The 56378-nt window shown below is 68.8% G+C and carries 50 protein-coding genes (2 of these 50 running past the window's edge); 21 read left to right on the plus strand and 29 right to left on the minus strand.

From position 1 onward, the window contains the following. Window positions 1–4138: the final stretch of a non-ribosomal peptide synthase/polyketide synthase gene (locus AB0M45_RS07600; protein ID WP_364323991.1), read on the plus strand. Its footprint begins 39824 nt before the window's first position; 4138 of the gene's 43962 nt are visible here — the last part of the coding sequence; its start codon lies beyond the left edge, outside the window; it ends in the stop codon at window positions 4136–4138. Window positions 4139–4188: 50 nt separating this feature from the next. Here the strand turns inward: AB0M45_RS07600 and AB0M45_RS07605 are convergent, their stop codons facing one another. Then, on the minus strand, window positions 4189–6501 hold the full coding sequence (locus tag AB0M45_RS07605) for a LuxR C-terminal-related transcriptional regulator (protein WP_364323993.1): 2313 nt from the start codon (window positions 6499–6501) through the stop codon (window positions 4189–4191). A 625-nt stretch (window positions 6502–7126) separates the two neighbouring features. Next, window positions 7127–7399, minus strand: a complete 273-nt coding sequence (locus AB0M45_RS07610) for a hypothetical protein (protein WP_364323995.1) — start codon at window positions 7397–7399, stop codon at window positions 7127–7129. Window positions 7400–7799: 400 nt separating this feature from the next. On the opposite strand from AB0M45_RS07610, the gene AB0M45_RS07615 reads away from it, so the two are divergent. After that, window positions 7800–8375 (plus strand): Uma2 family endonuclease, encoded by a 576-nt coding sequence (locus tag AB0M45_RS07615; protein ID WP_364323997.1) that lies wholly within the window; start codon window positions 7800–7802, stop codon window positions 8373–8375. Window positions 8376–8403: 28 nt separating this feature from the next. Here AB0M45_RS07615 and AB0M45_RS07620 read toward each other — a convergent pair whose 3' ends face one another. From AB0M45_RS07620 to AB0M45_RS07630, 3 genes are read right to left on the minus strand one after another with little or no spacing between them, the layout of a single operon-like run. Further along, window positions 8404–9018 carry an ATPase gene (locus AB0M45_RS07620; protein WP_364323999.1) on the minus strand — a complete coding sequence of 205 codons (615 nt, stop codon included), beginning with the start codon at window positions 9016–9018 and terminating at the stop codon, window positions 8404–8406. Then, window positions 9015–9497, minus strand: coding sequence for a DUF1772 domain-containing protein (locus tag AB0M45_RS07625; protein ID WP_364324001.1), 483 nt, complete (start codon window positions 9495–9497; stop codon window positions 9015–9017). The genes AB0M45_RS07620 and AB0M45_RS07625 overlap by 4 nt, the downstream gene beginning before the upstream one ends. Then, window positions 9494–10054: a peroxiredoxin-like family protein gene (locus AB0M45_RS07630; RefSeq protein ID WP_364324003.1), complete on the minus strand. Its 561-nt coding sequence runs from the start codon at window positions 10052–10054 to the stop codon at window positions 9494–9496. The genes AB0M45_RS07625 and AB0M45_RS07630 overlap by 4 nt, the downstream gene beginning before the upstream one ends. 71 nt (window positions 10055–10125) lie before the next feature. Here AB0M45_RS07630 and AB0M45_RS07635 point away from each other — a divergent pair, with 71 nt between their 5' ends. After that, window positions 10126–10737: a TetR/AcrR family transcriptional regulator gene (locus AB0M45_RS07635; protein WP_364324005.1), complete on the plus strand. Its 612-nt coding sequence runs from the start codon at window positions 10126–10128 to the stop codon at window positions 10735–10737. A gap of 41 nt (window positions 10738–10778) precedes the next feature. Here the strand turns inward: AB0M45_RS07635 and AB0M45_RS07640 are convergent, their stop codons facing one another. Beyond that, a complete protein-coding gene (locus AB0M45_RS07640) occupies window positions 10779–11915 on the minus strand; it encodes a GDSL-type esterase/lipase family protein (protein ID WP_364324007.1) in 1137 nt (378 codons plus the stop codon). Between the two features lie 110 nt (window positions 11916–12025). Here AB0M45_RS07640 and AB0M45_RS07645 point away from each other — a divergent pair, with 110 nt between their 5' ends. Then, window positions 12026–12499: a MarR family transcriptional regulator gene (locus AB0M45_RS07645; protein ID WP_364324009.1), complete on the plus strand. Its 474-nt coding sequence runs from the start codon at window positions 12026–12028 to the stop codon at window positions 12497–12499. 388 nt (window positions 12500–12887) lie between these two features. Here AB0M45_RS07645 and AB0M45_RS07650 read toward each other — a convergent pair whose 3' ends face one another. From AB0M45_RS07650 to AB0M45_RS07665, 4 genes are all read right to left on the minus strand, one after another. Beyond that, window positions 12888–14945 (minus strand): 5-oxoprolinase/urea amidolyase family protein, encoded by a 2058-nt coding sequence (locus tag AB0M45_RS07650; RefSeq protein WP_364324011.1) that lies wholly within the window; start codon window positions 14943–14945, stop codon window positions 12888–12890. Then, window positions 14942–15556 (minus strand): urea amidolyase associated protein UAAP2, encoded by a 615-nt coding sequence (locus tag AB0M45_RS07655; protein WP_364324013.1) that lies wholly within the window; start codon window positions 15554–15556, stop codon window positions 14942–14944. Before AB0M45_RS07655 ends, AB0M45_RS07650 begins: the two co-directional genes overlap by 4 nt. Then, window positions 15553–16350: a DUF1989 domain-containing protein gene (locus AB0M45_RS07660; RefSeq protein ID WP_364324015.1), complete on the minus strand. Its 798-nt coding sequence runs from the start codon at window positions 16348–16350 to the stop codon at window positions 15553–15555. The genes AB0M45_RS07655 and AB0M45_RS07660 overlap by 4 nt, the downstream gene beginning before the upstream one ends. A 97-nt stretch (window positions 16351–16447) precedes the next feature. Continuing rightward, window positions 16448–17983, minus strand: a complete 1536-nt coding sequence (locus AB0M45_RS07665; protein ID WP_364324017.1) for an amino acid permease — start codon at window positions 17981–17983, stop codon at window positions 16448–16450. 220 nt (window positions 17984–18203) lie between these two features. Between AB0M45_RS07665 and AB0M45_RS07670 the strand changes: the two genes are divergently transcribed. Beyond that, window positions 18204–18878: a helix-turn-helix domain-containing protein gene (locus AB0M45_RS07670; protein ID WP_364324019.1), complete on the plus strand. Its 675-nt coding sequence runs from the start codon at window positions 18204–18206 to the stop codon at window positions 18876–18878. On the opposite strand, the gene AB0M45_RS07675 is transcribed toward AB0M45_RS07670, so the two are convergent. The 7 genes from AB0M45_RS07675 to AB0M45_RS07705 all read right to left on the minus strand — a co-directional run bounded on the left by AB0M45_RS07675 (window position 18879) and on the right by AB0M45_RS07705 (window position 25048). Then, window positions 18879–20441, minus strand: a complete 1563-nt coding sequence (locus AB0M45_RS07675; protein ID WP_364324127.1) for a TerD family protein — start codon at window positions 20439–20441, stop codon at window positions 18879–18881. 148 nt (window positions 20442–20589) lie between these two features. Beyond that, on the minus strand, window positions 20590–21120 hold the full coding sequence (locus AB0M45_RS07680) for a hypothetical protein (RefSeq protein WP_364324021.1): 531 nt from the start codon (window positions 21118–21120) through the stop codon (window positions 20590–20592). Between the two features lie 108 nt (window positions 21121–21228). Continuing rightward, a complete protein-coding gene (locus AB0M45_RS07685) occupies window positions 21229–22029 on the minus strand; it encodes a family 1 encapsulin nanocompartment shell protein (protein ID WP_364324023.1) in 801 nt (266 codons plus the stop codon). Further along, window positions 22026–23057, minus strand: coding sequence for a Dyp-type peroxidase (locus AB0M45_RS07690; protein ID WP_364324025.1), 1032 nt, complete (start codon window positions 23055–23057; stop codon window positions 22026–22028). The genes AB0M45_RS07685 and AB0M45_RS07690 overlap by 4 nt, the downstream gene beginning before the upstream one ends. A gap of 60 nt (window positions 23058–23117) precedes the next feature. Then, window positions 23118–23444 (minus strand): cupin domain-containing protein, encoded by a 327-nt coding sequence (locus AB0M45_RS07695; protein WP_040782960.1) that lies wholly within the window; start codon window positions 23442–23444, stop codon window positions 23118–23120. A 194-nt stretch (window positions 23445–23638) separates the two neighbouring features. Continuing rightward, window positions 23639–24184: a dihydrofolate reductase gene (locus AB0M45_RS07700; RefSeq protein ID WP_364324027.1), complete on the minus strand. Its 546-nt coding sequence runs from the start codon at window positions 24182–24184 to the stop codon at window positions 23639–23641. A 36-nt stretch (window positions 24185–24220) separates the two neighbouring features. Continuing rightward, a complete protein-coding gene (locus AB0M45_RS07705) occupies window positions 24221–25048 on the minus strand; it encodes a thymidylate synthase (RefSeq protein ID WP_364324029.1) in 828 nt (275 codons plus the stop codon). Between the two features lie 37 nt (window positions 25049–25085). On the opposite strand from AB0M45_RS07705, the gene cobF reads away from it, so the two are divergent. Next, entirely contained in the window at window positions 25086–25838 is a 753-nt protein-coding gene (cobF, locus tag AB0M45_RS07710; RefSeq protein WP_364324031.1) for a precorrin-6A synthase (deacetylating), read from the plus strand. Between the two features lie 49 nt (window positions 25839–25887). Continuing rightward, window positions 25888–26757: a DNA-formamidopyrimidine glycosylase family protein gene (locus AB0M45_RS07715; protein ID WP_364324033.1), complete on the plus strand. Its 870-nt coding sequence runs from the start codon at window positions 25888–25890 to the stop codon at window positions 26755–26757. Window positions 26758–26769: 12 nt separating this feature from the next. On the opposite strand, the gene AB0M45_RS07720 is transcribed toward AB0M45_RS07715, so the two are convergent. From AB0M45_RS07720 to AB0M45_RS07735, 4 genes are read right to left on the minus strand one after another with little or no spacing between them, the layout of a single operon-like run. Next, a complete protein-coding gene (locus AB0M45_RS07720) occupies window positions 26770–28281 on the minus strand; it encodes a carboxylesterase/lipase family protein (RefSeq protein WP_364324035.1) in 1512 nt (503 codons plus the stop codon). 13 nt (window positions 28282–28294) lie between these two features. Next, a complete protein-coding gene (locus AB0M45_RS07725) occupies window positions 28295–29731 on the minus strand; it encodes an NAD(P)/FAD-dependent oxidoreductase (protein WP_364324037.1) in 1437 nt (478 codons plus the stop codon). Between the two features lie 8 nt (window positions 29732–29739). Then, window positions 29740–29985 (minus strand): DUF2630 family protein, encoded by a 246-nt coding sequence (locus tag AB0M45_RS07730; protein WP_364324039.1) that lies wholly within the window; start codon window positions 29983–29985, stop codon window positions 29740–29742. Then, the gene (locus tag AB0M45_RS07735; RefSeq protein WP_364324041.1) at window positions 29982–31367 is read right to left on the minus strand and encodes a PLP-dependent aminotransferase family protein; all 1386 of its coding nucleotides are present in this window, start codon (window positions 31365–31367) and stop codon (window positions 29982–29984) included. The genes AB0M45_RS07730 and AB0M45_RS07735 overlap by 4 nt, the downstream gene beginning before the upstream one ends. Window positions 31368–31445: 78 nt before the next feature. Between AB0M45_RS07735 and AB0M45_RS07740 the strand changes: the two genes are divergently transcribed. Next, window positions 31446–32138, plus strand: a complete 693-nt coding sequence (locus AB0M45_RS07740; RefSeq protein ID WP_364324043.1) for a pyridoxamine 5'-phosphate oxidase family protein — start codon at window positions 31446–31448, stop codon at window positions 32136–32138. 25 nt (window positions 32139–32163) lie between these two features. Here AB0M45_RS07740 and AB0M45_RS07745 read toward each other — a convergent pair whose 3' ends face one another. The 3 genes from AB0M45_RS07745 to AB0M45_RS07755 form a co-directional block, all read right to left on the minus strand. Beyond that, window positions 32164–32889 (minus strand): MspA family porin, encoded by a 726-nt coding sequence (locus tag AB0M45_RS07745; protein WP_364324045.1) that lies wholly within the window; start codon window positions 32887–32889, stop codon window positions 32164–32166. Window positions 32890–33286: 397 nt separating this feature from the next. Beyond that, window positions 33287–34531, minus strand: coding sequence for a hypothetical protein (locus AB0M45_RS07750; protein WP_364324047.1), 1245 nt, complete (start codon window positions 34529–34531; stop codon window positions 33287–33289). A 5-nt stretch (window positions 34532–34536) separates the two neighbouring features. Then, entirely contained in the window at window positions 34537–35310 is a 774-nt protein-coding gene (locus tag AB0M45_RS07755) for a crotonase/enoyl-CoA hydratase family protein (protein WP_364324049.1), read from the minus strand. A 53-nt stretch (window positions 35311–35363) separates the two neighbouring features. Here AB0M45_RS07755 and AB0M45_RS07760 point away from each other — a divergent pair, with 53 nt between their 5' ends. Then, complete coding sequence (locus tag AB0M45_RS07760; protein WP_364324051.1) at window positions 35364–36014, plus strand: TetR family transcriptional regulator; 651 nt, start codon at window positions 35364–35366, stop codon at window positions 36012–36014. Further along, the gene (locus AB0M45_RS07765) at window positions 36001–37620 is read left to right on the plus strand and encodes an acyl-CoA dehydrogenase family protein (RefSeq protein WP_364324053.1); all 1620 of its coding nucleotides are present in this window, start codon (window positions 36001–36003) and stop codon (window positions 37618–37620) included. The genes AB0M45_RS07760 and AB0M45_RS07765 overlap by 14 nt, the downstream gene beginning before the upstream one ends. Window positions 37621–37701: 81 nt before the next feature. On the opposite strand, the gene AB0M45_RS07770 is transcribed toward AB0M45_RS07765, so the two are convergent. Further along, window positions 37702–38124 (minus strand): nuclear transport factor 2 family protein, encoded by a 423-nt coding sequence (locus AB0M45_RS07770; protein WP_364324055.1) that lies wholly within the window; start codon window positions 38122–38124, stop codon window positions 37702–37704. A gap of 71 nt (window positions 38125–38195) precedes the next feature. On the opposite strand from AB0M45_RS07770, the gene AB0M45_RS07775 reads away from it, so the two are divergent. After that, window positions 38196–39110, plus strand: a complete 915-nt coding sequence (locus AB0M45_RS07775; protein ID WP_364324057.1) for a LysR family transcriptional regulator — start codon at window positions 38196–38198, stop codon at window positions 39108–39110. Between the two features lie 207 nt (window positions 39111–39317). Next, the gene (locus AB0M45_RS07780; RefSeq protein WP_364324059.1) at window positions 39318–40001 is read left to right on the plus strand and encodes a nucleoside/nucleotide kinase family protein; all 684 of its coding nucleotides are present in this window, start codon (window positions 39318–39320) and stop codon (window positions 39999–40001) included. A 286-nt stretch (window positions 40002–40287) separates the two neighbouring features. Here the strand turns inward: AB0M45_RS07780 and pgi are convergent, their stop codons facing one another. Continuing rightward, entirely contained in the window at window positions 40288–41925 is a 1638-nt protein-coding gene (gene pgi / locus AB0M45_RS07785) for a glucose-6-phosphate isomerase (RefSeq protein WP_364324061.1), read from the minus strand. A gap of 285 nt (window positions 41926–42210) precedes the next feature. Between pgi and AB0M45_RS07790 the strand changes: the two genes are divergently transcribed. After that, window positions 42211–43665, plus strand: a complete 1455-nt coding sequence (locus tag AB0M45_RS07790) for an NAD-dependent succinate-semialdehyde dehydrogenase (protein WP_364324063.1) — start codon at window positions 42211–42213, stop codon at window positions 43663–43665. A 45-nt stretch (window positions 43666–43710) separates the two neighbouring features. Here AB0M45_RS07790 and AB0M45_RS07795 read toward each other — a convergent pair whose 3' ends face one another. Both AB0M45_RS07795 and AB0M45_RS07800 read right to left on the minus strand, forming a co-directional pair. Continuing rightward, window positions 43711–43905, minus strand: a complete 195-nt coding sequence (locus AB0M45_RS07795; RefSeq protein ID WP_364324065.1) for a hypothetical protein — start codon at window positions 43903–43905, stop codon at window positions 43711–43713. A gap of 168 nt (window positions 43906–44073) precedes the next feature. Then, window positions 44074–44367, minus strand: a complete 294-nt coding sequence (locus AB0M45_RS07800) for a chorismate mutase (protein ID WP_364324067.1) — start codon at window positions 44365–44367, stop codon at window positions 44074–44076. A gap of 380 nt (window positions 44368–44747) precedes the next feature. On the opposite strand from AB0M45_RS07800, the gene pcrA reads away from it, so the two are divergent. Both pcrA and AB0M45_RS07810 read left to right on the plus strand, forming a co-directional pair. Continuing rightward, complete coding sequence (pcrA, locus tag AB0M45_RS07805; RefSeq protein WP_364324069.1) at window positions 44748–47339, plus strand: DNA helicase PcrA; 2592 nt, start codon at window positions 44748–44750, stop codon at window positions 47337–47339. A 90-nt stretch (window positions 47340–47429) separates the two neighbouring features. Beyond that, a complete protein-coding gene (locus tag AB0M45_RS07810; RefSeq protein ID WP_364324071.1) occupies window positions 47430–47855 on the plus strand; it encodes a hypothetical protein in 426 nt (141 codons plus the stop codon). A gap of 71 nt (window positions 47856–47926) precedes the next feature. On the opposite strand, the gene AB0M45_RS07815 is transcribed toward AB0M45_RS07810, so the two are convergent. Continuing rightward, window positions 47927–49219: a M23 family metallopeptidase gene (locus tag AB0M45_RS07815; RefSeq protein ID WP_364324073.1), complete on the minus strand. Its 1293-nt coding sequence runs from the start codon at window positions 49217–49219 to the stop codon at window positions 47927–47929. A gap of 539 nt (window positions 49220–49758) precedes the next feature. On the opposite strand from AB0M45_RS07815, the gene sucC reads away from it, so the two are divergent. The 6 genes from sucC to purH all read left to right on the plus strand — a co-directional run. Next, the gene (sucC, locus tag AB0M45_RS07820; protein ID WP_364324075.1) at window positions 49759–50925 is read left to right on the plus strand and encodes an ADP-forming succinate--CoA ligase subunit beta; all 1167 of its coding nucleotides are present in this window, start codon (window positions 49759–49761) and stop codon (window positions 50923–50925) included. A gap of 25 nt (window positions 50926–50950) precedes the next feature. After that, the gene (gene sucD / locus AB0M45_RS07825; RefSeq protein WP_364324076.1) at window positions 50951–51865 is read left to right on the plus strand and encodes a succinate--CoA ligase subunit alpha; all 915 of its coding nucleotides are present in this window, start codon (window positions 50951–50953) and stop codon (window positions 51863–51865) included. Window positions 51866–52314: 449 nt separating this feature from the next. Beyond that, window positions 52315–53349, plus strand: a complete 1035-nt coding sequence (locus AB0M45_RS07830) for a DUF5336 domain-containing protein (protein ID WP_364324078.1) — start codon at window positions 52315–52317, stop codon at window positions 53347–53349. Window positions 53350–53441: 92 nt separating this feature from the next. Next, window positions 53442–54929: a DUF6350 family protein gene (locus AB0M45_RS07835; RefSeq protein ID WP_364324079.1), complete on the plus strand. Its 1488-nt coding sequence runs from the start codon at window positions 53442–53444 to the stop codon at window positions 54927–54929. A gap of 38 nt (window positions 54930–54967) precedes the next feature. Then, a complete protein-coding gene (gene purN, locus AB0M45_RS07840; RefSeq protein ID WP_364324129.1) occupies window positions 54968–55645 on the plus strand; it encodes a phosphoribosylglycinamide formyltransferase in 678 nt (225 codons plus the stop codon). After that, window positions 55642–56378, plus strand: the beginning of a protein-coding gene (gene purH, locus AB0M45_RS07845) for a bifunctional phosphoribosylaminoimidazolecarboxamide formyltransferase/IMP cyclohydrolase (RefSeq protein WP_364324081.1). 835 nt of this gene lie beyond the right edge of the window; 737 of the gene's 1572 nt are visible here — the first part of the coding sequence; the start codon lies at window positions 55642–55644; the stop codon falls past the right edge of the window. Before purN ends, purH begins: the two co-directional genes overlap by 4 nt.

The following is a 56378-nucleotide window of genomic DNA, read 5'->3' on the forward strand; positions in this document are numbered from 1 at the left end:
CAGTCTGCCGCCGCACATGGTGCCGACGGCGATCGTGGTGATCGACGAGATCCCGCTGACCCCGGTCGGCAAGCTGGATCGCAAGGCGCTGCCGGAACCGGAGCTGGCCCCGCGCGAGTTCCGCGCGCCGGCAGGCGAGGTCGAATCCGTCATCGCCGAGGTGTTCGCCGAAGTGCTCGGTGTCGAGCAGATCGGTTTGGACGACTCGTTCTTCGCGCTCGGCGGCGACAGCATTCTGTCCATCCAGCTGGTCTCCCGGGCCAAGGCGCGCGGTGTGCTGTTCACCCCGCGTGACGTGTTCGAGCGGCGCAGCGTGGCCTCGCTGGCGGAGGTCGCCACGTTCGGCGTGGGCACCGAGCAGGCGCGGCTGGAGGAACTGCCGGGCGGCGGTGTCGGTGAGATCCCGCTGACCCCGATCATGCGGCAGATTCTCGGGAGCGGCTCGTCCTACCAGCGGTTCTCGCAGACCATGGCGCTGCGGCTGCCCGACGGCATCGACCGGGAGACCCTGGTCGGCACCATCGCGGCGGTCTTCGACCACCACGACGTGCTCCGGTCGCGGTTGCGCCGCACCGGCGCGGACTGGACGTTCGAGGCGCTGCCGAAGGGCGCGGTCGACGTCGACGCCTTGGTGCGGCGGGTCGACCTGGCCGCCGACGCCGACGACGCGGAGCTGGCGCGGGTCGCCACCGAGGCGCTGGACACGGCGATGGGCGGGCTCGATCCGGCGAATGCCGCTATGGCGCAGTTCGTTTGGTTCGCCTTCTCGGCGGGAGCGACGGGCCCGGAGGAGGCAGCGCGCGTAACCACGGAGGGACCCGCGGACGCCGACGGTGGACACCGTCAGCGGCGCGATGTGCTGCTGATCGTCGCGCACCACTTCGTGGTCGACGGCGTGTCCTGGCGCATCCTGATCCCGGACTTCGCGGTGGCCTGGTCACAGCTGGTCGCGGGTCAGCCGGTCGCGCTGCCTGCCAATGGCACCTCGATGCGGCGCTGGGCGCACAGCCTGGTCGAGGCGGCGCGCGCGCCGGAACGGGTCGCGGAACTGCCGTTCTGGCAGCAGGTTTCGGCCACGCCGGATCCGTTGCTCGGCTCCCGGCCGTTCGACCCGGCCGTCGATACGTTCGCGACCGTCGAGCGGGTCGAGGTCACGGTGCCCGCCGAGGTCACCGACGCGGTGCTCACCGCGATCCCCGGCCTCTACCGCGGCGGCGTGAACGACGGCCTGCTGTCGGCGCTGGCCATGGCGGTCGCCCGCTGGCGCGGTGAGGGTTCGGCGGGAGCGACGGGCCCGGAGAAGGCAGCCGGCGTAACCACGCAGGGCCCCGCGGACGCCGCCATCGAGCACAGCGCGGTGCTGATCAAGCTGGAAGGCCACGGCCGCGAAGAGGACGTGGTGCCCGGTGCGGACCTGTCCCGCACGGTCGGCTGGTTCACCTCCGCCTACCCGGTCCGGCTCGACGTGGCCGGTGCCGACCTCGCCGACGCCTTCGCCGGCGGCGCCGCACTGGGCGAGGTGGTGAAGTCGGTCAAGGAGCAGTTGCTCGCGGTGCCCGACAAGGGCATCGGCTACGGCCTGCTGCGGCAGCTGAATCCGGAGACCGCGCCGAGCCTCGGCTCGTCGGGCCAGATCAGCTTCAACTACCTGGGCCGGATGTCGGCCGGGGAGATCCCCGAACAGCTCGCCGAGATCGGCTGGGTGCCGGTGGCCGACCTCGGGCAGCTGGATGTCGACATGGACCTCGACATGCCCGCCAACGCGACGATCGACATCAACGCGATCGTCACCGAGGGGGCCGACGGCCCGCAGCTGAGCGCGTCGTTCGCCTTCCCTGCGGGTCTGCTGACCGCCGACCGGGTCCAGGAGTTCGCCGATCTCTGGGTCGAGGCGCTCACCGCGCTGGCCACGCACGCGCGGCGACCGGACGCGGGCGGCTTCACCCCGTCGGACATGCCGCTGGTACGGGTGGGGCAGCACGACCTCGAGCTGTGGGAAGGGACCTACCCGGCGCTGACCGAGGTGTGGCCGCTCTCGCCGCTGCAGTCGGGTCTGCTGTTCCACGCGCTGATGACCCAGTCCACCGTGGACGTGTACACCATGCAGGCCGTGGTGGACCTGGGCGGCACGCTGGACGTGGCGCGGCTGCGGGCGGCGGCCCAGGGCATCATCGACCGGTACCCGAACCTGCGCACCGCGTTCGTCACCGACTCCGACGGCCAGGCCGTGCAGGTGGTGCTGGAGCGGGTCGAAGCCCCGTGGCGCGAGGTGGATCTCACCGAGCTGCCCGCCGAGCAGCGGACCGCGGAACTGAAGCGTCAGGTCGCGGTGGAGCGGGCCACGCACTTCGATATGGCCACCCCGCCGCTGATGCGGTTCACCCTGTTCCGCAGCGACGCCGAGCAGTGGCACCTGGCCATCACCACCCACCACATCCTGCTGGACGGCTGGTCCATGCCGCTGCTCATGCGGGACCTGCTGGTGCTGTACGCGGTGCGCGGCGATCAGACCGCGCTGCCGCGGGTGGCCTCCTACCGCAACTTCCTCGGCTGGCTGGCCGGGCGCGACCGGGACGCTTCGCTGCGGGCCTGGGCGACGGCGCTGGACGGCGTCACCGAGCCCACCCAGCTCGCACCGCAGGCCCGGGGCGCGGAGGACTACGAGATCGGCACGCTGACCACCGAGTTCGACGCCGACCGTGCCCGCGGGATCACCAAGCACGCCGCCGAACTCGGCGTCACAGTGAACACGCTGGTGCAGGCGGCGTGGGGCATCCTGCTCGGACGTCTCACCGGCCGCGGTGACGTGGTGTTCGGCGCGACGGTGTCCGGCCGTCCCGCCGATCTGCCCGGCGTCGAGTCGATGGTGGGTCTGTTCATCAACACGCTGCCGGTGCGGCTGCGCATCGATGACCGCCAGACCATCGGCAAGCTGCTGGAACGGCTGCAACGCGAACAGGCCGACCTGCTCGAGCACCACTACGTGGGCCTCACCGAGATCCAGCGGGTGGCGGGCACCGGGTCGCTGTTCGACACGTTGATGGTGTTCGAGTCGTATCCGATGGACAAGGAAGCGATTTCGGCCGCCAGCTCGATCGACGGCATGTCGGTGACCGGTGTCGGCGTCAACGACGCCACGCACTACCCGATGACGCTGCTGGTGATGGCGGAGTCCACCATCGAGCTGACCCTGCGGTACCTGAGCAGCCGGTTCACCGCCGACGAGGTCCAGATCCTGGCCCAGCGCCTGGTCCGGGTGCTGGATGCGCTGCTCGGTGACCCGGACGCCCTGGTCGGCGACATCGACATCCTGGACGCGGACGAACGGGCCCGGCTGCTGGTCGAATCCGGCGTCGCGGCGACGTCTTCCGCGCCGGAGCCGGTCGGCCGGGTCGGCGCGCACACGGTGGCCAAGGTGCTCGCCGAGGTCGTCGAGGAGGACCCGGAGGCGCCCGCGCTGCTGGCCGGGGACGACGAGGTCGCCTACCACGTGCTGGATCGGCGTTCCTCGCAGCTGGCCAGGTTGCTCATCGATCGCGGTGCCGGACCGGGCGACGTCGTCGCGGTGGCGCTGCCGCGCTCGGTGGACGCGGTCGTCGCGGCGTGGGCGGTGCAGAAGGCCGGTGCGGCCTGCCTGTTCGCGGGCGACCTCACACCGGAGCAGCTGGCCGCCGCGGGCACCGGATTCGGGATCACCCGGCAACCGGTGTCCGACAGCGACATCCGGTGGATGGCCCTCGACGACCCACAGGTGCGCCAGGACCTCGCCGAGGCCCCGTCGCACCCCGTGTCCTACGCCGACCGAGTACGCCCGCTCGGCGAAGAGCACCCGGCGTTCGTTGTCAGCACGGCAAGCGAGGTCGTCACCCTGTCCCAGTCCGAGGCGCTGGCCCGGGCCGAACAGGTACGCGAGGAGTACGAGCTCACCTACGAGTCGACCACGTACACCACCGCCACCTCCGGCCACCCGGCCGCGCTGGAGTTCCTGGCCTCCGCTACCGCGGGCGCCCTCTCGGTGCTCCCGACCGGCGACCTGGCGGCGGACCTCGCCGAAGCGGAGGTCACCCACTGGTTCGTCGCACCGGGCGACCAGACGGACGCGGCGGACGACGCGATCACGATCGTGATCACGGAGTAGGGGCAGCGCGGGTTCCGGGTTCGAGGAAAGCCGCTCGTTTGCGACACGCGCTACCGCACTCGCTCCACTTGCGCCGTCCAGGCGGCGACCTGCGCGCGCGATGAGAAGCCGAGTTTGCCGAGGATGTTCTCGAGATGCCGGTCGACGGTGCGTGGTGATACCACGAGCCTTTCCGCGATCTGCCGGTTGCTGAGGCCCTTCGCGACGAGTTCGGCCACCTGCTGCTCGCGTGTCGTCAGCACGTCGTGCTCCTGCTCCGCGGCTGCGGCGGCGCACTCGTGCCGGTCGAGCGCGTAGGCGATGGCCTGTTCGTGGTCGAGGTCTTCGCCGCGTGCTTTTTCCGCGCGCCGCACCGGCTCGGGCAGGGACGCGGCGGCGGTGCGCTCGCAGGTGTCGTGCCGCTCCACCAGGTGGGGTCCGAATGCCGCGATCGAAGTACCGATTCGCCGCCATTCCGATCCGACCACTCCGAGCAGCCGCGCCGCACGCCGGTGTTCGCCGCCTGCGGCGGCGATCCAGGCCAGTAGTTCGATCATCAGCGCCGTACCGACCCGGTCGTTGAACCGGCTCTGGATCTCGAGCGCGGCGCAGGTCGATACGGCCGCCTCGCCGTGCTCGCCGTGGACATGCCGGTCGAAGCCGAGTGCCCACAGAGCGTACGACTTGCTCCACTGTTCGCCGCATTCGTCGGCCAAGCGGATCGCCTGCCGCGCCGTCGCCTGTGCCCTGCGGTCACCGGCATGAGCTTGCGACATGGCCAGCTGGAACAGAGTCAGCCGAATCAGATCGGCATCTTCGGGGTAATCCGTGATGACGCTCTCGAAGGTCGAGATGGAGTCCGCGACGCGGCCACGGAACAGCGCTAATGTGCCACGGAGGCTGTTCACCCAGCCTATGCTGCGATGGTCGGCGACGGATGCGGCGTGAGTGGCGCACTCGTCCAGTGCCTGCTCGGCCTGGGCGTGGTCGCCTTGCAGCAGCATCACCCATGCCGCGACCCACAGCGCCGGGACCCGATCGGGGCTGTACCGGTCGGCGTTGCGCAGTGCTCGGTCTATCCATCGTCGTCCGTCTCCGAGGAACCCATCGGCGCACCAGTGGTAGCGCAGTGCGGTGACCAGAGCCAGCGCCTCGCGTGTGGCGGTCGGCTCACTGGTCGCCCAGTCGAGTGCCGCCTGGAGGTTGCCGTGCTCGGTGCGTAACTCGGCCAGACCGGCCGGCTGGGTAGGTCCGTTCCACTCCCCGGCGATTCGCTCGGCGAGTGCGAGGTAGTAGTCACAATGCCGCTTTCGCAGGGTGTCGCTCTCACCTAGCTCGGTCAGCCGGTGCCATCCGTACTCGCGGATCGTTTCCAGCATCCGGTACCGCGGCAAGCCGTCGGTCGGTGCGAGCAGCACGATCGACTGCGCGACCAAGTGGTCGATCAGGTCCAGAATCTGTTTGCGCGGCAGGTCGGGATCAGCACACACCCCTTCGGCGGCGGCCAAGGTGAATTCTCCGGCGAACACCGACAGACGCGCCCACAGCAGCCGCTCCGCCGGCCGGCTCAGCTCGTAGCTCCAGTCGATCAGCGCCCGCAGCGTCCGTTGCCGCGGCGCCGCGGTCCGCGCGTCGGCGGTCAGCAGGGTGAATCGGTCGTCGAGTCGCTCCAGAAGTCCGTTCAGCGTCAGTGACCGAAGTCGGGACGCGGCGAGTTCGATGGCGAGCGGGATACCGTCCAGCCGGTGGCACACCCTCGTGACCGCGTCCATGTCGCCTTCGGTCACCGTGAGTTCCGGACGTACTGCTCGGGCGCGTTCCAGCAGGAGTGTCGGCGCTTCGAAAGCAGTCAACCCCGTCGGGGTGATCGTCGTGCCAGAGCTGGGCATCGACAATGGGAGGACTGGGTACACGTGCTCACCCATGATTCCCAGCGCCTCCCGGCTGGTGGTCAGAATCCGCAGTTCGGCGCACGATTTCAGCAGGCGGTCGCACAGCGCGCTCGACGTCTCCACCAGGTGTTCGCAGTTGTCCAGCACGAGCAATGCGTGCAGGTCGGCGAGGCGGTCGACGAGCTGCTCTTCGGCGCTGCGGTTCGACATATCGACAACGCCCAGACTGGTCACGACCGCGTCCGCCACCAAGTCCGGGTCACCGACGCGGGACAGATCCACCAGCCACACTCCGTCCGGGTACGACTGGCGGGACGCGGACGCGACCTCGGTGGCCAGCCGAGTCTTGCCGACTCCGCCCACGCCGGTGAGCGTGACCAGTCGTGCGGTCGCGAGCATTTCCCGGACCTTGCGGATATCCCGCTGCCGCCCGATGAAGCTGGTGATCGGGAACGGCACGTTGCCGACCACGCGAGGCTTACGTGGCGCCATGACTCAAATCTAGTCCCCCGGAAAGCGCGGGTGGACTATTTCGATGCCGGTCGGGGCCGGGGCCCGCACTCCGGCCCGGTCCAAGGGCCGACCGATGGATCCGACCGGGATCCGTACGTACCACCGCGCCAGCTGGACGCATAACGACGCTCGGTCGAACCTCCTACCCGGCAGGTCGGCGCATGCGCGGCGACGTCTCTATTCGGCTCCCATATCCCCTATGAGGTGATTTCTGCCGGGGATGAGCCAAGCGGTCACAACAGTCCAATCTTCCGGAGTCAATCGCGCGCTTGCGCGTTCCTCCAGCTGGAGACAGGGTATGTGCACGCGTCGATACCGATCCATTTCTGATCGCAATGTTCGTCCGCATCGAAAGCAATATATGTCGGTCATGCCGTGAACCTGTTCGTGCGTATCTCCTGGTATTGTTTATTGCCCATCTCGAGGTCCACGTCGTTGTGAACCGCCGTCGGCGCCGTTGCCGGGCGGCGTGGATCCGAAGATTCCGCACCTCGGACGGGCTGTTTCCGGAGCGCGGCAGCACGGAGGCGCACTCCGCGGCTTTATCCCATTGGCTTCTGCGGCAGTCGCTTCTCGCTGCGGACGCACCTGCGACACCAGTGTCCTAGGTGCATCCTGAGATCGTGTCCGTTTTCTGTGTCGGCGACTTCCGGCGGGTCGGAATGAGTTCTTTCCAGAAGTCGCGGCGCACCGCGTCCCACAAATTCGCCAAGTCCGGAAAAAGTTCTCGTGCTTGCGCGAGATCCGGATAGATCTCGGGGCCGAAGGACACGATCGCCGTGGCCTCGGATGCATTGTGCACGGCGACGATCGAAATATGATGATTCTGCGACAAACGCCACGACACGCACATTCCGTCGACTTCGATCCGGCGCATATCAGCCATCTCGGATCACCTGTCGCCGTACGTGGAGTTCCTGCCGGGTGCGGCCGCCGTCGGCACGCACCGCTCGAGGATGCGTGACCGACTCGGCCGACGATCCGGCGCGCATGAGCCGCGTACCGTCCGGACTTGCTTCACACCATCATCGACTGCTTGCATCGTCGACCTCCTGCTTGCGACTGATGACACAAGCCTCACCGGTGCGGCCCTACGCAGACATGCGTGAAGATACCCACTTGCGCACCCATATCCGCAGCTGGCGGCCCTACTGGGTGATACGGAGTCCGCAGCCGAATGAGCTCATTCATCCATCGAGTTCGTCTCGGTGATTCGGTTAGACTCGAACAGAATCGGGGGCCTTCGCCGTCGTTCGACGAGGTTGGAGGTGGATTCCATGGCGATGCCGGTTCCTCGTGCCGACAGCTGGACGGCTGCCGACCTCGACCGCATACCCGACGATGGATTGCGTTACGAGGTGTTGAACGGTCAGCTCGTCGTGAATGCCGCGCCGAAGCCTCGGCATCAGTTGCTGATCAGATGGCTGGGGCGCGCGCTCGACGCGGGGTTGCCAGCAGATCTCCTCGTGCTGGAAGGCGTCGGGGTACTGATCGGTGACGACGAGCCGATACCCGATCTCATGGTGGTTGCCGACTCGATCGAATTGGACGCGCGGGGGGTCCCTGCCCATCAGGTAGAACTCGTGGTAGAGGTCGTTTCCAGGTCTACCACGTTGCAAGACCGCATGGTCAAGCCCGTGGTTTACGCGGAGGCAGGGATCCCGAACTACTGGCGGTTCGAGCCCAACCCGTTCAAAGGGCAGCTGCCAGGCGAGTCTCTCCCCGTTCTATTCGCACACGAACTCGGGGCCGACCGCACCTACCAGCTGACGCGCCGGGTGGCCGCTGGTGACGCGGTCACCCTGCGCAGTCCTTTCGAGTTCACGATCGATCCCGGATCGCTGCTCCCCTGACCGCTGTCGACAGCTCTGCTGACACACGTCAGAGGGGGACGGCGCGCTCCTCGGCGAAGATCTTGCGGCAGACCGGGGCGCAGAAGGCGTAGTCGGTGCCGTCGTGGGTGAGGGTGAAGCGGGCGGTGGACAGCTCGACGGTCATCCCGCAGATCGGGTCGAGGGCGTAGCCCTCCGGAGCTTCGGCGCGCTCGCCGGAGGCCCGGTACTCCTCGGTCATCAGTTCGGTGATCTGGGTGATGCTGAGCGGCCGGCCGAAAGTGCCGACGTTGTGTTCGCGCAGGCCGACGATCTGGACCACGCAGTGCGGCTCCCGGGTCAGTCGGTGCGGATCTGTCTCGGACTCGGCGATGGCGTTCGTGATCAGGGGGATCACATGGTTGCCGAATTCGCTGTTGCCTGCCCATGCTCCCGGGACGGTGAGTCGCGCCAGATAGCGAGGCTCGGTGGCCAGGTCGGACCCGCCGGTCGCCCATACTTCGGGGCTGCGCACCAGAACATGCGTCATCTCACGGGCTTTCGCCAGCACCGAGTCCGGTGCACCGGGTTCGGTGGTCAGGTTGCGCAGGATACCTTCGGCAAGGGATCGTTTGCGCTCGGCGGTCAGCGTGTCATCGGAGACGAACAGTTCGACGGTCATCATGGGCGTGCTCCTTTCGCGTAGCGCAGGGTGGTCAGCACGACGAGCAGGAAGGCCACCAGAGCACAGGCGGTGCGCGCGAAGTGGAATGCCTCCCATCGGCTGAGGATTTCGGCGTAGTCGGCAGGAGGGCCACTGACGGCCCACACCTTGATGTGCTGGTTGATCGGCACGTTGCCGAGGCGGGTGATCAGAAATGCCGCGACGGCCAGCACGGCCGCGCCGCCCGCGAGCAGGCGTGACCGGCCGGTGGAGCGGACGGCGAGCACCAGCGTGCTGAGGATGGTCAGACCCATCAGCGATTGCATGACCAGGCCGTTCACGCTCATCAGTGCCGTGTGGAAGGTGAAGCGCACCGCCAGCGGCACCCGGCGGAAGGCATACAGGACGTTGACCGCTCCATACCCGAAGGCACCAGCAAGCAGTCCACCGAAAAGCAAGGCGAATGCCCTTGCCGGAAAAGGCCTTTCAACGATCTTCATGCACGGTGCTCCACCGCCGGTACGAGCGCGAGCAATTCGTCTACCGACCATTGGTCGTAGACGTGCGCGCCGAGCTTCGCGGCGCGGACACGTCCGCCGGGAGCGATCAGGAAGTCAGCGGGCAATCCGAGACTGCCGCCCTCGGGCTTGGCAGGCGGCGCGGCCTGCTTGCCACGGAGCGTCGCCCAGGCATCGTGGGCCACGCCGCGCAATATCGCGGGCCAGCCGCGCGGGTCGAGCAGCGCGCGAGGCGAGGTCTCCACACCGAACTCGCGGTAGAGCTCTCGGCTCGGATCGGCGATCACGTCGAGCGGCAGCTCGGCGGTGTACTTGCGCAATTCCTCGGCGCTGGAATGGAAGGCGACCACCTCGCGAATGTTCGCCGCGGCGATCTCCTGCTTGCGAGCCACGATCGAGCGCAGGTGCACGTTGCATACCGGACATCCGGCGAATCGGCGGAATTGCAGATGGATCAGGCAATCCGGGTCCGGCACCTGGACTTGCGCACCGGAGACGGTGACCAGGGTCCGGTCGGGGACATGGGTCGGTAGCGACATCGAAGCTCCTCTCATAGGTGTACTGCGTACGCCTACGACCAGTATGCGCGTAGCTTGTACGCTGTCAACCCGTGCCCCGTCCTCGCTCGCTGACCACCGCCGATCTCGCCTCGGCGGCCTTGGCCGTGCTCGACCGCGACGGCTTGCCCGCGCTCACCATGCGCGCGGTGGCCAAGGAGCTCGGAGTGGCCACCATGGCGCTGTACCGCTACGTCCGCGACCGCGACGAGCTCGAGGTATTGGTCGCCGACCACGTGTTCGCCTCGATCGATACGACGCTGCCCGCCGGCACCGACTGGAAGGCGCGGGCAGCGCTGCTGCTCGAACACATCCGAGCCGGATTCGCGGCCCATCCGGCGGCCGTGCCGCTGGTGCTGCGGCATCGGCAGTCCTCGGTCGAATCGCTGCGCGTGATGGAAGCGATGCTCGCCGTGCTCACCGAGGGCGGTTTCACCGGACGCGCTCGCGTGATCGCCCAACGCACGCTGGTCGCCTTCCTGATCGGCTACCTGCAGAACAAGCACTACGCGCCGCTGCCGGGGCGGGGGACGATCGCGATGGCCGAACTGTCCCCTGAGGACTACCCGCATCTGGCGCAGACCGCAGGGCAGGCCAAGAACATGTCGGCCGATGACGAATTCCGAGGTGGTGTCGAGATCGTGCTGCGCGGCTTGCGTCCTTAGCGGGCGATAGGGTTGCAGCGGCAGTGATCCGAGCGCGGATCTCAACCGAAAAGCACGGAGACATCGACGCTCTCGGCCATCGCGCGGGCGCCCGCGTCATTGAGGTGCATGCCGTCACCACTATCGAATTCGGGGCGGATGAAATCGGGTCGCTCCGGATCTTCGACGGCCCGCGCTACATCGAACACCGAGTCGAAGACGTCGGTACCGCGCAGCCATTCGTTCACACGGCGGCGGGTCGGCAGCGTTTCGGCGACGGTCACACCCTCGTAGATGCAACCGGCATAAGGCCCGATCGTCGCGGCGTGAATGGTGAGTCCGGCCTCATGGGCGCGGTGCGCGAGGGCGGTGTAGCCCGCGATCAGTTCCTCGGCGGTCGCGGGTGGCTGGCCCGCCATGCCGCCGAGGATAAGGTCGTTGATCCCGAAGTTCACCAGGACGCTCGTCGCGCCCGGCACGGCGAGCGCGTCGCGGTCGAAGCGCTCCAGACCTGGCTCGCCGATCTCGGGGACGAGCAGCCGATTTCCCGTGATGCCCTGGTTGACCACCCAGCCGCGGTCCAGCCGCGCGTCGAGAAAATCGACCGAGCGGCTATTGGTGCCGACGGTGGTACCGAAACCTTCGAACCAGGAATCGCCGAAGGCGACCGCCACCGGCGTTCCCTCGGGCGCGAGCACGTCGACGCCGACGACGTAGAACCGTGCGGTCACCTCCTCGGCGGCGGAAAGTACGGCGTCCGATGCGACGTTTCCGGCTGCGACGTAGGCGATTTCGCCGGGCTGCTGGGCGAAGGTCGCCAGCCCGGTGGGACCGGGCAGATACAGGCTCAACGCCAGGTCCGCGCCCGCCGACGCGGCGAATTCGACCGGATCGCTGATGACCTCGCCACCGGCCGGGATGACGACCCGCTCGGCGCCGTCGAATCGCAGCGCGGTGTCCGTCTCGGCGACGATCTCGCTGCCCGTCTTGCGGATCGCCACCCGGGCCGCGTCGATGACCAGCGGAGTCTTCCCGTAGCGGTTGGTCAGCCTGAGCCGCAGCTGCGCACCACCGCCGGCCAAGTGCAGCGCTTGTCGCACGGTCTGGTCGGTGAACCCGCGCGACTCCGCGAGTTTGATCTCCTCGTCCGGGCTGATCACTCCGGAGCGGAAACCGGCGATCCAGGCGTTCGGCGACATGAGAACCTCCATTAGTTGACGTGAGGAATAATGCGTGGGCATATTTATACAACGGCTTATTCCTCGTGTCAACTATCCCCGCGTCAAACGCCCCGGGTAGTCTGCTCGGCATGGACGTGACCGATCTGTTCGAGGATCCACGCCTGACCACCATGGGCTTGCTGTTCGAGGCGCATGCCGGCGTGGTGGCCAAGCTGGAGCCGGTCTGGAAGGCGCACGGGTTGTCCGGACTGGACTTGAACGCGCTGACGCGTTTGAGCCGTTCGCCGCGGCGGCGGTTGCGCATGTCGGAGCTGGCGGTGCAGACGTCGCTGTCCACCAGCGGGGTCACCCGCTTGGTCGACCGGCTGGCCGGTGCGGGTCTGGTCGAACGCGAGCCGGATCCAGAGGATCGGCGCAGCGCGTACGCGGTGCTCACCGAGGCGGGCGCGGCACGGCTCGCGCAGGTGCTGCCGGACTATCTCGCCGCCGTCGACCGCTGGTTCGTCGGATTGCTGACGCCCGCGCAGGTCGAGGCGCTGGTCGAGGCACTGCGGATCGTTCGTGACACGTCCAATCCGGAGGCCACGTTCGGCGCGGGCTGACCGTCAGTACGCGGCCGTGGTGAGCAATCGTTCCAAGCCGTCGAGAATCAGCTCGGAGGCCGAAGGAGAAGTCCGCGATCCCCGTGTGCCTCCCGTCGATCACCAGCTGGGCGAGCGCGTTCATGTGGGGATATCGGTCAGCCGGGATGAGCGGCAGGAATTCACTTGCGGCGGAGGCGTATTCGGACGGCACGAGTGGGAAGTTCAACTCCTGCAAGGTGAAGCCGTAGAGGTGGCTGTCCAGGGCGTTCCATGCGCGATCGGCCTGTGGCAGCGAGAAGCCCGCCGCACGTAAGCAGCCCACCTGGCGGCCCAGCGTGCCGATTCCGCCGGTGATCAGGATCTTCGTGGTTATCAGTGGCGGAGCTTTTCGGCTGGTGACGAGAACCTAGAAGGTGAGCTCGCCTGCCGATCGCCAGGAGTTGCGTTCGGCGGCGAAGGCTTCCGCCTGCCTCGCGCGAAAGACCTCGATGGATTCCGCATTGCCTGCGAGGAACTTCCGGTAGTCCGCCAGGCGGAATTCCCCGTCCTCGGCCCGCACCCGGGCGTTGCCCGCGGCGAACTCGGCGCGCAGGTCGAGGAGTTCGTCCGCCTCGACCGGATACCACCGGATGCGGTCGAAATACCGCAGCAGCCACGGTGTTCCAGTGTCAGAGGCGGCCCGATCGACGCCCGGCGGCAGCGCGGACGTCGCCGCGGCGCGGTGATTCCACACCTGGGTGGTACGCCCGACGAACTGATAGCCGCCCGGTCCTTCCATGCCGTACACGCACAGGTAGGCGCCGCCGATGCCGACCGCGTTCTCCGGGGTCCAGGTACGGGCGGGGTTGTACTTCGTCGTGACCAGCCGGTGCCGGGGGTCGGTGGGTGTGGCCACCGGCGCGCCGAGGTAGACGTCGCCGAGTCCGAGCACCAGGTACTCGGCCCCGAACACGGTGTCGTAGACATCGGAGACGGTGTCCAAGCCGTTCATGCGACGAATGAACTCGATGTTCCACGGACACCACGGCGCGTCGGCGCGCACGCCGTGCATGTAGCGGGTGATGGCCTCGCGCGTGGACGGGTCGTCCCAGGACAGCGGCAGGTGGACGACGCGGCTCGGCACCACGAGCTGATCGGAAGCGGGCAGCCGCGCCTCGGCCTCGGCGAGCAGGGCGAGCAGCGCGGGCACCGGCAGGACGTGCGGATCCACCCGGATCTGCAACGAGCGGATGCCGGGCGTCAGTTCGGTCACCCCACGCACGCGAGCCGCCAGCAGGTGCTGGTGCAGGACGTGCACGCGGGCGCGCAGGCCCAGATCCAAGGTCATGGCGCCGTATTCGACGAGCACCCCGTCGTCGCCCGCGCGGCGGTAGGTCACGGCGGTCTCGTCCTCCACGTCGGCGCGGCGCAGCACGCCGTCGTCACCGTCGCCGCCCGTCGACAGCACGGTCGGCCACGCGGCGCGGCGCGCGGTACCCAACTCCCGGATCGAGGCGGCGCGGTCGCCGCGAACGAGCACGAAACGCACGGAGTCGCCGGGAGACAGCTGGCCGAGCTTCCAGCGGTCGGCCGCCACAACGGTGACCGGGCAGACGAAACCGCCCAGGCTCGGTCCGTCGGGGCCGAGCAGGATAGGAGTATCGCCGGTGAAATCCAGCGCGCCCACCGAATACGGCGTGTCGTGGATATTGGACGGGTGCAGTCCCGCTTCGCCGCCATCGGTGCGAGCCCATTCCGGTTTCGGGCCGATCAGCCGGACGCCGGTGCGATCGGAATTGAAGTGCACCTCGTAATCGGTCCCGACCACGGTGTCGAAGTCGGCGCGGGTGAAGAATTCCGGTGCGCCGTGCGGTCCTTCGGTGACCGCGAGTTCCCAGCGCCGGGCCAGCACGGGCTGTTCGTCCATCGGTACGGCCGCCACGACCCTGCCGTGGTGCGGGCCCAGCGGCAGCGCTTCACCGGCGCGCAGCGCCCCGCCGGTGCTCCCTCCGAACCGGCCGAGCGTGAATGTGGCGGCGCTGCCGAGATATTCGGGCAGAGCAATGCCGCCCCCGATCAGCACGTAGCAGCGCATGCCCGGCCCGCGTACGGCGCCCACGTCCAGCATGCCGCCCGCGGGCACCCGTACCGTGCGCCACTGCGGCACACGGATGCCGTCCACGGTCACGTCGGTCGGTGCGCCGGTGACGCACACCCAGGTCGCCGCGGTGAATCGGAGCGCGGGACCGGCGAGGGTGCATTCCAGGCCGGCGGCGCCCTCGTCGTTGCCGACCGCGCGATTGCCCAGCCGGAACGACAGATCGTCCATCGGTCCCGACGGCGGGACGCCGATATGCCAGTACCCGACCCGGCCGGGCCAGTCCTGCACCGTGGTCAGCATCCCGGGACGAACGACCTCCACCGTGTTCGGTTCCGCTGCTCCGGGAAGCGATTTGGTGACCACCGGGAACTGGGCGACGGTCATCGCGACACCACCATGCGCACCGGGGTCGGATCGAAGCCGTTGCACGGATTGTTGATCTGCGGGCAGTTGGAGACCAGCACCAGCGTGTCGATCTCGGCGCGCAGGGTGACCCGCTTGCCCGGCGCGGACAGACCGTCCACGATCCCCAACGTGCCGTCCGCCTCGACCGGGACGTTCATGAACCAGTTGATGTTCGACACCAGATCCCGCTTGCCGAGCCCCCAGCGCAACCCTTCCGCGACGAAGTTCTCCACACAGGCGTGCTGGTGCCGGGTGTGATGGCCGTAGCGCAGCGTGTTGGACTCCTGCGAGCAGGCGCCCGCGATGGTGTCGTGATTGCCGACCTCGTCGGCCACGACGGTCATCAGCGCCGTTCCCGCGTCGGTGCGCAGCACGCTGCCGGTGGTGAGGAAGATATTGCGCTGCGCGGTGACCGTGGCCTGCGCGCTGTAGCGTTCGGTGTGGTCGGCCGCCGAGTAGAGCAAGCAGTCCACCGCCTGGTTGCCGTGCAGATCGATGATCTCGAAGTGGTCGCCCGCGCGGACCACGGTGGACCATGGGGAGCGTGCGGGGACGGTCTCGTCGAGCACGATGGTGCGAGCCGTGGTCATGCGGTTGCCTCCAGAGTCAGTGCGGCCGTCCATGCCTGTTCGGTGTTCTGCACCGCCCGTCGGTATTCCGGGTCCTCATTGACAGTCACGGCCAGGTCTTCCGGCGCGGCCCACGCCACCACATCCAGATCCGTTGCGGGCCGCTCGTCGAGCGGGTGTGCGGAGTTGGCTACGAGCACGGTGACCGGAAGGTGCACGAGCAGATCCACCGAAGCGCGGGGGGCGGCGCTGCCGGTGGCGGTGAGTGTTCCGTCCGGCTCCACCCGGACGCCACGGAAGAAGGAGACCGTCGGTCCGATGTCGCGCGGTTCGAGTCCATGTTTGGCGCCTGCCAGCCGCAGCTGAGTGCGGGCCGCGGCGGTGGGGCCGCAGAGCGTGTCATGGTGGCCGGAGGTGTCGGCGAGCACGGTCGCCAGGATGCGTCCCTGGTCCGACAGCAGCGGGTGTCCGCCGCTCAGGTACGCCTGCCACGGCACCTTGACCGTGTCGGCGATGTTCAGGCGCTCCCATGGCGCCTCGGTGCGCACCAGCAGCAGGTGCGCGCAGGCCGCGCCCATCGGGTCGGACAGGCGGACGCGAGTACCGCGGCCGAGCGCGACGTTCGCGTAGCCGCCAGCCGGAATACGCTGGGCAAAGGTGACTTGCGAGGCCGGAACGGCGGCGGGCAGGTCGGGACCCGCGATGGCCGCCGCCGCGGCCTGCGATCGTGCGTGCGCCCGCGCGCCGGACGTGTCCGCAGTGCTTGTCACGGTTCTTCCCTTTCGTGCGCTGGTTGTGGTGGTTGTGTGGTTCATCAGTTATTTCCGGCCACGTCTGGCGTCATGGTGCGGCTCGCGATCCCTGCGGGGTGCGGCGTTGGCCTGGCATGCCCATCGCCGCACCCGGTGCTGATCAGGCGGGTTGTGCTGCGGGCTCAGGGCTTTGCACCTTCTGCGTGACACCCAGCACGCTGCGATGCACCAGCGCACCGATTCCCAGTACCAGCACCACGAAAAGCGGTGCGGCCCAGAGCATCCACCAGCCGCCACCATCCGGTGTGTAGACCTCCGCGCGTGGCCAGGCCAGGTTTACCACCATGGCGATGCCCCAAGCCACGGCGATGGCATTGATCGGAATGCCGAAGCGGCCCAGGCTGAACAGGCGCGCGTCGGTGCCCGAACCGGGCAGTCCCGTAAACCGCCGGACCAGCAGCGGCACCGTCACCAGCAGGTATGCCAGGTACAGCGTGACGATGCAGACGCTGGCCAGTGTCGCGAAAATGGCGGCGTTGCCGAGGTTGAGCAGCAGCAGGCCGATGCCCGAAGCGCCGATCACGATGGCGGGCAGCACGGGCGTGCCGTAGCGCGGGTGCACCGCGGCGAGCCTGCGTGCGAACGGCAGTTTCCCGTCCCGAGCCATGGAGAACATCAGCCGCGAGCCCGCGGTCTGAATGGCCAACGTGCACACGGTGATCGCGACTGCGACGCAGCCCAGCAGCACCTTGCCCGCCGGGCTGTCCAGCTTGGCGGTGAGCACATAGGCCAAGCCGTCGGCGGCCAGGGCGCCATCGGACAGGCTCGGCGCGGCCATCAGCGCGCCGAGCAGCATCAGACCGCCGCCAAGCGCCGAGACCGACAGCGCGGTGAGAATGGTGCGCGGTGCGACGTGGCGCGGGTTCTTGGTTTCCTCGGAAAGCTCACCCGCGGAATCGAATCCGACCATCACATACGCGGCCATCAAACCCGAGACCAGGAATGCGGCCCAGTAAGGACCGGGCGCGGCCTGATCGGTGTGCAGCACCACGCCGGGGCCGCGTTCGGTGGTGGTGAAGAACAGCGCGATGATCGCGAGGACGCCGACGATCTCGACCGTGACGCCGATCGAGTTGATCCGTGCCATTAGATCGATGCCGATCACATTGATCACCGTGGTGAGCGCCAGCAGAATGCTGCCGAGCACCACGGCATTGGTCGCGCCGGACGGCGAGGTGAGCGCGGTGTCCGTGCCGACGAGCTGGAATCCGCTCCAGATCGAGGGCAGCACCACTTGCAGCGCGATCGCCGCCGCGGCGGCCGTGACGATCTGCGCGATGATCATCATCCAGCCCGCGAACCAGCCGACGAGCTCGCCGCCGAGCCGCCTGGACCACTGATAGATGCAGCCCGAAATCGGGTAGCGCGCGGCGAGTTCGGCGAAGTTCAGCGCCACCAGGAACTGTCCGGCGAACACGATCGGCCAGGTCCAGAAGAAGGCGGCTCCGCCGAATGCATAGCCGAAGCCGAAGAACTGGAAGATCGTGGTGAGGATGGAGACGAACGAGAAGCCCGCCGCGAACGAGGCGTAGCGGCCGAGCTTGCGATGCAAGACGGGCTGATACCCGAACTTGGCGAGGTCGGCGCTGTCGCCGCTGAGGTCGGAGGAGGGGATCGGGGCGAGGGTGGTGGCCATGGGCGGTCCTTCGGCGTGCGGCCAATAACTATCAGACGACAGTTTTACGGTCACGATCGCGCTTTCGGTGACCTCCGTGTATCGCTTCCGGCAACCGCGGTAACTTCTGCGTTGCCGGTATTTCTATCAAATGACAGAAAACGCACCGCATTCCGCGGGCAAACCGACCGGACGGCTACCGCACCGCGGCGCCCCTGCGACTACCTGCCAGAATGGCGGCGTGACGAACCTCGGTCCCGGCCGTCCGCGCGTCGCCCAGCGCCGCCGCCGCGGGCAGACGCCGCGTGCCGAAATCCTGGACGCCGCAGGCGAACTGTTCACCACCAACGGCTACGCCAACACCTCCACGCGTGCGGTTGCCGACGCCGTCGGCATCCGGCAGGCCTCGCTGTATCACCACTTCGCCGCGAAGGACGACATCCTCGACGCGTTGCTCGCCGAAACCATCGCACTGCCGATCGCGCTGGCCGAACGGCTGCGCGAGGCGCCCGAGCCGGTGCAGGTGCGGCTGTACGCGCTGGCTCTGTTCGACGTGCGGCAGCTGTGCGCGTCCCGCTGGAATCTGGGTGCGCTGTACTTGCTGCCGGAGCTGCGCACCGAGCGTTTCGCCGCGTTTCGCCTGCGCCGCGACGAATTGCGCGGGCACTACGAGACATTGGCCGCGCAGGTGCTTGCCGGAGGCGGCGGCGCGAGCACACCGGGCGCGGAGCTGTTGCCGTTCCGTTTGGTGGAGACCGTGATCAGCATCCGCTCCGACGAGGGCGCCGCGCCCGCCTACGCGGAGCAGACCATCCCGGGGGCGGTGCTGCGCACGCTCGGCTGGCTCGGCGACCTCGAAACGATCAGTGCCGAGGCAGCCGAGCTGCTCGACCGCGTGGCGCTGCCCGCCCGGTGATCAGGACTTGCCCTCGCCCCGTACCCAGTTCAGGCCCCAGCCGTAGATCTTGTCCACCTCGGTCACACCCCAGCGCGGGCGCCGCGGTGGCGGCGGGACGAACCGGCCTTCGCGGCGCACCACCAGCTGCGTGCCGGTGTTCTCGATCAGCGCGAGCACCACGTCGCGGGAGTCGTCCGCGCAGCCTTGCACGCTCACCTCGATCGGCGCGGTGCCGACGGGGTACAACGTCGCGGTCAACCGGATGCCGCGGAAGTCGGCGGCGCCGTCATAGAGGGTGACGAAGACCAGGATTCGGCGGAATTCAGTCGTGTGGTCGAGGTTGATTTGCAGGTTCTCCCCGGCCACCGCACCGGACCGGTCGTCGGCGTCCAGCCGGATGAACGGCGCTTGGTCCAGTGCGCCGAAGTTGCCGACCGGACGGATATCGCCCTTACGGCCGTCGACCAGTTCCCAGAAGCAACAGAGGTCGAGATCCAGCGCCACCTCACTCGGCCCCGCGACCGTGGCGGTCCAGTCCAGGTTGATCCGCATGATGCGGGAGGTCGCGCCCCGCTCGGTCAGCGAGACCGAAGGGAAGTTCTCGGTCAGCGAGAGCTTGCTCATGCCGTGCTGTCCCGTGGGTGCGGCGTGCCCGAGCTGAGGCGGCCATCCCGCCGGTGACGGGGTCGCGTACCGGCCCGGCGCTGGCGTTCGGTCGCCTGGCGGTGCGTACTGGCTCGGTGGCGTTGGAATTCGGCCAGGTGGCGCAACTGCCTGACCCGCAGGCATCGGGTTGAGGTGGCCTTGCCAGGTTGTCGGGCCGGACGGATCCGGTGCGGCCGCCGAACCGGACGCGGCGAACTGGCCTGGATCCGGCGGAGCCGGTGCCGTTGGCGGCGCGAGTCGGTTCAGCTCGGCCGGTACGGGTGCTGGTGGTAGCGAGGAGAATGGATTCGCGTCGGCCGGAGTCGGCCCGGAAGGTGATGACGGAGCGCCGAACCGGCTCGGTTCGGGCGCAACCGGCGCGGACGGTGGTGGCGGCGTGAACCGGTGCGGCGGTGCGGGTGTGTCGTCGACGGAGATGCCGTAGTCGGCAGCGAGCCCGGCCAAACCGGAGGCGTAGCCCTGGCCGACCGCGCGAAACTTCCATCCGCCCTGGCGCCGGTAGAGCTCGCCGAGCACGACCGCGGTCTCGGTCGTCGCGCCGACGTCGTCGAAACGCGCGATCTCCGCTCCGGTGCCCCAGTCGACGATCCGCACGGACAGTCCGTCGAGCTGCCCGATGGAGCCGCCGTCGGTGGACGCCGCGATCACGATGGCGTCGATCTGCGGCTCCACTCGCGCCAGGTCCGATGACAGCACGTCCAGCAGCGCCGGACCCGACCGCTTGCCCTCGTGCCGGACCGCGCCGGAAGGGTGGACGGGCTGGTTGTAGAAAACGAAATCGCGGTCGGATCGCACCTTCCCGGACACCACGAGCAGTGCGGAGGCATCGGCGGCCGGTACCCCCGTCCCCGCCCGCCAGCCCACCTCGATCCGGACCGCGGACGCCGGCACCGGCACGTTGGCGCCCTTCAGCATCGACACATCTGTCAACGTAACCGAAACCAGCGCATCGCGTCTCGCATGCGATCAATCCACCCCCGCCCGGACGCGCGGCAATGAACGTCTGGGTGGTGTGGTCACGGCGGTGGCCTTCGCGGTGTGTCCGGCCCGCACCCCGCGGACCTCAGTGCGTCGGCGGCGCGATCTGCCAGTGCTCATGCAACGCGCCCGCGATCTGCGGAAGCACCGTCACCGGAATCCGCTTGCGGCGCAGGATCGCCCGGATCTCCGTGACCTGATCGCGTTTGCGCATGTCGTAGGCACCCGCGACTGGGCGGACCACCGGCGGTATGGACAGCAGAATCAGCTCGCCGTGCGGTTCGTCACCACCGGACAGGTCCAAGGCCAGCGACCAGCGGGCGCGGTCGTCGAGGGTGAAGCGACCGGCCACTACCCGATCCCAGGAGATGCTGGCGACGGTCCACGGTGTGCGCCGGTAAATGGCGTGGTCGGTGAGCACGACCGCGTCCCTGGTGAACAGCGCGGCCAGCACCGCGACGCCGACCACCGCACCGGCCAGCAATCCGGTGAACACCCGGTTCACGCCGAACGCGACGACGAACGAGGCGCAGATCGTTACGGTCGCCAGGATGCCGAGCACACTGTAGAGCGCCGCCCGCTGCGTAGGGACCACACCTGCCCGCACCGTTGTCATCTCATCTACCCGCCTCTGGTGCATTTCCGGCACACGCTACCGCCCCGGGCGCCGGGGCACACCTGGCGATTCCCACCTGTGGCCGAGCCAGGCGCCGCCGTAGCGTTCTCACACGGTCAGCGCGACCGCCGCTTCCGCGGTGTACACCAAGAACGTCAGGCTCTGCTGGAAGTAGAGCTGGACCGAGGTGGCGTCGTGCGACAGGTAGCCGATGGACAGGTCCTGCCCGATGCGCAGATCGAAGTCGCCGCCGCGGGTGGTGAGCACGATCGCGCCGGTGATGGCGGGCGCCCAGATGATCTCGCCCTCCGGGATCAGGCGTTCGATGTGGGTGCGGATCGGATGGCCGTGATCGGAGGTCTCGCTGACCGCGGTGTACAGGTCGGCGCTGAGCAGCACCGAGTACGGCCCGTCGACACCGGCCAGCCGCAATGCGCTCAGCGCCTGGGCGATGGCCTCCGGCACCTGCCGCGGGTCGCTGGGCACCGTGATCGCCTGGTTGGAGCTACTGGACCGGATGCCGGTGATGTGCGCGGCGGGGTACCCCTCGAAGATCGCGCGATCCTCGGCGAAGGCGATCTTCTTCGCGGCGTCCTTCATCGGGTCGAGGTCGGTGTCCTTGGCGCCGCGCTCGACATTGTCGAGTTCCTCGCGGGTGAGGATGAACGGCACCCGCAGTTCGACCAGTGGCGCGACCACCCGCCGTCGGGCGAACACGCCTTCGCCGGGCGCCTCGATCGCGGTGGTGTGCCCGGTGCCGACCCCGGAGTAGTCGGTGCCGTGCGGACCGGACAGGTCGACGACGCGGCGGCCGGCGATGTGCCGCCGGAACGTGCGCGTCGCCTCCTCCTCGATGGCCGCCCATGCCTCGGAGGTGATCGGCGCGAGTTCGCGATGGAGGTTGTTCATGACCGGGTGCTCCTTTTCAACGTGCCGATGCCGAGAGAACCGTCACCGGTCAGCGCCGGACCAGCGCCGTCGAGGGATACCGCGGCTTGCGCCGTCTCCCACGGTGCGGGTGGCAGATCATCGAGGAAATCGACGGTAGGGGCGAAGAACGAGGTGCCGGTGACGGCGACGGAGAAATCCAGGAGACGGTCGTAGGCGGCCTGGTCGGTGCCGAGGAACATGCGGGTGAGCATGCGTTCGATGACGCTCGAGGTGGCCGCGTAGGCGATGTAGTAGGTGCCGAACTCGCCGTCACGCACGCTGCCGAACGGCATGTTGGCGCGGACGATCTGCCGCTCGGTGCCGTCCGGATCGATCAGCGTGTTGACCGCGACGTGCGAGTCGGCGGGCTTGTCCTCGTCGGACAGCTCGAAGTCGTCCAGCTTGGTGCGGCCGATCACGCGCTCCTGCTCTTCGACCGACAGCGCCCGCCAGTCCGCCAGCGGGTGCGTGTACTTCTGCACGGTCACGTAGCTGCCGCCGGCGAACCGCGGATCCTCGTCGCCGACCAGCGCGGCGGCGGCCGCGGCGCGCCCTTCGGGGTTCTCGGTGCCGTCCACGAAGCCGAGCAGGTCGCGCTGCTCGAAGTAGCGGAAGCCGACGGTCTCGTCCACGATGGTCGCCGCGCCCGCGAGCCGGTCGGCGATGGCCATGGCCAGCTCGAAACAGGCGTCCTGCACCTGTGCCCTGAGGTGGAACAGCAGGTCGCCCGGTGTCGCGGGCGCGGAGTGGCGCTCGCCGGCGAAACTGGGGAACTCGTGCAGCTCAGCGGGTTTCGGCCCGGCGAAGAGCCGGTCCCACGCGGCGGAGCCGATCGACGTGACGCAGCTGAGGCCGGCTCCGGGCAAGCGGAAGCCCACCGAGCGGCGCAGGCCGTTGATGTCGGCGAGCAGATCGCGCACTACCGCTTCGCCACCCTCATCGATCGTGGCGACCAGGAAGATGGCGGCCGGTGTGAGCGGTTCGAGGATCGGCTGCGGCTCACCCATGATCGAACACACTAGCGCTCGACGGGCACCGCCGCCGGGCTGGGCCCACACTCGTGGCTACTATTTGGCTACCGTCAGCAGGAACGCGACGTCGTCGACCGCCTTGACGCTGTGCCGCGCCTTGGGCACCACGATCAGGTCGCCCGCCGACCCCTTCCACTCGTTGGCGCCGCTGATCAGCGTCAGCGTGCCACTGAGCACCAACAGGGTGGCCTCGCCGTAGTTGTCGTGCTCGGCCAGGCTCTGCCCGGCCGTCAAGCCGACCACCGTTTGCCGCAGGGCATGCGTATGACCGCCGTAGATGGTTTGTGAACTGCGTCCGCTCGTGGCGGTGGCAGCCAACTTCAGTTGTTGGCGCGCGACCGCAGTCAGCGATTTCTTGTCCATGGACCGCCTTTCGCAGATCACCACAGCCGATGCCGGGCTGATGGCAACGGCTCGAGGCGCTCGGACGGACGAAGGTCCGGCCGCCGCATATCGAGGAGTATGCCCGACACTGCCGCGGCGCGGGTCCGGTTTGACGGGCGCCGTGGCCGTGCGGTGTGTTGCCCGGGCCGCCCGTTGCGGTGCCGCCGGCCCATTTACGCCGACTCCGCACGGGTGTAGTGGCGGATGCGGAAGCGCAGTCCCGTGGTCGACGTACGCCAGGGCTCCGGCTCGTCGGGCCGCCATTCCGGCCCGATCGAAGGTGCGTAGGCGTCGCCCTCGACCGCGGTGTCGACCTCCGTGACGCACAACTCGGTCGCGAAATCCAACGCGGCGCGGTAGATCTCGCCGCCTCCGGCGACCCACACGGGATCGGGGGCACACCGGGCCAGCGCCTCGGGCACCGACGCGACGCGCTCGGCGCCTTCCGCCGACCAGTCGGACTGCCTGGTCACCACGATATTGCGGCGTCCGGCGAGCGGACGGAACCGGGGCGGCAGCGAATCCCAGGTGCGCCTGCCCATCACCACGGGATGGCCCCAGGTGACCTGCTTGAAGTGCGCCATGTCCTCGGGCACGCGCCAGGGGATGGTGTTGCGGAAGCCGATCACTCCGTCCAGCGTCTGCGCCCAGATCAGCCCGATCGTGCGCTCGGCTCCATCGTGCGCCGCCGCGCGTTCGGTCTCCGGTTCACCGCTCACGACTGCGCCTCGCTGACGCTCGGCTCCGACGCTCGCTCACACGGCCACCGGGGCTTTGATGGCCGGATGATGCTGGTAGCCGACCACTTCCACGTCCTCGTAGCGGTAGTCGAACAGCGTCGGCGCTGGACGCAGCCGCAGTGTGGGGAACGGGTAGGGCTCGCGGGTCAGCTGCTCGGTGACCTGGTCCAGATGGTTGTCGTAGATGTGACAGTCGCCGCCCGTCCAGATGAAATCACCGGGTGTGAGCTCGGTCTGCTGCGCGACCATGTGGGTGAGCAGCGCGTAGCTGGCGATATTGAACGGGACGCCGAGGAACAGGTCGGCGCTGCGCTGGTACAGCTGGCAGGACAGCTTGCCGTCGGCCACGTAGAACTGGAAGAACGCGTGGCAGGGGGCCAGTGCCATCTTGTCCAGGTCGGCCACGTTCCACGCGGACACGATGATGCGCCGGGAATCCGGGTCGGTGCGCAGGGTCTGCAGCACCTGGGCGATCTGGTCGATGTGGGTACCGTCCGGCGTCGGCCAGGACCGCCATTGCACGCCGTAGACCGGGCCGAGCTCGCCGTGGGCGTCGGCCCATTCGTCCCAGATGGAGACGCCGTGCTCGCGCAGCCAGCCGATGTTGGAGTCGCCGCGCAGAAACCACAGCAGCTCGTAGACGATCGACTTCAGATGCACCTTCTTGGTGGTGACCAGCGGGAACCCGGCCGAGAGGTCGTAGCGCAACTGATGGCCGAAGACGCTGCGTGTTCCGGTCCCGGTCCGGTCGGCCTTTCGTGTGCCGGACGTGAGCACCAGCCGCAGCAGGTCCTCGTACTGGGTGTCGGGGGTGGAAGCCGGATCGAGCGCGTCAGGGGCCACGCCTGGCAACTCTAGTCGTCCTGGCAAGCTCGCCCGCATGCGCAAGCTCTACGTGATCGGCATCGGCGCCGGAGATCCCGACCAGGTCACCCTGCAGGCGGTCGAAGCGATGCGGCAGGTCGACGTGTTCTTCGTGATCGGCAAGGGCGAGGCCAAGCAGGAGTTGATCGACGTGCGAACCGCGATCCTGGACCGGCACATGGACCGGCCGTACCGGATCGTGCCGATCGCCGACCCGCCGCGCGACCGTACGCCCGCCGAGTACCTGGACGTCGTCGAGGACTGGCACGACCGCAGGTCGGCGCTGCTGGAGTCGGCTTTCGCCGAGGTCGACGGGGTCGGCGGCATCCTGGTCTGGGGTGACCCCGCGTTGTACGACAGCACGCTGCGGATGATCGAGCGGGTGCTCGCCCGCGGCGTTGCGCGCTTCGACTACGCGGTGATTCCCGGCATCACCAGCGCGCAGGCGCTGGCCGCCCGCCATCGCATCGTGCTGCACGGAATCGGGGAGCCCCTGCGCATCACCACCGGCCGCCGCCTGCGCGAGGAGGGCCTCGGCGCCGAGAACGCGCTGGTCATGTTGGACGGCGACACCTCGTTCACCGCGATACCCGACCAGGGTGTGCACATCTGGTGGGGCGCCTATCTCGGCATGCCGGACGAGACGTTGATCGAGGGGCCGCTGCCCGCGGTGCGGGACGAGATCATCCGCCGCCGGGCCGAGCTGCGCGAGCGCAAGGGCTGGATCATGGACATCTATCTGCTGCGCCGCGGCGGGGGAGCGTCGTAGCCTCGATCGACCGGCCGGATTGTCGGTGCCGCTGGGTACCCTGGACCGCGTGCCCGAGCTACCCGAAGTGGAGGCGTTGGCGCAGTTCCTCCGAGAACATGCGGTCGGCGCGGTGGTAGGGCGTGTCGACGTGGCCGCGTTGAGCGCGGTGAAGACGTTCGAGCCGCCGGTGACGGCACTGTCCGGGCGGGACGTCACCGGGGCGGGGCGCTGGGGCAAGTTTCTCGGCATGGCATGCGACGGGCTGTGGCTGATCACGCATCTGTCCCGGGGCGGGTGGCTGCGCTGGATCGACGAACCGAGCCCTACGCCGCCGAAGCCGGGCGGCAAGAGCCCGCTCGCGCTGCGCGTGCATTTCTTCACACCGGAAGGCGCGACGCCCGCGTTCGACCTCACCGAGGCGGGCACGAAGAAGCGGCTCGCGGTGTACGTCGTGGAGGATCCCAAGGCGGTGCCCGGCATAGCGCGTCTGGGCCCCGACGCGCTGGAGGTGACCGAGGCACAGTTCGACGAGATCCTGCACGGCACCTCCCAGCGGATCAAGACCGCGCTCGTCGACCAAGCGTTGCTGGCCGGAGTCGGCAACGCCTACTCCGACGAGATCCTGCACGTCGCGCGGGTCTCACCGTTCGCGAACACGAAGACCCTGCCCGCCGACAAGCTGGCCGAGTTGTACGCCGCGATGCGCGAGGTGCTCACCGACGCGGTTCGGCGGTCGGTCGGCCAGGACGCCGCCCGCCTCAAGGGCGAGAAGCGTTCCGGCATGCGGGTGCACGCCCGCACCGGGCTGCCCTGCCCGGTCTGCGGCGACACCGTCCGCGAGGTTTCCTACGCCGAGCGGTCTTTCCAGTACTGCGCCACCTGTCAGACCGGCGGCAAGGTGCTCGCCGACCGGCGGATGTCCCGGCTACTGAAGTAACGTCCTGGCGTCTCAGGTCAGCGTCGGCACCTGGACGCCTTGCCAGGCGAGCCTTTTCGCCCGGTCCGGATCCTGTTCCACGCGCGTCGGGTAATCGATGATCAGGGTCGACCTGCGTGCCTCGGTATAGGCGGGCCAAGAGGACAGCGGAGCGCCGGTGTTGGCGAAGGCGAGCCAATTGTCCTGGAACTGCTCGGTGACCGCCCGCAGCCCGCGTCGACCGCCCGCGGCGGTCAGCGCTCGGCCGAAGGGGGAGTCGGCGGCGCCGAAGACCGGGATGAGGTCGGTGGCGTGCGTGGCGCCGAGACCGGCCAGATGCAATGCGCGTGGGGCGAAGTCGTAGCGGTAGGCGTAGGTCCGCGCGTGTCTGCTGTGGCCTTCCATGACGGTCAGCGCAGGACGCCAGAAGGTGAAATCGCCGCCCGCGCGTATCGCGGCCCTCGGCTGCGGATAGCCGGGATATGCCGCGGCGATCCGGGATTCGACGCCCTCGCCGGAGCGTGCGAGCGCGGCGCGCAGCCGCCCGGGTGTGGTGGGCAGCTCGTCGACGAACCTGGCGAACAGCGTTCCTTCGTCCCGGTTCGTGCCGATGATCAGTGGCACCCGCTGGGCGGAGCCTTCGATGATCGCGTCGATCGGGGAGTGCGGCAGGAAGTCTCCGTCCACGACCGGACAAGCGGGGAAGACGCCCGGTTGTTCGCGCAGCACCTGGCCCAGGGTGCGGTCGACCGCGCGGCGGATGTCGTTGGCGCCCACGGTGCGCAACGCGTCGCCCGCGTTCTCGGGCGTGGCACCCAGCGCCGCGACGCAGCGGCGGGCGAAGGCGCGAGCCTCCTCGGCGCTCACCGCCCAGTCGGCTGGCGGGCTCTGTGAAATGGCGCGGTGGAACAGGCCTTTCGCCGCGGGAGTGGACATGAGGCCGAGCACGGCGTGCGCGCCCGCCGACTCGCCGAAAATCGTCACGTTGCCGGGGTCGCCGCCGAAGGCCGCGATATTGGTGCGCACCCACTCCAGTGCGGCGACCTGGTCGCGCAAGCCCAGGTTCGTGTCGAACGGCTGCCCCGGCGTGCCGAACGCACTGAAGTCGACATAGCCGAACGCGCCGAGCCGGTAGTTCATCGACACCACGACCGCGTCGCCGCGCACCGCGAGCCGCGCACCGGAATACAGCGCCAGCGCGGAGGTGCCGATCAGGTAGCCGCCACCGTGGATGAAGACCAGCACCGGCCGCGGACGCGTGGCCGGCGTGGCGGGCGTGGTGACATTCAGTGTCAGCGCGTCCTCGCTGGTCGCCTGATAGGCGCGCGGCCCGATCCGCGCCCCGGAGCGATGCTGCATCGCGGCGGAGGTGAATTCCGTTGCCGCCCGGACACCGGACCACGGCCGCACCGGCTGCGGAGCGCGAAATCGCAAGTCGCCCACCGGAGGTGCAGCGTAAGGAATGGACCGCCAGCGGAGTACGCGGCGGCCACGGTGACCGCGGACGACTCCATCGGCGGTCGTGATATCCGTTGTTGCCACCATCCACCGATGGTAGCTACGCGCGCCGGGCCTCCAACAGGCGCAGCCAGAACTCGCTGACCGCGGGGAAGGCCGGCACCGCGTGCCAGAGCCGGGACAGCGGCACCCCGCCGACCACCGCGATGGTGGCCGCGTGCAGTTGCTCGCCCACGTCGGGACCGACGAAGGTGGCGCCGAGCAGGGTGTCAGCGGCGGTGTCGATCACCAGCTTCGCGTGCCCGGCGTAGTCGTCGCGGGAGAGTGCGGAACCGGCCACCGCGATGTCGAGTTCGACGGTCTCGACCACGTGGCCCGCGTTCCGGGCCGCGGCTTCGGTCAGGCCGACGGAGGCGACCTCCGGCGCGGTGAACACCACCTGCGGCACCTTGCCGTGGTCGGAGCTCGCGACGAACCTCGCGTCGTCCAAAGGCTTGCCCTCGGCACGCGCCGCGATCACGTCACCGCACACCCTGCCCTGGTACTTGCCCATATGCGTGAGCGCCGCGCGGTGGTTCACGTCGCCGATCGCGTACAACCACCCGCCGTCCACGCCCTGGACGGTGAGATGGTCGTCGACCGCCACATAACCGCCGGGCAGTCCGACCGCGGCCAAGCCCAACCGCTCGGTGGCGGGCGCGCGTCCGGCCGCAACCACGAGTTCGTCCACCTCGAGGGTCGATTCGCCCTCCGGCCCGCGCAACCGCACCGTGACCGGATCGCCGTGTATCCACCCTTCGCCGGTGTCCTTCGCCACCGGGCGCTCGACGGCGGTCGGCTCGGTGCCGAACCGCACCCGCGCGCCCGCCGCGGTCAGTGCCGCGGCCACCCGCTCGCCCGCGAAGGGTTCCGCCGCGGCCAGCAACGCCGAGCCGCGCACCAGCACGGTGACGTCGGCGCCGAGCGCGGCCAGCCAGGTCGCCGCCTCGCAGGCCACCACGCCACCGCCGACGACGGCGACCCGGCGCGGGACCTCGTGCAGATTGGTGACGTCGCGGGAGGTCCAGGGCAGCGCGGCGCGCAGGCCGGGCACGTCGGGGACATTGGCGGTGGTGCCGGTGGCCAGTACCACGGCGTGCCTGGCGCGTAGCCGCCGTCCGCCGACGTCGACCAGGCGCTCTCCGGCCAGGCTTCCGGTGCCGCGCACGACGTCGACGCGGTTGTCCTTCGCCCAGTCGACCTGCGAGGAGTCGTCGTGGTCGTGCACGAACGCGTCGCGTCGTCGCAGGACCGCCTCGACGTCGAGGCCGTTCGCCGCGACACCGGGCACCGCCCGCGCGGCCGCCAGCACATGGCCGGGCCGCAGCAGGGCCTTGCTCGGGATACAGGCCCAGTAGGAACATTCGCCGCCGACGAGTTCGCGTTCCACGATGGCGGCCGTGCGGTCACTACCCGCGATGGCGTAGGCGGCGGCGTTCTCGCCCGCCGGTCCTCCGCCGATCACGATGACGTCGTATTCGGTCGGTGTGCTCGACATGGCCGCGGCTACTGCAGGTAGCCTTCGACCTGCGAGACGGAATTCGGCTGGACCGCGTCCGCGGACTCACCGAGGTCGAGCCGCGCCCTGCGGTGGCGGAGCAGGTCCCACGCCTGATCCAGCATCACTTCCAGTTCGGCCAAGCGCTGGCGTTCGGTCTTCGGGTCCAACTCGCCCCGGGTGGCCTGCGAGCGCAGCTCATGCTCCTGGTCGACCAGCTTCTTGATACGCGCCAAGACGTCCTGTTCGCTCATGCGGACAATGCTACGGGCCGGGCCAAGCACTCGGCGGCGATCTGGACGGCGGCGACGAGGTCCGGCCAGGACAGCGCGGTGTAGCCGAGGGCGACGCCGAAGTGATCGCGCCGAGGCCCGAGATGATGCCTGGCCAACCCGTCGAGCGCGACGCCACGACGCTGTCCGGTCGCGATAACGCGCTGCTCGGCGTCGGCCGAGTGCACCGGAACGACGACATGCGAACCGGCGTCGTCGCCGACCACGTCGAGTCCGCGCCTGCGCAATGCGGTCACCACCAGCGCGCGCCGCGGCGGCAGTGCGCGGCGCAGCCTGCGCAGGTGCCTGGCCAGATCGCCGTGCGCGGCCAAGGCCACCAGCACCTGCTGGCCCGCCGGGCTCGGGCCAGTGCCGGTGCGCTCTCGGTGGGCGAGCACGGCCTCGGCGATCTCCGGTGCGGCCAGCAGCCAGCCGACGCCGAGGCTGGGGGACAGGATCTTGCTCGTGGTACCCAAGTGGACCACGACATCGGGAGCCATGGTGGCGAGCAATGGCAGTGGTGCGGTGTCGTAGCGCAGCTCACCGTCGTAGTCGTCCTCGATGACGACGATCCCGCATCGTCGCGCGTGCTCGATGAGTTCGACCCTGCGGGCCGCGGGCATCCGTGCGCCGAGCGGAAACTGGTGTGCCGGAGTGCAATACACCGCCTCGATCCCTGGCGGCAGTAGATCGACGCGCAGGCCGTGCGCGTCCACCGGAACCGGCAGCACATCGACCCCCGCCGCCTCGAACGCGCCCGCGGCCCGCTGATAGCCCGGGTCTTCCATGGCGATGGCAGCGCCGGGCCGCAGCAAGGCCGCCGCCAATTCGCCCACAGCTGAACTGGTTCCAGCGGTCGCCAGCAATGTGGTGGCGCTGCCCGCGCCGAGCCCACGGTGACGCAGCAGGTGCTCGGTGACCGCCGTGCGGAACTCCGGTTCACCCGCGCGGTCTTTGCGTACCAGCGGCGTGTGGTCGGCGGCGGTCCGCCAGGCGCGGCGCCACGCGGCCGGATCGATGGCCTCGATACACGGAGCGCCGGGGGCGAGGTCGAACAGGTTCGATGCGACGTCCGTCTGGTGGGACGCGGCAGACGGCACGGGCGCCACGGCGGGAGCGGTGGTCAGATAGGTGCCGGAACCACGCTTACCGCTGATCCAGCCTTCCGCGTGCAGCTGGTCGTAGGCGGCGGTCACCACCGTGCGGCTGACGCGGAGCCGATCGGCCAGCGCGCGGGTGGACGGTAGCCGGTCGCCTCCGCGCAGCGGTCCATTGGTCGCGGCATGCCGCAGCTGGTCGGCGATCTGCACCGACAGCGGTTGCGGCAGGTCGCGATCCAGCTCGAGCGGAAGGTCGTCCATCATGATTCCTCCTCGATGGACTGCTGGAATTCGGCTGAATTGGCACTTTGATAATGCCACTTATGCTCCGATGCTGGGTTCATGACCGAATCAGCCAGCTCACGGATCCCACTCTCGCCGACACCGCGCAGCACACCGACCCGGTACAAGGACCGCGCGCGCACCGGTCGCGCTGACTTGGACACGGTGCTCGACGCCGGGCTGGTCTGCCACCTGGGGGTCCTGCTCGGCGGCACGCCAGTGGTGCTGCCGACCATCTACGGCCGCGACGGCGACACGCTCTACGTGCACGGCTCCACCGGCGCCGCGAGCCTGCGCGCGGCGATCGCCCACGACATCTCGGTGGCGGTGACCTTGGTCGATGGCGTGGTCTACGCGCGTTCGGCCATGCACTTCTCGATGAACTATCGCTCCGCCGTCGTGCTCGGTCGCGCCGTCGAGGTGACCGGCCACGACGAACGTTTGCACGGACTGCGCGTCATCGTCGAACACGCCGCGCCCGGCGCGTGGTCGCGGGTCCGCTCACCGAACAAAAAGGAACTCGCCGCGACTGTGGTGCTCGCCCTCGATCTCACCGAGGCGTCGGTGAAGGTCCGCGCCGGTGGCCCGATCGACGACGCGGCGGATATCGAGGCGGGCGGTGTGTGGGCCGGTGTGCTTCCGCTGCGTCAGGTGTGGGGAGCGCCGATCGGCTCGGACGATCTGTCGCCGGGTATTGCCGTCCCGGACGATGTCCTCCGGCGGCGCGAATCGAGCCTGGTCCCGATCCACTGACCGGAAGACCGCTCCGGATGTCGGTTCAGAACACGAAGTGGGGGCCGTAGCCCGTCGTTTGCGCGATGCCGTTGGTGGCCTCGACGCGGGCGGTGATGAATGGCATGGCCGAGGCGGGGGAGAGACATCCGTTGACATTCAGCGGGGTATTGCTGTGCGCGAAGGTGAACGGGAAGGTCGACTCGTCATCCAAGTCCGCCTCCGCGATCACGGCAGCGGTCACACTGCCCGGGAGAAGATTTACCGTGATCTCGCCGCCCAGTTCCCCGTTGACACCGAATGTGGTATCCGCACCGAGGGCGACGGTGGGAGCGACAATGACGGGAAGCTCCTCGAGCATGCCGAACTCGTTGAACCCCCCGAAGTCGATCCCACCGAACTCGATTGCGATTCCAGGGGTGAAGTCGACGCCGGCACCGGCGGCTGCGGCGATGGATACCGAGATGCCGTCGGAAATGTCTACCGCGCAGCCGATCAGATATCCGGCGACGATCTGCCCGCCACGCAGCGACGAGGGTCCGTCGGAGACGACCGAAAAATCTCCGGAAACCTTGGCCGCGTGCGCGAACGGAACTCCCAATGCGAGAGCACTGCCAGTGGGCAGGACATGGTTGGCATCCACCGACGCGATCAGGTGCAACCCGCCGGTGCCTACCTCGCCCGGCTCCGCGTCGGCAGCGGTAACAGCACCGATGGTGGCCAGCATCACCGCGGTGATCGCGGCCAGCGTACGCGAATGCTTGCGGTTCATCATGCTCCAGTCGAGTAGCTGTCGGAATGGAACTTCGGACGCAAAAGGCAGTCGCACACCAAGATCGCCGCAGATTCTTTCTCGGCGTGTGCGGCCGAAACTCTACCGGTAGGTGCAGCTCAGGGGCCGGTAATTAGGCCCGGCGCGGCGAGTTGACCGGCGCGACCGGCGTTCGGTCCCCGTCGGCATCGCGGGCAGGATTGTGCACCATAGCAAATCGCGTGCTAACCCGGCGAGTGTTCTGGCGCAGGTGTCGGCTGGATTTCGCCCCGATCGTCGGCATTGCCGGCATTGCCGCAGGGTCGAGCACCATTGCCTGGACGCGGTCGAGGTCATCGTGGAGGGCCTGCCCCGGCTCCGTCGTGAACGGCTGTATCCGGATCGCCGGGCGACGAATTCACCACGCGCGCGTGCGCAGCCCGGCCGAGGCCGCGGTGCGCACCGCCAGTTCACGTAGCGCCGCGGCGGACTCGATGCGATCCGGGTCCAGGCTCACCAGACTCAGCACGTAGTCGTCGCCGATCCGGCACAGGTAGCCAGAGAGCCTGGTGCGCGGCAGTCGCGCGGCGGTCAGGCCAGGGTGGATGGCGCGGGCGGCGACGCCGGTACAGCGATGCGGGCCGAGCGTGCGCAGGGAGGCGGGCAGCGTTCCGATATTGGAGCACAGGATGTCTCGCTCTCCCGCGCCCTTGGACAGGGCGTAGGCCCAGCGGTCCGGGACAACCTGGAGCAGTTCTTCGGGCATGCCGCCGGGCGCGGACATGCGGTGTTCATAGGCCGAACGGGCCAGTGCGCGGATGGTGGCGGGGGTGTCGGCTCGGCCGATCACGATCTGGGTCATGGCGAGGTCGTTGTCCACGCGTGGTTCGGCGCGAGTGTCGACGGGCAGACTGGCCTCGATCGTCGCGGCGGGAAACCCGCTGTTCCACAGCATGGTCGCAACGAGGTGGATGAACAGGCTGTTGGCCGTTCCGCCCTGTCGTGCGGCAGCGCGATCCCAATCCGCGGCGGGACATTGCAGGATCGCGCTGTGGGTCATGGTTTCGTAGGCGGTGTGCGGCCTGTCCTCCCGGAGCAGGGCGGGCGGCTGGTGCGGTATCCCGTGCCGTAACGCCGCGGCGGTGCCGCGCAGGACGATCGCCCATTGCTGCCGGGCATCGCGCCAATCCGATTCCCGCGCGGCGAAATTCGACCTCTGTGCGCGCTCGCCGCCCAACGCGTCGTCCACGGCTAGCGCCAGCGCCCGCCCGTCGGCCAGTGCGTGCGAGCACGTGAGCGAGACGAGCGAACCGCCGTCGTCCAGCGCCGCGGTCGCAAGCCGCCATCCGGGACCGTATTCCGGATCGAGTCCGTCGCCTTGCGCGTCGGCCCATTCGAGCAGTTCCGCGACGGGGAGGATACCCTCGGCGCGAGCAAGCGGATACGCGCGGACGTTCGGTTGCCAGGATCGGCGAGCGCCCGGCACACGCGGTCGGGCCACCCTGCGTCCTAGAGGCCCCGAGCGCAGCGCGTCGTGCACTCGCGCCAGCAGGGCGGGGTCCACCCGGTCGGCCGTCCGCCAGAGGCCTTGCAGCGCGATCGGGGTGCCCAGCCCGCGGTGGGTGCGGAGAAAGATCTCGTCGACGACGCTCAGCCGGGTCATCGGGGTCAGGCGCGACCGCCGTGCCTGCCCGCGCCCGCCGCGAAGCGCTGCGCGCCCTCCAGCGCGCCACCCGCCAGCGCCGTCAGGCCGTGCCGGAACTCGTTGCGCAGCGCGGACTCCTCGCTCATCCCGTCCTGCTCCAGCAGCGACATCCGGTCCGAGCGCAGACACGTCTGGGGCAGCGCGGCCAGTTCCGCGGCGAGTTCCTCCGCTGCCCGGCGCGCTTCCCCGGTGGGCACCACGCGGTTCACCAGACCCATCTGCAAGGCCTCCTCGGCGCCGACCGCTCGTCCGGTGAGAACCAGGTCCATGGCGCGGCCGGTGCCGACGATGCGCGGCAGACGGATGGTGCCCCCATCGATGAGCGGGACGCCCCAGCGGCGGCAGAACACGCCGAAGGTGCTGTCCTGCTCGGCGACCCGCAGGTCGCACCACAGCGCGAGTTCGAGCCCGCCCGCCACCGCGTAGCCGGAGACGGCGGCGAGCACCGGCTTGGACAGCCGCATGCGCGTCGGCCCCATCGGGCCGTCGCCGTCCTCGGTGGCCTGGTTGGAGCGCTCGGTGCCGAGTGCCTTCAAATCGGCGCCCGCGCAGAACGTGCCGCCATCGCCCCACAGCACGGCGACCGACGCGTCGGGGTCGGCGTCGAACTCGCGGAATGCGTCGGCCAGCGCGGCCGCGGTCGGTCCGTCGACCGCGTTGCGTGCCTCGGGGCGATGCAGGATCACGGTCGTCACAGGGCCGTTGCGTTCGATCAGTACCGTCACGAGGTCGACCATACGCCGTAAAAGCACCCTTGTGGGAAGAAATGAATCTGTGCTTCACTTCTTGTGTGGCCTACCGCAGGACCCCCGCAGTGCAGGCCCGCTTGGACGCCCAGGCGGGGCTGATCGTGCAGGCCGCGACCAAGGTGCTGTCCCGCGGCGGATATGCCGCGCTGTCCATGGCCGCGGTCGCGGCCGAGGCAGGAGTTGCCACCGGCACCGTCTACAAGAACTTCGACGGCAAGGCCGATCTGGTACGCGCGGTCTTCCGCAAGGTGGTCGCCCGCGAGGTCGCGGCGGTGGCCGCGGCCGGTGCGCACGGAACGGCGCTGGAACGGGTGACCGCGGCGGTGGAGACCTTCGCCGGCCGCGCGCTGAAGAACCCGAATCTGGCCTACGTGCTGCTCGCCGAGCCGGTCGACGCCATCGTCGACAGCGAGCGCCTGCACTTCCGGCGCTCCTTCGCGGAGACATTCGAATCGGCGGTGGCCGAGGGCGTTTCGCGGGGTGAACTCCCGCCGCAGGACCCGAGGATCAGCGCCGCGGCCTTGGTCGGCGCGATCGGCGAGGTGCTGGTCGGCCCGCTCGCCGACGCACCGCACGGGGAATTCGTCGTTCCCGAACTCATCGCTTTCGCGATACGCGCGCTCGGCGTGCGCGACAACCCGGGCGCCGATGGCGCTCGGCTGGAATCAGGAGTGTCAGATGCAGACGCATGAAGTCTTCAACCAGGTGCCCGACATCGTGCCGTTCGACGCCGCGCGCAACCCGGCGCTGATCGAGGGCTTGCACCGGGAAGGCGCGGGCTGGGCCGAACCCGAGGTGCGCGAACTGGGCGCGCTCGCCGGCGGCGCCGAGGCGCAGGAGTGGGGCAGACTGGCCAACGAGTACCCGCCGGTGCTGCGCAGCCACGACCGGTACGGCTATCGCATCGACGAGGTCGAGTTCCACCCGCACTGGCACGACCTGATGCGCGTCGCCGTCGAGCACGGCCTGCACGGCGCGCCGTGGCTGGACGACCGGCCGGGCGCGCACGTGGCCCGCGCGGCGAAGTTCTACACCTGGGGCATCGCCGACGCGGGCCATATGTGCCCGATCTCGATGACCTACGCGGTGGTGCCCGCGTTGCGGCACAACCGAGAGCTGTCGGCGAAATACGAGCCGCTGCTCGGCTCCCGCGTCTACGACTTCGGCCTGCGTGAGCCGTCCACCAAGGCCGGACTCATCGCGGGCATGTCGATGACCGAAAAGCAGGGCGGCTCCGATGTCCGCGCCAACACCACCACCGCGACACCGCGGCCGGACGGCTCGTATCGGATCGTCGGGCACAAGTGGTTCACCTCCGCGCCCATGTCGGACATGTTCCTCACGCTGGCGCAGGCGCCCGGTGGACTGTCCTGTTTCCTGCTGCCCCGGGTATTGCCGGACGGCACCCGCAACCCCATCCGTATCCAGCGGCTCAAGGACAAACTGGGCAACAAGTCCAACGCCTCCTCCGAGATCGAGTACGAAAACGCCAGCGGTTGGCTGGTCGGCCAGGAAGGCGCCGGCGTCAAGACCATCATCGAGATGGTGAACATGACCAGGCTGGACTGTGTCATCGGCTCGGCCACCGGGATGCGCGCGGGCGCGGTCTACGCGGTGCACCATGCCCGGCACCGGGAAGCCTTCGGCGCCAAGCTGATCGACCAGCCCGCCATGCGCAATGTGCTGGCCGACCTGGTGATCGAGTCCGACGCCGCGACCACGGTGATGATGCGGTTGGCCGGCGCGACCGACCGCACCACGCAGGACCCGGCCGAGGCGGCGCTGCGGCGCATCGCGTTGGCGATCACCAAATACTGGGTCTGCAAGCGGGCGCCGTCACACGCGGCCGAGGCACTGGAGTGCCTGGGCGGCAACGGGTATGCCGAGGAATCCGGCATGCCGCGGCTGTATCGCGAGGCGCCGCTGATGTCCATCTGGGAAGGCTCGGGCAACGTCGCGGCGCTGGACGCGCTGCGGGCCATGGGCCGTCAGCCGGAGACCGTCGAGGCGTACTTCAACGAAGTGTCGCTGGCGAAGGGCGAGAACCCCCGGCTGGACGACGCGATCGCCCGCGTCGGCAAGGAGCTGTCGGATCTCAACGACATCGAATACCGTGCGCGCCGCGTGGTGGAGCTGATGGCGCTGGTGCTACAGGGGGCGCAACTGGTCCGGCACGGCCACCCCGCCGTCGCGGACGCTTTCTGCGCCACCCGGCTGGGCGACGACTGGGGCATCGCGTTCGGCACGCTGCCCACCGGGGTGGGCACGGGCACGATCATCGAGCGCGCATTGGTCTGAGGCGACGTTCCCCGACTGTCGACCTGTCCTGGGGTGGACGTGTTGCGTACTCCCGAGAGCAGGGCTTCGCGCCGGAAAGCCTCAGGCGGGCCGAGTCAGTACGCGTTCGACCAACGCCGTATCGCAGTGCTCGACCACTTCGCGCAGCTTCCCTTCGACGACGCGGAAGAGGAAGCAGTAAGTCTGGTCGTAGGTTTCACCGCGGGTGGTCACGGCGTGGGCGCGAGCCTGCACCACGACGCGATCACCGTCGGCGACGATCACATCGGCGGCACTGCGGTATTCGGTGAACTGGGCCATGAGTGGCTGCAGAAGTTGGTGTAGCACCGCGGCTTTCGGTTCCCACGTGCCGCTCCAGGACCAGTCGCCGGGGAAAACCCACCGGAAGTCGTCGGCCATGGCGTCGCTCAGCGCGCGGGTATTGCCGAGCGCCAGCTGCTCGAAGATGTCCTCGAGCAGCTTCTTGTTCTCGATCGCGGTCGTGTCCAGTGTTGGCTCACCCATGCCGCCGACGCTATGGGCCGGAGATTCATGCGACAAGCGAAACTCTGACATACTTGGTATGAGTAATGCACATGAGCGAGTTCACTGTCGTCGGCCTGCGCGTTGTGCGGGAAGCGGCCATCTGCGGGTCGTTCTCGACCGCTGCGGAGAATCTCGGCTACACGCAGTCCGCGGTGTCGAGGCAGATCGCCTTGATGGAGCGGGCGGCCGGGCGTGCGCTGTTCGAGCGGCACGCCCGCGGCGTCCAACCCACCGACGCGGGGCGCATCGTCGTGCGGCACGCCGAAATAGTGCTCGGCGAGCTGGCGAACGCCCGGCACAGTATCCGCCACCTGGAGGCTCGCCCACCGGGCCGGCTCCGGGTCGGCGCGTTCTCGACCGCGATGGCCGCCCTGGTGCCGCAGGCGATCGCCGCAGCGGTCGGCGACCAGCGTGCGCGGATATCGCTGCGGGAAGGACTGAGTCCCAGATTGCTCACCGCCGTCGCCCGGGAAAAACTCGATGTAGCGGTGGTGACCGCGCCCGACGCCGCTCCTGCTGGAGTCGAGATCGAACCTTTGCTCGACGATCCGTTGCTCGTCGCGCTCGCGCCGGCACACCCCCTCGCGGGCGCCACCAGCGCCACCCCCGCGATGCTGCGCGGCGAACGATGGATCGCCGGAAGCCAAGAGCCCGGCTCCACGCTGCTCGGTTCCTGGCACGATCCTGGATGGGAACCGGATATCGCGTTCGTCGCCCGCGACTGGTTCGCCAAACTGGGCCTCGTCGCGGCGGGGCTCGGTGTCACCGTGGTCCCCGGCATCGCCGTCCCGGTGTTGCCCCCGACCATCGCGCTGCTGCGCATCGATCACCCGTCCGCGGTTCGCCGGACCGGCATCGCCCACCGCCGTGACCGCGACAACTCCGAATTCCGGCAGGCGTTCACCGAAGCGCTGCGCGACCACGCGGCCGTGCTATCCGCCCAGGTACGTCAACGTCTTCGGTAGTCGTGCGCGAGTTCCGGTCGAGGGCCATTTCCCGCGGGTATGCGGTCATGCCGGGACACAGGGCCCCCGGGCTCGGTCGACGGGCCGGACTCGGTATCGGATCGGCTCTGCGCGAGTTGCGCAACGCACTCGACAAGGTGAGGGGCCGTGGAAGGGGGCTTATGCAGCAGGCGGATCGGCCTCTGGAGCGGCGGTAGTGTGGCGGTGGTGGCAGGGGAGTTCGTTGAGAGGCCGTTGAGCTGGCTGGCGCGGCGGGTGCGGGACCGGGCAGGGGATGGACGGTATCTGCTCGGCATCGCGGGGCCGCCGGGCGCGGGCAAGTCCACGTTGTCGGTTGCGTTGCGCGACTTGATCAATGCCGAGGCGGGCGGCGCGGTCGCCGAGATCGCGCCCATGGACGGATACCACCTGATCAACGATGTCCTGCGGGCGAGGGGAAGTCTTGCGCGCAAAGGGGAGCCGGACACATTCGACGTCGACGGGTACGTTGCGGGACTGCGCCAGTTGCGGAGTACACCGCTCGGCCAGCCCGTTGCCTGGCCCACCTTCGATCGGACCATCGATGCGCCGGTACCCGGTGGTGTGGTGTTCGATCGGCAGTCCATCGTGATCACCGAGGGCAACTACCTGCTGCTGGACGACTTCGAGACTCGGCAGTGGTCGGCGGTCCGCGCATTGCTCGACGAGTGCTGGTACCTGGACGCGGCGCGGGACGCGATCGAGAATCGCTTGCTGCGCAGGCATATTCGCGGTGGTCGCACGCCAGATGCGGCAGCGAAGAAGGTTCGCGACAGCGACCTGCGGAACGCGGACCTGGTCGCCACCACGAGCGCGCACGCCGATTTGGTGCTGTGCGAGCGTGCTGGGGGCTATGCAGTCCGCGAGCGCTGAAGCGGCAGTGCCTTCACATGCGGTGACACTCGGCCACACCGCACCGGCGGTGTACGAAGGGCAGACCGAGCACGGCCTCGCGCGTGCTGCCATCCGTGCGGCCTACCCGGGCGGCCCATGGAGAAGTAACGGCGTTTCACCGCAGCGGCAGGTCGTTGCACAACGTGCTGGCGATCGTGGGCTGCCTCGATCGCGCTGTGCCCACAGCACAGTCTCCATCGGCTCGGTGACGTGACCGGCGCGCGTACTTTCCAACGGTGCGGGCCAGTGTCACCGGCTGCTGGGTTCAGCGATTCGCGCGGTACCAGCGGATGAGCGCGTCGGTGGACGAATCATCCTGTGGCTCGGGGTCTTCGGCTGCGGTGAGCAGCGGGGCCAGCGCGAGCGCCTGCTGCTTGCCGAGTTCGACGCCCCACTGGTCGAAGCTGTCGATGCCCCAGATGGCGCCTTCCACGAAGACTTGGTGCTCGTAGAGGGCGATGAGCTGGCCGACGACCGACGGGGTGAGCTGCGGCGCCAGGATGGTGGTGGACGGACGGTTGCCGGGCATCACCTTGTGCGGCACCAGTTTCGGGTCGGTCCCTTCGGCGGCGATCTCCTCGGCGGTCTTGCCGAAGGCGAGCACCTTGGTCTGCGCGAACAGATTGCTCATCAGCACGTCGTGCATGCTTCCGGTGCCGTCGCTGGTTGCCAGATCGGCGGTGGGCCGCGCGAAACCGATGAAATCGGCCGGGATGAGCCGAGTGCCCTGGTGCAGCAGTTGGTAGAAGGCGTGCTGGCCGTTGGTTCCCGGTTCGCCCCAGAAGATCTCGCCCGTGGAGGTGGTGACCGGGGTGCCGTCGGCGCGCACCGACTTGCCGTTGGATTCCATGGTCAGCTGTTGCAGGTAGGCGGGGAAGCGGGCCAGATCGTTCGCATACGGCAGCACCGCATGCGACTGCGCGCCGAAGAAATTCGAGTACCAGACCCCCAGCAGGCCGAGCAGCACGGGCGCGTTCGCCTCCAGCGGCGCGGTGGCGAAATGCTGGTCCACGGCGTGCATTCCGGCGAGGAACTCCGCGAAGCGCTCCTTGCCGACGGTCGCCATCACCGAGAGCCCGATCGCCGAGGGCACCGAGTAGCGGCCGCCCACCCAGTCCCAGAAGCCGAACATGTTGTCGGTGTCGATGCCGAAACGCGCCACCCGCTCGGCATTGGTCGAGACCGCGACGAAATGCTCGACGACGGCGTCCTCGCCGAGCGCGGCGACCAGCCACCGCCGGGCCGCGGTCGCGTTGGTCAGCGTCTCCAGGGTGGAGAACGTCTTGGACGCGACGACGAACAGAGTGGTGGCCGGATCCAGCCCGTCGAGTTTCGCGACCAGATCCGTGGGGTCGACGTTCGAAACGAACCGCGCGCCGATGCCTGCGTCGGCGTAGTGGCGCAGCGCTTGATGCACCATCACCGGACCCAGATCCGACCCGCCGATGCCGATGTTCACCACGGTCTTGATCCGCTCGCCGGTCGCGCCGCGCCACTCACCGGAGCGCACGGCGTCGGTGAACTCGCCCATCCGACGCAGCACCTCGTGCACCTCGGGGCCCGCGTCGACGCCGTCGATGGTCAGGCTCTCGCCCTTCGGCAGCCGCAGCGCGATGTGGCCGACCGCGCGGTCCTCGGAGGTGTTGATGTGCTCGCCGCGGTACATCGCGTCCCGGTGCTCCGGCACGCCCGCTTCCCGCGCCAATTCCACCAGCAGGTGCAGGGTTTCCCTGGTCACACGGTGCTTGCTGTAGTCGATGTGCAGGTCCCCCACCTGGACGGTCAGCTCCCCGCCCCGGGCCGGGTCCTCGGCGAAGAACTCCCTGAGGTGTCGTCCGGCGATGGCGCCATGGTGATCGTGCAGTTTCCGCCATGCCGCCGTCGCGGTGATGTCGCTGCTCACGTCCGCCGAGACTACAAGCAGGCAGGGCGGCGCGCACGGGACGTCCGCGGAGAGTCGGCCGGCGCGAGCGCCGCCGAGCTGATCCCGCTGCGTGACACGTATGCGGCTGCCTCGCCTTCGCTCGGCCCGGCGCGGGCGATGGGCGGACTTCGTCCGGCAGTGCCTTCTATGCGGCGCCTCGCCTTCGCTCGGCCCGGCGCGGGCGATGGGCGGACTTCGTCCGGCAGTGCCTTCTATGCGGCTGCTTCACTTCGGTCGGGTCCGGCGCGGGCTTACGCTGGCTGCATGGTGTCCGAACGTGAACTTCTCGAATCCGTACCCACGCGGCTGTGGATCGGCGGACCTGTCGACGCCACCGGCGCAGGCACCTTTCCGGTGCACAATCCGGCCACGGGGGAGGTGCTGACGCAGGTCGCCGACGCGACGCCGGAGGACGCGCTGCGCGCGCTCGACGCCGCCGTCGCGGTGCAGGAGGAATGGGCGGCCACGCCGGCGCGCGAGCGGAGCGAGATCCTGCGGAAGGTGTTCGAGCAGATCACCGCCCGCGCGGAGGAATTCGCGCTGCTGATGACCCTGGAGATGGGCAAGGCGCTGCCGGAGAGCCGCAACGAGGTGCGCTACGGTGCCGAATTCTTCCGCTGGTTCAGCGAGGAGGCCGTCCGGGTGCACGGGCGCTATCTGCATGCGCCGTCCGGCACCGGGCGGATCATGGTGCACAAGCAACCGGTCGGCCCCTGTCTGGCCATCACGCCGTGGAACTTCCCGCTGGCCATGGGCACGCGCAAGATCGGCCCGGCGCTGGCCGCGGGCTGCACGATGATCGTCAAGCCCGCCTCCGCGACGCCGCTGACCATGCTGTTGCTGGCCCAGCTGTGCAGCGAGGCCGGTCTGCCCGACGGCGTGCTTTCGGTGCTCACCACCAGCCGCTCCAGCGCGGTGACCCAGCCACTGCTGGATGATCCCCGGCTGCGCAAGCTGACCTTCACCGGTTCCACCGAGGTCGGCAGGAAGTTGGTGGAGAAGTCCGCGAACCGGCTGCTGCGGACCTCCATGGAACTCGGCGGGAACGCGCCGTTCGTGGTGTTCGACGACGCCGACGTCGACGCGGCCGTGCAGGGCGCGATGCTGGCCAAGCTGCGCAACGGCGGCGAGGCGTGCACCGCCGCCAACCGCTTCCACGTGCAGAACGGCGTCCGAGCGGAGTTCACCGCGAAGCTGGTCGAGGCGATGTCGAACAACGTGCGGCTCGGGCCGGGCACCGATCCCGACACGACACTAGGTCCGCTGATCAACGAGGATCAACTCCAGACCGTCGGCGAACTGGTGGACGATGCCGTCGCGGCAGGCGCACAGGTACTGATCGGCGGCAAGGCACCCGGCGGCCCCGGCTGGTTCTACCCGGCCACCATCCTCGCCGACGTCCCGCCGCAAGCCAGGATTCTGCGCGAGGAAGTGTTCGGCCCGGTGGCCCCGATCATCGGCTTCGAGACCGAGGATGAGGGACTCGCCGCCGCCAACGACACCGAATTCGGTTTGGTCAGCTACGTCTACACCCGCGACCTCGATCGCGCCCTCCGGATCGCCGAAGGGCTGGAATCCGGCATGGTGGGCGTCAATCGCGGCGTCATCTCCGACCCCGCCGCCCCTTTCGGCGGCGTCAAGGCGTCCGGCTTCGGCCGGGAGGGCGGCACCGAAGGCATCGAGGAGTATCTGTCCACCAAATACATCGCCCTCACCTGAGGTGTGTGATGGGGTGGCCGGCCGAGTCGGCTGACCACCCCGTAGTTACGACCGACTTTCGAGTTCGGCCTCGATGTCGGCGTCCGAGGCAATCGCGACGCCGGATTTCGCGGCCAGCCTGCTCAGCGTGATCCGACTTCGGATGACCTCACGATATGTCTCGTACATGATCTCGCTGTAGTTGGTCTCGCTGTCGGTGACGCGACTCTCCAAGGCCGTCACACGTCGGTCCAGATTCATCGTGGTTCCCCCTTCCCCAGGCTCCCGCGGGCTGACCAATGCGGGCGAAGCGTATCCCAGACCACCGGCAGACACCCCGGATCCGGACATGAAACGACCGCCCCGGGGTGTGCCCACCCGGGGCGGCCTTATGGGATGCGACGGTCTCGCGAGCGCGCCGCGCAGTTCTCAGTGGCCGAGGCGACCGCGACCCAGACGAAGCAGCAGCATGGCGAGGGTGTGGCCTTCCTGGCCGAGTTCGCTGAAGCGCTCCAGCACCTTCATTTCCCGACTGTGCACGAGGCGCGGCCCGCCCGACGCCATCCGGGTCCGGCCGATGATCCGGGAGATCTCCGTCCGGCGCTTGATCGCGGCGAGGATCTCGGCGTCGAGAAGATCGATCTCCTTGCGGAGCTTGTCGATCTCGGCCTCGGTCTGCGGCAGCGCGGAATCGGACCCGGTCGCCGTGGCAGGGGTGCTCATCATTCATCTCCTCGTGTCAGAACTTGGATCGGAGCGTGCGCTCGGCTCGTTACCGATCGGTTCTTTCACCGTGAAACAGACCTGGTGGGGCCTTGCATTGTCCCCCCAGACGGTGCGCTCAGGCATAGGCTCCGCGATCCCGACATCCGGCGGGTAACCGAAGCGGAGGTATCGGGAGAGCGCTGAGCATTCCGCCAGTCTGCCACGGGCTGGAAGGTATGCAAAACAACTACATTTGTGAATCGCCCGAGAAGCCCAGGTCGTTTCGCCGCGGCTTCCCAGCACTGGGGGCCTCCCGTTCGCCGAGCCGGTGCCGAACGGATACCGATGCGCCCCGGGGCTTCAGGTCTGTCGGTGCCCGCCGGTAGCGTGGATGGGCGATGGATATCACGGTGGCTCCCAAGACGCAGACGGGTCGGGTCATGCACCCGGATCCGACATCGAAACCGCTGGTCGCGCGGAACGACGCGGAGCGGCCGCAGCAGGCCCCCGTGCCGCAGGCACCGCTATCGGAGGTCGAGCGGGAACAGCAACGGGTCGAGCGCGAGAAGCGGCGTGCCGAGGAGGCCGAACGGCTGCTCGACGGCCTGAATCCGCCACAGCGCGCGGCGGTCGTGCACACCGGATCACCGCTGCTGATCGTGGCCGGCGCGGGGTCCGGCAAGACGGCCGTGCTCACCCGGCGCATCGCCTACCTGCTCGCCGCGCGTGGCGTGACCCCGGGCCAGGTGCTCGCCATCACCTTCACCAACAAGGCCGCCGCGGAGATGCGAGAGCGGGTGAGCGGGCTGGTCGGCCCGCGTGCGAACGCGATGTGGGTGTCCACGTTCCACTCCAGCTGCGTCCGGATCCTGCGTACCCAGGCGGCGCTGCTGCCCGGCTTGAATTCGAATTTCTCGATCTACGATGCCGACGATTCCCGGCGCCTGCTCACCATGATCGGCCGCGATCTGGACATCGACGCCAAGAAGTACTCCGCGCGCCTGCTGGCGACCGCGATCTCGAATTTGAAGAACGAGCTGATCGATCCGGCCCGGGCCAGCGCCGACGCCGAATCCGACGATGCCGAACTGCCCGGCCTGGTGGCCAGGGTCTACACCGAATACCAGCGCAGGTTGCGTTCGGCGAACGCGCTGGACTTCGACGACCTGATCGGTGAGACCGTGGCTCTGCTGCAGAATCACCCGCAGGTCGCCGAGTACTACCGTCGCCGTTTCCGGCACGTCCTGGTGGACGAGTATCAGGACACCAACCACGCGCAGTACGTTCTGGTGCGTGAGCTGGTCGGGCACCATGCCGACGACGGAGAAGACCGGCCGCAGGACCGTGTCCCGCCGAGCGAACTGTGCGTTGTCGGTGACGCCGACCAGTCCATCTACGCCTTCCGTGGCGCGACCATCCGCAATATCGAAGAGTTCGAGCGCGATTTCCCCGACGCGGAGACCATCCTCTTGGAGCAGAACTACCGCTCCACACAGCACATCCTCTCCGCCGCCAACGCGGTGATCTCGCGCAACGAGAACCGGCGCGAGAAGAAGCTATGGACCGATTCCGGCGAGGGCGATCTGATCACCGGCTACGTCGCCGACAACGAGCACGACGAGGCGTCGTTCGTGGCACGCGAGATCGACCGGCTGGTCGACCAAGGCGAGGCCAACTACGGCGACGTCGCGGTCTTCTATCGGACCAACAACAACTCGCGCGCGCTGGAAGAGATCTTCATCCGGATGGGACTGCCCTACAAGGTGGTCGGCGGTGTCCGCTTCTACGAGCGCAAGGAGGTGCGCGACATCGTCGCCTACCTGCGCGTGCTGGAGAACCCGGACGACGCGGTGAGCATGCGCCGCATCCTCAACACGCCCCGCCGCGGCATCGGCGACCGAGCCGAGGCATGTGTGGCGGTACACGCCGAACAGCGCGGTATCGGTTTCGCCGCCGCGCTGCGCGACGCCGCGGACGGGAAGGTGGCGCTGCTGAACACCCGCTCGCAGCGGGCCATCGCGGGCTTCCTGGACCTGCTCGACGAGATCCGGGCGGCGGGCGAACGCGCGGAGTCCGATTTCCCCGATGTGGGCAATGTCGTCGAGGCGGTGCTCGAGCGCACCGGTTATCGCGCCGAGCTCGAGGCGTCCGACGATCCACAGGACGGCGCACGCCTCGACAACCTCAACGAATTGGTCAGCGTCGCACGCGAATTCAGTTCCGAGGCGCACAACAACGCGGAGGCGGCCCGGCAGGAGGGGCTGGTCCCGGAAGTGGGCGAAGGCGAGCCCGACCCGGGTTCGCTCGCCGCGTTCCTGGAGCGGGTCTCCCTGGTGGCCGACACCGACCAGATTCCGGACGAGGGCTCCGGCGTCGTCACGATGATGACGTTGCACACGGCCAAGGGCTTGGAGTTCCCCGTGGTGTTCGTGACCGGTTGGGAGGATGGGCAGTTCCCGCACATGCGGGCGCTCGGCGATCCGACCGAGCTGGCCGAGGAACGCCGCCTCGCCTATGTCGGCATCACCCGAGCACGGCGGCGCCTGTATCTGACCCGGGCGGTGGTGCGCTCCGGCTGGGGTCAGCCGGTTTCCAATCCGGAATCGCGCTTTCTGCAAGAGATTCCGGGTCATCTCATCGACTGGCGCCGCCTCGAGCCGGCCGGATCGCCCGCGAGCAGGGGTATCCGGCGACGCGGCGGTGACGACGACGGGTTGGAGCGGGACTGGACGCGGGGCGACGGCTGGTCGGAGCCACGGCCGGGCCTGCGGGACCGGGGGCCGCGCAGGCCCGCGCCCGGCGGCGCGACGCGCAACAACACGAATTTGGTGCTTGCCGTGGGCGATCGGGTCAGTGACGACAAATACGGTCTCGGCCGCGTGATCGCCGCCGAGGGCTTCGGGCCGCTGGCCACCGTGACGATCGATTTCGGCACTGCGGGCAAGATCCGGCTGATCCCGCAGTACAGCCGAACGCTGGTCAAGCTCTGAGCGTGCGGGCCGCGTCTGACGCGGGCCGGGCCGTGGGAGAGGGTCTTTCGACCCTGCCCCTGCTCCAGCCGCGCCGGTAGGGTCCGCGGCATGGACACGGTCGCGCAGCGCATCCTGTGGTTTCTGCCCATGCTGTGGCTCGGCATGGTGCTGGCCATCTCGTTCCTGGAGGCGCCGTTGAAGTTCCGCGCACCCGGCGTGACGCTTCCGCTCGGTCTGGGCATCGGTCGCTTGGTGTTTCGCGCGTTGAACGCCGTCGAGGCCGCGCTCGCCACACTGCTGGTGCTCGCCGCGCTGATCGTGACGCCCGGTCCGGTCACCTGGTCATGGCTGGGCGTGGCCGTGGCGCTGCTCGCCATCCAGATCCTCGTGGTGCGGCCGCCGCTGACCCGCCGCGCCGACCGCGTTCTGGCAGGCGAGAACCTGCCGCGTTCGCACGCCCACTATTGGTACATCGGTGTGGAGGTCGCCAAAGTGGTCGCGTTGCTCGGCCTCGCGATCGCTGCCGCGCCGTAAAGGTCTGCGTCGCAGGCCATTCGGACAGCGCTGACCGGGAAACCCCTGTGTGGCGCTGCCAGGCGGGTCGCTCAGTCGCGCATCTGGCCGAGGCCGATGCCGCGGGTGGCCAGCCAGGGGACCGGGTCTACCTTGTCGACGCCGTTCAGCCAGACCTCGAAGTGGCAGTGCGGTCCGGTGGAGAACCCGCGGTTGCCCATCGTGGCAATCTGGTCGCCGGCCAGCACGCGCTGGCCCTGCGAGACCGTGGCGGTGTCGATGTGGCCGTAGATGGTGACGGTGCCGTCGTCATGGAGCAGGCGGACCCACATGCCGAAGCCCGCGGCGGGGCCCGCCTCGATCACGGTGCCGTCGGCAACCGCGTAGATCGGGGTGCCGATCGGGCCCGCGATGTCGATGCCGAGGTGCTGCACGCCCCAGCGGGCGCCGAATCCGGAGGTGAAGTTGCCAGCGGCGAAGAACTTGTGGAACAGCGGGCGAAGTTTCGCGGACTCCTGGGCGGCGAGATCCTCCGCGTACTTCTGGCCCTTCTGCAGGATGTCGTTGAACTGGTCCAGGTTGGCGGGCGCCGAGACGTTCAGCACCTGCGGCGATTCCAGTGCGGCGCCGGGATCGGCCACGTTCATCGACTGAGCGGCGATCTCGTGGATCTGCCCCGCGGCTTCGTAGTCGACGGTCTGCGATGGCTGCTCGGGCGAGGCGAACGCGGCCTGTCCGGCGGCGACGACCGCGCCGGCGGCGACGGCGGCGACCGCGGCGCGGCCCTTGAGGGCGGCGGGCGGTGCGGGCACCCGGTGGGCGCCACCGCGCTTGTTCGCGGCGCGGCGCGCGGGTATCACGGTCGGCACGGCCGGGAGCTCGGTCCCGGTTTCGGTCGCCTCGGTTCCGGCGGTCTCCGAAGCCCAGGATTCCTCCGGGGCCCAGCAGCCGGTGTCCTCGGCGACCCATTCCTTCGCTTCCGGCGTCCAGGGCTCCTCTTCGGCCCACGCCTCACCGGAGCTCCACGCGCCACCATCGGACCACGAGTCCTGTTGTGACCAATCCCGTTCGGCCCAGGCGTTGTTCGAGGCCCAGGAGTCGTCGTGGCCCGTGCTCTGGTAGGCCGCGTGGTCATACGCCGTATGGTCGTAGCCCGCGTCGGGAACCGGCGGTTCGAACGACGCGTGCTCGGTTGCGAAGGCGGGACCCTGGTCCGCGGCTGCGTGGTAGTCGTACTGCGATGCCGCGCCGTACTGGGAGTCCCCATGTCCGTCGATCTGGGTACCCGGGTACGGGCTCGCCGCGCCGAAGGACTCGTCGTCCTGGCGGTAACGATGTCCGGATCGCAGGCGATCATCGGAAGCGAAGGTGGAGCGATAGTTCATCGGCGGTGCCACATCGTGAAGCGGGAAGAACTCGAATATCCGCTGGTCAGCGGCGTCGATCGGTCGTATGCGGAGCGGCTCTCCGGCTGCGGAGCGCTGTGCTGCGTCAAAGCTTGCCGTCCTCCTAGTCGTGACCGTGTTGTGACATCGACCGCAATGACGGTAACGAAACGATTGCGCCCCCACAAGCGCTGCGGACATTCCGTAACAAACATGTGAGATTGATCACTTCTATCGTGCTGAATATCTCACCGCGATATGGGCACACGCGAGAGATCTATCGACGACAAGCTGTAGTAGAAAGCTGCCCGATTCCGAGTTCGGCGGCTCTACCTGGCGTGCCGTCAGCAACCTACTCGTCAGTAGTGTTGGCCAGCGGTTTTGCCGAGGCGCAGCACCGGTCCGTGACCTGCGCCACTTAGGATGAACGTGGCCGATTGGCCCTCCATGTGACTGGTTAAAGTCCGACCCGACCCGCTTCCGACGTCGGGCCGCCAACAAAGACGTTGTCATCACAACGCAGACGAGACGGTGAGTACATGGATCTCTTCGAATATCAGGCGAAGGAGCTCTTCGTTAAGCACGGAGTGCCTTCGTCCGAGGGCCGCGTCACGGACACGGCCGAGGACGCCCGCGCGATCGCGGCGGAAATCGGCAAGCCGGTGATGATCAAGGCCCAGGTGAAGGCCGGTGGCCGCGGCAAGGCGGGTGGAGTCAAGTACGCCGCCACCCCGGACGACGCCTTCACGCACGCGCAGAACATCATCGGCCTTGACATCAAGGGCCATATCACCAAGAAGATCCTCGTCGCCGAGGCCAAGGACATCGCGGAGGAGTACTACATCTCCTTCCTGCTGGATCGGGCCAACCGGACCTACCTGGCCATGTGCTCGGTCGAGGGCGGCATGGAGATCGAAGAGGTCGCCGCGACCAAGCCGGAGCGGCTGGCCAAGGTTCCGGTCGACGCGGTCAAGGGCGTCGACCTGGCGTTCGCGCGCTCGATCGCCGAGCAGGGCCACCTGCCCGCCGACGTGCTGGACGCCGCGGCCGTGACCATCCAGAAGCTGTGGGAGGTGTTCGTCGCGGAAGACGCCACCCTGGTCGAGGTCAACCCGCTGGTGCGCACCCCGCAGGACGAGATCCTCGCCTTGGACGGCAAGGTCACCCTGGACGAGAACGCCGGATTCCGCCACCCGGAGCACGAGGCGTTCGCAGACAAGGACGCGACCGACCCGCTCGAGCTCAAGGCCAAGGAGAACGACCTCAACTACGTCAAGCTCGACGGCGAGGTCGGCATCATAGGCAACGGCGCAGGCCTGGTCATGTCGACCCTGGACGTCGTCGCCTACGCGGGCGAGAACCACGGCGGCGTGAAGCCCGCCAACTTCCTGGACATCGGCGGTGGCGCCTCGGCCGAGGTGATGGCCGCCGGTCTGGACGTCATCCTGAACGACGAGCAGGTCAAGAGCGTGTTCGTCAACGTCTTCGGCGGCATCACCGCCTGTGACGCGGTCGCCAACGGCATCGTGAAGGCGCTGGAGATCCTGGGTGACAACGCGAACAAGCCGCTGGTGGTCCGCCTCGACGGCAACCGGGTCGACGAGGGCCGCAAGATTCTCGTCGAGGCCGCGCACCCGCTGGTGACGCTGGCGCAGACAATGGACGAAGGCGCCGACAAGGCCGCCGAACTGGCAGCCGCCCGATAACGACGGCCGAGTAAGGACGAAAACAATGTCTATCTTCCTGAACAAGGATTCCAAGGTCATCGTCCAGGGCATCACCGGCGGCGAGGGCACCAAGCACACCGCGCTGATGCTGAAGGCGGGCACCCAGATCGTGGGCGGTGTGAACGCGCGCAAGGCGGGCACCACCGTCGCGCACACCGACAAGGACGGCAACGCGGTCGAGCTGCCCGTCTTCGGCACCGTCGCGGAGGCCATCAAGGAGACCGGCGCCGACGTGTCCATCGCGTTCGTGCCGCCGAAGTTCGCCAAGGACGCCATCATCGAGGCCGTCGACGCGGAGATCCCGCTGCTCGTGGTCATCACCGAGGGCATCCCGGTGCAGGACACCGCCTACGCGTGGGCCTACAACGTGGAGAAGGGCGCCAAGACCCGGATCATCGGCCCGAACTGCCCCGGCATCATCACCCCCGGCGAGTCGCTGGTCGGCATCACCCCGGCCAACATCACCGGCAAGGGCCCGATCGGCCTGGTCTCGAAGTCCGGCACGCTGACCTACCAGATGATGTACGAGCTGCGCGACTTCGGCTTCTCGACCTCCATCGGCATCGGCGGCGACCCGGTCATCGGCACCACCCACATCGACGCCATCGAGGCGTTCGAGAAGGACCCGGAGACCAAGCTGATCGTGATGATCGGCGAGATCGGCGGCGACGCCGAGGAGCGGGCGGCGGCCTACATCAAGGCCAACGTCACCAAGCCGGTCGTCGGCTACGTGGCGGGTTTCACCGCCCCCGAGGGCAAGACGATGGGCCACGCCGGCGCCATCGTGTCCGGTTCGTCGGGCACCGCCCAGGCGAAGAAGGACGCGCTGGAGGCCGCTGGCGTCAAGGTCGGCAAGACGCCGTCCGAGACCGCCGCGCTGGCCCGCGAGATCCTGGAGAAGGCCAGCATCAGCGCCTGATCCGGTACGCGCCACGCACGAAGGCCGCCTCCGAATTCGGGGGGCGGCCTTCGTCATGTGTGGCGGGTGGGCTCAGGCTTGGGCAGCAGCCGAGCATCCTGACCGGCCACGTGTGGAACCGTTGGCTCTCGGGAACCCGTCGTGCTTTTCTCATCCCTTCACACGAAGGGGCCGCACAAACGGTTCATCGGCATGGTGATTCCCCGTCCTCGAGAAGCCGGACAGTGTGAAAACAGCCACCGCGGGCAACAGTTAGGTAGGCGATGGGCGGTCTCGCTACAAGCTGCGGGTCGGACACGTGTCTCGAAGCGTGCGGCGACCTGCCGGGACGCGGACGATTTCGCTCGTCCCGGCGATTGGCACAGGGTGACCTGGGCCAGGCAGTGCAGTAGCGTCAGAAGTAATCCAGCCGTGAAAACCATGAACGACTCGATTTAGGAGACGACGACATGTCTTACCCGACCGGGGGCTCCGGGTACAACACACCCTCGCCCTCAGCGCCATCCAGCCAGAGCCCTGCTCCCGGTGGCGCCACTTCAGGTTCGAGCGCTACCGGTTCCGATGCCAAAGGTCTGCCGTTCTTCCTGGTGGTCGGCGTAGCAGCGCTCGGCGTGCTCAACTTCCTGCTCGGCTTCCTGCCGTTCCTGGGCAGCAAGCCGATCGATCTCGGCGGCAGGCGGGTCAGCGGGTCGGAGACAGCCAACCTGTTCGAGGTGGCGTCCGGCTCGCCGCTGCTCGGACTGCTGCTGCTCGGCGGCCTGCTCGCCGGGCTGTCGTTGCTGCCGAAGCAGAACTGGATCGGCGCGGCCGCAGCGGCCTCGACCGCGGGCTTCATCGCGCTGCTGTTCCAGTCGTTCAGCTTCGGTGAGGGCAGCGAACTGGCGGTGGGCGCGTACATCGTGCTGGTCCTGGCGTTCGTGCAGACCGCGGTGGCGATCACCGCCGCGCTGTTCGACGCGGGCATCGTGAAGGCGCCCGCGCCGCGCCCGGCCACCGCGCCGAGCGCTTTCGGGCAGGGCGGTTACGGCCAGCAGGCCCCGTCGTTCGGGCAGGCGCAGCAGTCCTTCGGTCAGGGTCAGCCGAGTCAGCCCGGCTACGGACCGAGCGGGCAGTCCGGCTACGGCCAGTCGGCCCCGCCGCAGTTCCCGTCGCAGCAGCCTTCGCCCTACGGGCAGAGCCAGCCGAGCTACGGCCAGGGCCAGCAGGGCCAGCCCTACGGCCAACAGCCTCCGCCCTACGGGCAGAGCCAGCCGACCACGGCCTACGGCGCGTCCCAGCAGCAGGGTTCGCCGTACGGCGCGCAGCCGCGTCCGGACGAGAGCGCGACCCAGCACTTCGGCGGGCAGCCGGCCGGCCAGCAGTCGCCCTACGGTTCGCAGGGCTTCGGACAGCAGCCGAGCCAGCCGTTCGGCGGCGAGCAGGGTGGCGATCCGTCCTCCGACGCCACCCAGGCATTCCGTCCCTCGGACGACAACAACAAGTAACACCGCGCCGCCTTCCCGGCGCGACGGCTGGCAGCTCCTTCCCCGGCGCGCCTGACCCGCTCGCGCCGGGGAAGCTGCCACGCTGAAAAGCCATGAGCTCCCCCAGAACCTCCTCGACGCGCCGAACCCGCGCGTCGCAGCCGCATCCCGATGCGGACGAGGCCGGGTTTCTGTCACTGACTCCGGAGCGATCCAGGGTTCTCGTTGCGGTCGCGGCCCGTCCCGCGGCATTCGGGCTCACCACCTTCGCCGTTCTCGTGCTCGTCACGCTGCTGACCTCGGGCGGTGATCTCGCGGGCGCCTCCGGCGCGGTCGCCGCCAGCTGGCTGGGCGCACACCAGGTTCCGCTGGTGATCGGCAAAACTTCGCTCAGCCTGCTTCCGCTGCTGCCGACCGCGCTGCTGGTCTGGCTGGCTGGGCGGGAATGCGCACAAGCCGCGGAACCGGACTGCACCAAGGCCGATCTCGGGTGGATCGTCGGCGCCGCGGTAGGCGGTCCGCTGCTGGTCACGTCGGTCTGCCTCGCCGTCGCCGAAGACGCATCGGGTGTCATCGCGCTGCAACCGCCGAACACCCTCGCCGCGTTCGCGTGGGTCGCGGTGCTGTATCTGCTCGCCGCTGTTGCCGGCATCGCCATTCGTATCCGGCGACTGCTGTTCGTGCTGTTGCCCGTACCCGACTGGGCCGTCTCGGGGCTGTACGGCGCGGGCCGGTCCGTCTTGCGGCTGCTGGGCTGCGCCACCGCGGTGGTGGTCGTGTCGTTCCTCGCGCACGTCTCGCGGGTCGATGACACCTATCAGTCGGCGGGTAACGCCGTGGGCGTAATCGGACTGACCCTGCTCGCGCTGCTCTATCTGCCGAACCTGGTGGTCCACACGGTCGGTGTGCTGGTCGGCTCCAGCGCGCATATCGGTGCCGCCTCGTTCGGCGTGTTCTCGGTGGTCGGCGGCCCGATTCCGGCTTTCCCCCTGCTCGCCGCGGTACCGACGGGGCCGGCGGCGGGATGGTGGCTGGTGCTGTTGCTCGTCCCGGCCGCGGTCGGTGTGCTCGGCGGGTTGGATTGCGCCCGTACCTCGACCGACCGGATCACCGCACCGTGGGCGACGCTCAGCTCGGCCGCGCTGGCGTCGCTCGCCTTGGCGGTGGCGGGGGCGGTCGCGGGCGGCGAACTCGGCACGTTCGGCCGGGTCGGGCTGGATCTGCCGATCTTCGCGCTGATCACCTTCGCCTGGCTCGCGATTCCCGGCTACGCGGGCCTGGTGTTCGCACGCTGGTTCCTCGTCCCGGTCGGCGTCCCGCCGGCCGACTACACCGATCCATACGACGACTACGACGATTACTACGCCAGCTCCGACCACGCCGACTACTACGCGGACGACGACTACTACGACTACCGCGACGATCGCTCCCTCGGCTACGACAGGCCGGAGCTGGAAGACGCACTCGACGCCGAGCTCCTCGACGAGCCAGCCGCGATCGAGACAGACGACGCGCGCCACGACGACCCCATGGCCGACATCGTCGACGCCGAGGTGGTCGAGACGGACCTGCCGGACAGTGACCGGGTGGACGGTCGTTAGGCTCTAACCCGGCGGTGCCGCATCCGGACGCCATACCGATCGATCGCAGGAGTATTACGCTGACGTCCTCGCACGCCCCGTGGAAGCCCGCAGCGGCGCCGGCAACCGTCGTCGTGCTGGCATCGGGCACCGGCTCGCTGCTGCGCGCACTGTTGGACGCGGCGTCCGCTCCCGGCTATCCGGCGAAGATCGTCGCCGTCGGCGTCGACCGCACCTGCGCCGCCACCGGCCACGCGGACGCCGCGGGCGTGCCGCATTTCCGGCTGGCGCTGAAGGACTTTCCCGACCGCGCCGCCTGGGATGTCGCGTTCACCGACGCAGTCGCGGCCTACGACCCGGATCTCGTGGTGTCGGCGGGCTTCATGAAGCTGCTCGGCCCGGCCTTCCTGGACCGGTTCGGCGGCCGGATCATCAACACCCACCCGGCGCTGCTGCCCGCGTTCCCCGGCGCGCACGGAGTTCGTGACGCGCTCGCCTATGGAGCGCGGGTCACCGGTTGCACGGTGCATCTGGTGGACGAGGGCGTGGACACCGGCCCGATCCTCGCGCAGGAGGCGGTGGCGGTGCTGCCCGGTGACGATGAGGCCACCCTGCACGAGCGCATCAAGGTTGTCGAGCGACGGTTGCTGGCGGAGGTCGTCGCCGCCGTCGCCACGAGAGGCATTGTCTCCGACGGACGAAAGGCAGTTATCCCAGATGAGCGAGTTCTCCGGTGAGTGAACGCAAGCCGATCAGCAGGGCGCTGGTGAGTGTCTACGACAAGACGGGTCTCGTCGAGCTCGCGACCGGTCTGCACGCGGCGGGCATCGAGCTGGTCTCGACCGGATCCACCGCGGGCAAGATCGCCGACGCGGGCATCCCGGTGACCAAGGTCGAGGACCTGACCGGGTTTCCGGAGACCCTCGACGGCCGGGTCAAGACGCTGCATCCGCGGGTGCACGCGGGCATTCTGGCCGACTCGCGCAAGCAGGAGCACGTCGATCAGCTGGTCGAGCTCGGCGTGGAGGCGTTCCAGCTGGTCGTGGTGAACCTCTACCCGTTCACGCAGACCGTGGCGAGCGGGGCCGGTCCCGACGAGTGCGTGGAGCAGATCGATATCGGCGGGCCGTCCATGGTGCGCGCCGCGGCGAAGAATCATCCGTCGGTGGCGGTGGTGGTCGACAGCCGCGACTACGACGACGTGCTGGCCGCGGTGAAGTCCGGCGGCTTCACGCTCGCCGAGCGAACCGCCTTGGCGGCCAAGGCTTTCCAGCACACCGCGAGTTACGACGTCGCGGTCGCGAGCTGGCTGACCGACGTGCTGGCCGTAGACGGCGAGGCCGACGCGGCGGCGACCCGGTTCCCCGAATGGCTCGGTGGCACCTGGGAACGCTCGGCGGTGCTGCGCTACGGCGAGAACCCGCATCAGGCCGCCGCGCTGTACACCAACGGCGACGGCAGCCTCGGGCT

The sequence above is a fragment of the Nocardia sp. NPDC051787 genome (assembly GCF_040681325.1).
Taxonomy (GTDB): Bacteria; Actinomycetota; Actinomycetes; order Mycobacteriales; family Mycobacteriaceae; genus Nocardia.

What these genes read in the sequence shown, in the direction of transcription:
- AB0M45_RS07605 (WP_364323993.1), bottom strand. Translation starts at nt 6,501, where the DNA reads ATGGCGCCACGTAAGCCTCGCGTGGTCGGCAACGTGCCGTTCCCGATC.
- AB0M45_RS07610 (WP_364323995.1), bottom strand. Translation starts at nt 7,399, where the DNA reads ATGCGCCGGATCGAAGTCGACGGAATGTGCGTGTCGTGGCGTTTGTCG.
- AB0M45_RS07615 (WP_364323997.1), top strand. Translation starts at nt 7,800, where the DNA reads ATGGCGATGCCGGTTCCTCGTGCCGACAGCTGGACGGCTGCCGACCTC.
- AB0M45_RS07620 (WP_364323999.1), bottom strand. Translation starts at nt 9,018, where the DNA reads ATGATGACCGTCGAACTGTTCGTCTCCGATGACACGCTGACCGCCGAG.
- AB0M45_RS07625 (WP_364324001.1), bottom strand. Translation starts at nt 9,497, where the DNA reads ATGAAGATCGTTGAAAGGCCTTTTCCGGCAAGGGCATTCGCCTTGCTT.
- AB0M45_RS07630 (WP_364324003.1), bottom strand. Translation starts at nt 10,054, where the DNA reads ATGTCGCTACCGACCCATGTCCCCGACCGGACCCTGGTCACCGTCTCC.
- AB0M45_RS07640 (WP_364324007.1), bottom strand. Translation starts at nt 11,915, where the DNA reads ATGTCGCCGAACGCCTGGATCGCCGGTTTCCGCTCCGGAGTGATCAGC.
- AB0M45_RS07645 (WP_364324009.1), top strand. Translation starts at nt 12,026, where the DNA reads ATGGACGTGACCGATCTGTTCGAGGATCCACGCCTGACCACCATGGGC.
- AB0M45_RS07650 (WP_364324011.1), bottom strand. Translation starts at nt 14,945, where the DNA reads ATGACCGTCGCCCAGTTCCCGGTGGTCACCAAATCGCTTCCCGGAGCA.
- AB0M45_RS07655 (WP_364324013.1), bottom strand. Translation starts at nt 15,556, where the DNA reads ATGACCACGGCTCGCACCATCGTGCTCGACGAGACCGTCCCCGCACGC.
- AB0M45_RS07660 (WP_364324015.1), bottom strand. Translation starts at nt 16,350, where the DNA reads ATGAACCACACAACCACCACAACCAGCGCACGAAAGGGAAGAACCGTG.
- AB0M45_RS07665 (WP_364324017.1), bottom strand. Translation starts at nt 17,983, where the DNA reads ATGGCCACCACCCTCGCCCCGATCCCCTCCTCCGACCTCAGCGGCGAC.
- AB0M45_RS07675 (WP_364324127.1), bottom strand. Translation starts at nt 20,441, where the DNA reads ATGCTGAAGGGCGCCAACGTGCCGGTGCCGGCGTCCGCGGTCCGGATC.
- AB0M45_RS07680 (WP_364324021.1), bottom strand. Translation starts at nt 21,120, where the DNA reads ATGACAACGGTGCGGGCAGGTGTGGTCCCTACGCAGCGGGCGGCGCTC.
- AB0M45_RS07685 (WP_364324023.1), bottom strand. Translation starts at nt 22,029, where the DNA reads ATGAACAACCTCCATCGCGAACTCGCGCCGATCACCTCCGAGGCATGG.
- AB0M45_RS07690 (WP_364324025.1), bottom strand. Translation starts at nt 23,057, where the DNA reads ATGGGTGAGCCGCAGCCGATCCTCGAACCGCTCACACCGGCCGCCATC.
- AB0M45_RS07695 (WP_040782960.1), bottom strand. Translation starts at nt 23,444, where the DNA reads ATGGACAAGAAATCGCTGACTGCGGTCGCGCGCCAACAACTGAAGTTG.
- cobF (WP_364324031.1), top strand. Translation starts at nt 25,086, where the DNA reads ATGCGCAAGCTCTACGTGATCGGCATCGGCGCCGGAGATCCCGACCAG.
- AB0M45_RS07720 (WP_364324035.1), bottom strand. Translation starts at nt 28,281, where the DNA reads ATGGTGGCAACAACGGATATCACGACCGCCGATGGAGTCGTCCGCGGT.
- AB0M45_RS07725 (WP_364324037.1), bottom strand. Translation starts at nt 29,731, where the DNA reads ATGTCGAGCACACCGACCGAATACGACGTCATCGTGATCGGCGGAGGA.
- AB0M45_RS07730 (WP_364324039.1), bottom strand. Translation starts at nt 29,985, where the DNA reads ATGAGCGAACAGGACGTCTTGGCGCGTATCAAGAAGCTGGTCGACCAG.
- AB0M45_RS07735 (WP_364324041.1), bottom strand. Translation starts at nt 31,367, where the DNA reads ATGATGGACGACCTTCCGCTCGAGCTGGATCGCGACCTGCCGCAACCG.
- AB0M45_RS07740 (WP_364324043.1), top strand. Translation starts at nt 31,446, where the DNA reads ATGACCGAATCAGCCAGCTCACGGATCCCACTCTCGCCGACACCGCGC.
- AB0M45_RS07745 (WP_364324045.1), bottom strand. Translation starts at nt 32,889, where the DNA reads ATGAACCGCAAGCATTCGCGTACGCTGGCCGCGATCACCGCGGTGATG.
- AB0M45_RS07750 (WP_364324047.1), bottom strand. Translation starts at nt 34,531, where the DNA reads ATGACCCGGCTGAGCGTCGTCGACGAGATCTTTCTCCGCACCCACCGC.
- AB0M45_RS07755 (WP_364324049.1), bottom strand. Translation starts at nt 35,310, where the DNA reads ATGGTCGACCTCGTGACGGTACTGATCGAACGCAACGGCCCTGTGACG.
- AB0M45_RS07765 (WP_364324053.1), top strand. Translation starts at nt 36,001, where the DNA reads ATGCAGACGCATGAAGTCTTCAACCAGGTGCCCGACATCGTGCCGTTC.
- AB0M45_RS07770 (WP_364324055.1), bottom strand. Translation starts at nt 38,124, where the DNA reads ATGGGTGAGCCAACACTGGACACGACCGCGATCGAGAACAAGAAGCTG.
- AB0M45_RS07775 (WP_364324057.1), top strand. Translation starts at nt 38,196, where the DNA reads ATGAGCGAGTTCACTGTCGTCGGCCTGCGCGTTGTGCGGGAAGCGGCC.
- AB0M45_RS07790 (WP_364324063.1), top strand. Translation starts at nt 42,211, where the DNA reads ATGGTGTCCGAACGTGAACTTCTCGAATCCGTACCCACGCGGCTGTGG.
- AB0M45_RS07795 (WP_364324065.1), bottom strand. Translation starts at nt 43,905, where the DNA reads ATGAATCTGGACCGACGTGTGACGGCCTTGGAGAGTCGCGTCACCGAC.
- AB0M45_RS07800 (WP_364324067.1), bottom strand. Translation starts at nt 44,367, where the DNA reads ATGAGCACCCCTGCCACGGCGACCGGGTCCGATTCCGCGCTGCCGCAG.
- pcrA (WP_364324069.1), top strand. Translation starts at nt 44,748, where the DNA reads ATGGATATCACGGTGGCTCCCAAGACGCAGACGGGTCGGGTCATGCAC.
- AB0M45_RS07810 (WP_364324071.1), top strand. Translation starts at nt 47,430, where the DNA reads ATGGACACGGTCGCGCAGCGCATCCTGTGGTTTCTGCCCATGCTGTGG.
- AB0M45_RS07815 (WP_364324073.1), bottom strand. Translation starts at nt 49,219, where the DNA reads ATGAACTATCGCTCCACCTTCGCTTCCGATGATCGCCTGCGATCCGGA.
- sucC (WP_364324075.1), top strand. Translation starts at nt 49,759, where the DNA reads ATGGATCTCTTCGAATATCAGGCGAAGGAGCTCTTCGTTAAGCACGGA.
- sucD (WP_364324076.1), top strand. Translation starts at nt 50,951, where the DNA reads ATGTCTATCTTCCTGAACAAGGATTCCAAGGTCATCGTCCAGGGCATC.
- AB0M45_RS07830 (WP_364324078.1), top strand. Translation starts at nt 52,315, where the DNA reads ATGTCTTACCCGACCGGGGGCTCCGGGTACAACACACCCTCGCCCTCA.
- AB0M45_RS07835 (WP_364324079.1), top strand. Translation starts at nt 53,442, where the DNA reads ATGAGCTCCCCCAGAACCTCCTCGACGCGCCGAACCCGCGCGTCGCAG.